This is a genomic window from Methylobacterium sp. WL119 (assembly GCF_008039875.1).
Lineage (GTDB): Bacteria > Pseudomonadota > Alphaproteobacteria > Rhizobiales > Beijerinckiaceae > Methylobacterium.
The window spans coordinates 57672-114666 of the sequence record NZ_VRUU01000007.1 but is presented as its reverse complement, the minus strand read 5'-3'; the positions used below and the strand labels follow the sequence as shown (position 1 = coordinate 114666).

Sequence of the window (56995 nt, the reverse complement as noted above, 5' to 3'; positions counted from 1 at the left end):
TTCGAGCCGAAGGCGATCCGAGGTGGAGAGCGTGAAAGAGATGCCACTGCGCATCCCGCCAGACTCGCAGGATGGGGCGCAAACCGAAACCCCACACGGACTCAACCGTCAGGGCTCAACCACTAGCGAACCCGCGACGCCGCAGTGATCGGCCCGAACTTGGTGCCCAGGAGGGTGACGGCGTACGACACGCGTGCCCCCGCCCCTTGGCCGCCCTGCGCGAACGCGTCGGCGAGCCCGACGACATCCAGCGTCTGGGACAGCTGAGGTGCCACCAGGCCGACGGTCACGACTCTGGCGTCCATCGGAAGTCCTGCCGCCGGATGTGACGCGGCACTTCCCGCGCGGCCTGGCTTCTCAAGTGTATGACCGATTCGCACAATCAATCGCCGCGCGATCCGGAGCCGGACTTGTGCTTCTTCCTCACTACATCGGGGGCAGAGACCCGATGTTGAGAATGACTGAACTCGGACCCGTGCCGCCTGGCAAGGACGTCTTCCTGCTCACCCGTAGCCGCGACAGGAAGGATTTGTCGCTTTGCACCGTCGCTCCTGAGATGGCCATCATGTGTGCGCAGGATCATGCTCTATGTTCAGGCTAATGCTCTATTTCTATGAAGACAAGTTCGCACATCAGCATGTTGTCAGCGACAAATATCCGGATGCCCGCAATGCCAGCCATCTAACCCCGAAAATGCCGCTCCGCTTTCGGCCATTTCCTGCCGCCCACGACAACGGGGGCTTACGTCCGCTTTCCGGCAGCCACGATGTCGTCTCGTACGGATGGGTTGGGCCGCAAGCCGCCGATCACCTTCCTATCGGGTAGGGGGGCGATGCCTAGAGTTTGTCTGCCTCTACTCGGATAGGCTCTCAAAGAACTTGCGATAGGAATCGTCGTGTGCGCGGGTCGACAGCGGACGAGAACAGCGACTCGGGCGGCCCGTGCTCGACGATCACACCGCGATCGGTGAAGTAGACGTGGTCGGCGACCTCGCGGGCGAAGTTCATCTCGTGTGTGACGAGGATGCAAGTCATGCCCTCCTCGGCGAGTTCGCGGATGGTGACCAGCACCTCCTTGACCGTCTCCGGGTCGAGCGCGGCTGTGACCTCGTCGAACAGCATCACGTCAGGCCGCATCGCGAGCGAGCGGGCGATGGCCACCCGCTGCTGCTGCCCTCCCGACATCTCGCCCGGATAGGCCGCTTCCTTGCCGGCGAGCCGGACCTTGGCGAGGAGGGCGTGCGCCCGGACCTCGACCTCGCGCCTGTCCTGGCCGAGCACGTGGATCGGCGCCATCATAACGTTTTCCAGCGCCGTCTTGTGCGGAAACAGGTTGTACTGCTGGAACACCATGCCGACCTTGCGCCGCAGGGCGAGCTTGTCGAGCTTCGGGTCGGCCACCTCGATCCCATCGACCCGGATCATGCCGGAGGTGAGCGGTACGAGAGCGTTGATGCAGCGGATCAGCGTCGACTTGCCCGAACCCGACGGTCCGATAATGCAGACGACCTCACCCCGGCGCACGGCGAAGCTGATGCCCTTGAGGACCTCGGCCTCGCCGAAGGACTTGTGCACGTCGAGCAACTGCACGATCGGCAGATCGGCGGGCGGAACACTCAGCATCGGGGACGCACCATCGAACACGCGAGGCCTCACGCCGTCTCGAAGCGCCGCTCGAGGCGCGCGGTCAGCCGGTCGATCGGGTAGCAGTAGAGGAAGAAGCAGAGCAGGGCGAAGCCGTAGAGGGGCGCGAACAGCTCCGGCCGGCCTCCTTCCGCCGCGTGTACCTGCGCCGTCAGCGTCAGCATCTCGGTGACGCCCACGATCGAGGCCTGGACCGTGGCCATGGCAATCAGGGCGTAGACGTTCATCCAAGGCGGCAGCATCCGCTTCAGGCATTGAGGCAGGATGATGCGGAACAGCGTCTGGCGCCGGGTGAAGGCCAGCGACTCGGCTGCCTCCCACTGGGCGGCCGGCACCGAGCGCACGGCGGCGCGCACGATCTCGGCGACGTTGGCCATCACCGGAAGCGCGAACCCCACGGTCGCCTTGATCCAGTCGGGCAGCGGCACCCGCACGCCGAGCACCGTGACCTGGAACGGCACAAGGAACATGACGAAGAACAGCAGCACCAGCCAGGGCACGTTGCGGAAGAACTGCGTCAGGGCCCAGGCGATGCGGCGCAGGATCGGGCCCTCGCTCAAGAGGCCGAGCCCCAGCCCGACGCCCGCGGCCGTGCCGAGAAGCATCGCGATGAGCGAGATCGCGACGTTTAAGGCAAAGCCCGTCAGCAGCAGCGGCGCCCAGCGCAGGACGACCTGGAACGGCGACAGCACCGCGTCCGGCCCCTGCGCGAAGGCCGGCGCCACGAGGATGAGCCCGGCGAGCCCGGCCCCGAGGAGCCCGGCCCGGACCGGCCCTACGGCGAACCGAGCCCGCGTGCGCGAGACCCGGAACGGCAGCAGCACCGGCAGGTCGCTCGCGGTCTGCGGCGGCCTCACCGGCTGTAGCCCGGGATTCGCAGAGCCCGCTCCCAGCGATGCATGATCCAGACGAGGACGCCGACGAGGACCGCGTAGGTCGCCAGCAGCACCATCATCATCTCCAGCACGTTCTGCGACTCCGACCAGATCTGCTTCACCGCGTAGAGTGTCTCGGGTACGGCGATGGCGTAGGCCAGGGTTGTGGTCTTCAGGAGGTTGATCAGGTTGTTGTTCAGGGCCGGCAGGCAGACCCGGAGGGCGAGCGGCAGCACGACGTAGAGGTAGGCCTTGCGTCGGGTGTAGCCGAGGGACTCGGCCGCCTCGACGGTGGTGCGCGGCACCGCCTCGATGCCCGAGCGGAAGATCTCGACGTTGAAGGCCCCGGCGAACAGGGCCAGCGAGACGATGGCCCATTGCACGTTGTCGAGGAGGGGTACGCGCAAACCGTCGGCGGTTCGGGCCGCCGGCAGCAGGGTGCCGAGCCCAAAATAGAAGAAAAAGATCTGCACCAGCGGCGGCGTGTTGCGGAACACGACGACGAAGCCGTTCACGACGCTGCGCAGGAAGCGGGACGGGCCACCCTGGATGAATGCCCCCACGGCGCCGATGACGAGGCTCACCAGGATCGTCGTCACCATGAGCAGCAGGGTGATCTTCAGACCGTTGACGTAGCGATGCCAGTCGTAGGGGTCGTAGAAGACCGTGAAGTTGAAGCCCGTGGTCTCGTAGAGGGACCGGAACCAGTTCGGAACGGCGTCCATCGTGTTCCTCAAGACGGCCCGTCGAACGGCCAAGCGCGGCTCAGTTGGTCGCGTTCTTGTACTTCTCGTGCATCGCCTTCGAGTATTCCGTCGGCTCGATCCCCCACTTTTTCTCCTCCTCGACGACGAAGCCGGACTTCATCCAGTCCTTGGTCGTCGTCTCCAAAAGGGCCTGCAGCGAGCTGTTGCCGAGCGCCACGGCCATCATCCAGGGGGCGTCGAGGATGCCCTTCAGCGGCAGGGCGTAGTCAGCCTTCCAATCTGCGTCGAGAAGCTTACCCTGCAGCATGCTCTGGTCGTAGACGTAGCCGACGCAATTGCCCTGCTTGAGCGCGAAAAGCGGCTTCTCGGAACCGTCGAAGGCGACGATCTCGGCGCCGTAGGAGCGGGCCACGTCCTTGTTGTACCAGGCTCCAGAGGTGGCGCAGAGAGGCTTTCCCTTGAGCTGCGCCCAGTCGGTGATGCCGGCCTTCTTCGGCAGCATCACGTTGACGAAGTCAGAATAGTATTGCGGGTCGATCGCCTGCACTACGCGGCGTCGCTCCGGTTTGTCCGAGAGCGTGGCGATGAGGAGATCGACCTTGCCCTGCTGCAGGAACTCGATCCGGTTCGAAGAGACCACCGGCACGAGTTCCAGCTTCACACCAAGACGCTTGGCGACGTCGGCGGCGAGGTCCGGTTCCAACCCGATGATCGCCCCGCTCGGATCGCGGAAGCCGAAGGGGCGGTAATCCGCCTTCACACCGACGACGAGCGTCCCACGTTGCTTGATCGCCTCGATCCCGTCCGCCGCGATCGCGGAGGAGGCGGAAAGCAAGGCGGCGGCCGCGAGCAGGCGAGAGCCGAGGAACGCCGAAGTCCGCTTGCGCACGGAACGATACCTTGTGCTTGGTGAATCCGGGTCACCGGAGAGGAGACCAGGGCTCGACGAGCGCTTTTCGGGGAGACTGCCGTTTCCGGTTAAACCGGGTCAAGCAATCCATAGGCCATCGCTCCGGGGATCAGCCGAACCGCGCGAGCGAGTACGGCGCGAGATCGATGCGGCCGTCGGCCCGAACCATCTCGTTCGCCACGGCCTCGCCGATCCCCGCCGAGTGCTTGAAACCGTGCCCAGAGCAGGCCGAGACAACGAGGACCCGGTCCATCCGCGGGTGGCGGTCGATGATGAAGCCGCGGTCGGGCGTCACGGTGTAGAGGCAAGCGGCGGCCTGGGTCACCCGCGCCGTCGCACCAGCGAGCCGGCCCGCCACGTGATGCTGGTACATGGCGGCGGATTCGTCAGAACTTACGGTGCGATCGAGGGCTTCGGCCGGCGTGGCAATCTCGTACTGCTCGGTGGCAACCTTGACCTGGGCCTCGCCCGGCAGGGGCGGGAAGCCGTAGAGGTAGTCCGTGTCGCCGGCGCCGTGCATCCAGATGAAGACCGGCGCGCCGGGGCCGTAGGCCGAGGCGTCGTCGAGGGCGTACCAGTGCAGGAGTTGCCGGTTAACCGTAAGCAGGTCCGTGAAAGGTGCGCCGAGAAGAGGCGCGGTCCAGGCCCCGGCCGCAACCACCACCTGATCAGCCAGGACGACGCCGTGGTCGGTCTCGATGCGGACCCCGCCCGGTTCCTGGAGAATCGAACGCACCGTCGTCCCGGTTCGGATTGCTGCGCCGAGTTCGCCGGCTCGGCGCAGTTGCGCGGCGATGCAGCGTTCGGGGCGCACGTAGCCGCCGCCCGGCTCGTGATAGGCCTTCTCGTCGCCGGTGAGATTCCGGAATTGCGGGAAGCGGCGCGCGACCTCGTGCCCGTCGAGGACCTCGTGGGGAATCGCAAAGGCTTGCGCGGCGTCGATCGAGCGTCCGACGAAATCCGGCTTGCCGTGATGGGAGGAGATTCCGCTGCCCGGCCCCATCACCAGGGCGCCGCAGGCGGTCAGCAGCGTCTCGCCGGTCTCCGCTTCCAGGGCCCGCCAGATCCGGTGCGAGGCCAGGACGAAGGGGACGTAGTCGCGGCCCTCGCCGACGGCCTGACGGGTGATGCGGCTCTCGCCGTGGCTCGATCCCAGAGTGTGCGGCGGGGCGAAGCGATCGATCCCGACCGCCTTCGCCCCGCGCAGCCTCAACTGATAGAGGGCTGCGCTACCCATGGCCCCGAGGCCCACGACGGCAATGTCAAAACGGTCTTCCATCGTTGAAGGCGCTCCGTCCGCACTCGAGCCGCTCTGTGCTTCGCTTGAGGGCAAATCCATTGCGAGGCAATGCGTCTGGCCGCATGGTACGCCCAACGCGCCGATGGGGCGGCAGCTGCCGGGTCGCTCCACCGCTGAACCGAGCGGGGATCGGTTCATCCACCGTGGAGGCGCTGGCGCCTAGCAGTATCGTCCGGTGCGACATCGGCCTGCCGCACCAACACGCTTTCAGGAAACGGACGGACTGTCGCTCACGCCGGCCGGTTACGCCGAACCTAAACGTCGCATGCGAAAACCCGGGCGTCCGATACCGGCTCGCTACCGAGCGCGGGACGGATCGATCACCAGGATATACTCGCAGGGCTCCTTGCCGAGACTCGTGAAGGCGTGCCCGGCATCGGCTTCGAAGTACAGGCTATCCCCCGTCTCGGCGACGACGGTCCGATCGCCGATCACGGCGCGCAGGCGGCCGCGCAGGATGTAGATGTATTCCGAAACGCCGGGGCGATGGGCGGTAAACTCGCCTGTGCTGCCACCGGGCGGCAGGGTGTTCAGCACCAGATCGATGCCTCGGCCCGGCAGGACCGGGGACAGGCACCGGCGTAGGAAGCCCGACTCGTCATCCCGCAGCACGGGCTGCCGGCGCGCCGGAATCAGCAGCACCTCGCGTTCGGTCGTGGGTGACATCAGGCGCGAGAAGGTCACCCCGAGCGCCTCGGCCAAGCGCGAGAGCACGACAGTCGACGGGACCGCCTCGGCTCTCTCGATCTTCGAAATCATCGAGCGGCTCACGCCGGACCGCGTCGCCAGCGCCTCCAGAGACAGGTGAAGCTCCCTGCGGCGGCGACGGATCTCCTCGGACACGTAAATCTGAGAACTCGTCTCCGTCCCGCTCTGCCCCGGGGCGACCATCTCCCTCACCGACATGCCGTCATCCACTCCCATCCTTCCGGTACCCCGGCAGCATGGCCGTGCGGGTCAGCTTTGCCCCTGAATAGTTGATCAGCGGGACGTTTGCACGAGCCCCGCGCCCCGGTGTTCCGACCCTCGCAGCCCCCCGGGCATCGTCGCCCGAGATGTCGCGCTCCTGCGCCACCGTCCTGCCGCGTCCTCGCCGAAAGATCCACACTCAGCTGGCATACCGATTGCCTCCACGTGAGTGGAAATTTCTCCAAGTCGGTGGAGGGCTGAACATCATGGCCAGTGCGGCGATCGCGATGGAGGCTGAATCCGGTCTCGACCAGAATGAGAGCTCGCGCGCGGACCAACGACAGATCGTCTGGTCGAGCGTGATCGGCACGACCGTCGAATGGTACGACTTCCTGATCTACGGCACGGCCAGTGCCTTGGTGTTCAACAAGCTCTTCTTCCCGAGCATTGATCCCGTCGTCGGGACCATCGCGGCTTTCGGCTCCTATGCGGTCGGTTTCCTTGCTCGCCCCTTGGGCGGCGCCGTCTTCGGCCATTTCGGCGACAGGATCGGCCGCAAGGCCATGCTGTCCCTGACGATGATGATCATGGGCCTCGGCACCTTCCTGATCGGCTGCCTTCCGACCTATGCGCAGATCGGCGTCTGGGCGCCGATCCTCCTCGTCGCCCTTCGGCTGGTTCAGGGTATCGGGATCGGCGGGGAATGGGGCGGTGCGGTCCTGATGGTGGTCGAGAGCGTACCGGCGCATCGGCGTGGCTTCTTCGGGAGCATCGTTCAACTCGGCTATCCCCTGGGCGTGATCCTCTCCATCGGAGCCTTCGCCTTGGCCGGGCTCATGCCCGAGGCCGAGTTCCTTGGCTGGGGCTGGCGCCTGCCGTTCCTGGCCAGCGCCTTCCTCGTCGCTGTCGGGCTCTTCATCCGGCTTCGTCTGCATGAGACACCTTCCTTCCAGCGCGTGAAGCAGCGTGCCGCCGTCGCGAAGATCCCGGTGGTCGAAATCCTCACCGAGCATCCCCGCACCTTCCTGAAGGCTGTCGGCCTGAAGGTGTCGGAGATCGCCTATGTCAGCATCGTCACGGTGTTCTCGATTTCCTACGTGACGGGGCAACTCGGCCTGCCGCGTAGCGTCATTCTGAACGGCATCCTCGTCGCGGCCATCGTCGAGCTCTTCACGATCCCGGTCTTCGGATGGCTTTCGGACCGCTTCGGCCGGCGCGCCCTGTTCGTGGTCGCGTGCCTGTTCTCGATCGTCTTCGCCTTCCCACTGTTTCAGCTTCTCGACACCCGAAACCCGACCATCATCACACTGACTGTCGCGGTAGCCCTGAGCTTCGGCCAGGGCATCATGTTCGGTACGGGGGCAGCCTGGATGTCGGAACTGTTCGACGCACGCCTGCGCTACAGCGGTGCCTCGCTCGGCTTTCAGGTCGGGGCTGCCCTCAGCGGTGGCTTCACGCCACTCATCGCCGCCGCCCTACTGACCTGGAGCAGCGGTGCGACCTGGCCGATCTCGATCTACCTGATCGTGCTGGCCTGCGTGACCCTGACTGCCGCGTTCCTTTCGCCAGAGACCGCGCGGCGTCAGATCGATTGAGCGGCCGGACCCGGGTGGTTTTTGACACGGCGGGAAACCGCCACCTACAACTCCTTCACAGTGGATAATTTTCTAGTATCGTAGATGAATTCTGGAGCCTGTCGGCTCCGAGGAGGATGAATGAATAGGACGATCATCAAGACGGACAACGCTGCTCCGGCGGCCGGTCCCTACGCCCAGGCGACCCGTGTCGGCGATCTGGTCTTCGCTTCCGGGCAGCTCCCGATCGACCCGGAAACGGGTGGATTTCCCGACGGCATCGCGGCGCAGACGCGCGCCTCGCTGGCCAATCTCGCAGCGGTTCTAGAGGCGGGTGGCGCGAGTCTGGCGAGCGTGGCCAAGACCACCGTGTTTCTGAAGGACATGAACGACTTCAGCGCCATGAATGCCGTCTATGCGGAGCACTTCCCTGGCGATGCCCCGGCGCGCTCGACGATCGAAGTCGCACGGCTGCCCCGCGACGCCATGGTCGAGATCGAAGCCATCGCCCTCGCGACCCGGCCGGAGACCACCCGATGACGGACGCATCGGCTCCCCGCATGGTTGAGGCGTTCTCGCACCCGGCCGGCGCGATCGCAGTCGGCGTCCCCGGCGGAGCCGTGGGATGGCAGGGCGTCCTGCTCAACATCCATACGGCTTCAGCAGCGAGCTACGAGATGGAGGAGCATACCGAGGCCCGGTGCGTGGCCGGACGCGGCATCGAGGGCGACCGCTACTATCTCGGTTCCGGCACCTATTCGCCCAAGCCGGATACCCGCGAGGTGACCCTGATCGAGCAGGAGGCGCTGGATGCGATCAACCGAAACGACCCGCCCCTGCAGAGTGGCCCCATACACATCGCGCCCATTGATCACCGCCGCAACCTTACCGTCCGCGGCGTTCCCCTGAACCACCTCGTGGGACGACGCTTTCGCGTCGGTGAGGTGATCTTGCGCGGCGGACGGCTGAATTTCCCCTGCAGGTACCTTGAGGAACTCCTCGGCCAGCCTGTCTATCTGCCGCTGTACAACCGCTCGGGCCTGAATTGCGGGATCGAGCGAGGCGGCATCATTCGCGTCGGCGATACGATCGAGATGGTAGACTAGCTCGTGAGCGCGCGCCTGATCATGAAGTTGCAGGTTGCGGCGGCCGTCGCGACGACGTCCGACGTCCTGCATCTCACCCTGGTTCATCCGCGTCGGCCGGAACTCCCATCCTGGACAGCGGGTGCCCATATCGATCTGCGGCTCCTCGACGGCCGCGTGCGCCAGTACTCGCTGTGCGGCGATCCTGCCGAGCGCGGCCGATACGAGATCGCGGTCAAGCGCGAGGATGCGGGTCGCGGAGGTTCGACCTGGGTGCACGGCAACCTCACCGCGGGTTCGGTTGCTGACGTTTCCGCACCTCGCAATAACTTTCCACTCGCCCCCGCTGCACGCCGCCACATCCTCGTTGCAGGTGGGATCGGCGTAACGCCGCTCCTCGCCATGGCGCGGACACTTGCCGACGAGGAGGCTGACTTCGATCTGCATTTCTGCGCACGCTCCGCGGCCGACGCGCCCCTTCTCGCACCTGTCCGCGCAGTCTGCGGTGATCGCCTTCAGCACTGGTTCTCCGATCAAGGACAGCGCTTCGATCCAACACGGCTGGGTGGCTCTGCTGCGGACACCCACGTCTACGCTTGTGGCACGCGGCGCCTCACCGAGGCCGTCCAGGCTGTTCTTGGCGAGAACGGCTGGCCGCCGGAGCAGGTCCATGTCGAGCATTTCGCCGCCCTCTCGGACGGGACCTTCAAGCCCGAGCCGTTCGAGGCGCACATCGCATCGACAGGCGCACTGCTTCACGTGCCAGCGGATCGTTCCCTCCTCGACGTCCTGCGGGAGCACGGCATCTCTCAGCCCGCCTCGTGCGAACTCGGGGTCTGTGGCGCCTGCGAGTGCGGCTATCGCGACGGTACGGTGATCCATCGCGATGTCGTTCTCTCGGTCGGGAAACGCCGGGATCGAATGACGCCATGCGTCTCGCGTGCTCGGGGCGGCGTGACCCTCGATCTCTGAGAGAGGGTGGGGCAGTGACCATCGAACGCGATTATTCGCATGGATCGGGCATGACCGAGATCGATACCGAAACGTTTCTGGCCGACCTGTACGAATTGCGCAAGATCGGCCGGTTCCGCACCGGCGTCCACCGGCCGACCTTCTCGCTTGAGGATATGCAGGCGCGCCGCTGGCTGATGACCCGGCTCGAAGAATGCGGTCTCGAGGCGTCGATCGACGGCATCGGCAACGTGCTCGGTCGTCATCGCGGCCCGGGACCCCACCTCTTGGTCGGCAGCCACATCGAGACCCAGAACGAGGCCGGCTGGCTCGACGGGGCGCTCGGCGTCGTCGCCGGGCTGGCGCTGGCGAGGGCCGGGCTGCCCGTCGACGTCGTCGCCTTCGCCGACGAGGAGGGGCACTTTTCTGGCGGCTTCCTGGGAAGCCGCTCGGCGATCGGTGATCTGACGGAGGGTGAGATCGACGCCGCTCGCAACCGCACAGACGGCACGCCCCTGCGGATGGCCCTCGAATCCGCAGGGCTCGCGGGCCTTTCCCGGATGCAGCTGGATCCCGCCCGCTACCGTGGCTTCCTGGAACTGCATATCGAGCAGGGCACGCAGCTCGAAGCCGCCGGCCAGCATCTCGGCGTGGTCAGCGGCATCGTGGCGATCTGGCAGTTTCAGATCCTATTCGAAGGCAACCAGGACCATGCCGGCGGCACCACAATGATCGAGCGCAGGGATGCCGGGCTCTCGGCGGTACGCCTCCTTGCGGCGGCCGACTGGGAATTTCCGAAGGTCTGCGGCCCGCGCAGCACCTGGACGACAGGACGGATCACCCTGGATCCCGGCGGCTACAGCATCATCCCGGGCCGGGCCGAGGTGGCCTTCCAGTTCCGAGACGTGTCGATTCCAGTGCTGGAGCGGATGGAGGCTTGCCTCGAAGCGCTGGTGCGCGAGTCGAACCGGCGGGAGCGTTGCACCGCCACGCTCACGGCCCTCTCGAAGGCGATCCCCGCCCCGTGCGACCCGAACCTGATGCGTGCCCTCTCGGAAGCGGCCGAACAGGTCTGCCCCGGCCGCTGGCAGGTGATGCCCTCGGGGGCCGGGCACGACGCACAGAACGTGGCCCGCATCCTGCCGGCCGCCATGCTGTTCGTCCCATCGATCGGCGGTATCAGCCATCACTGGGCAGAGGATACCTGCGACGCAGACCTAGTTTCCGGCGTGCGCGCCCTTGGAGCGGCGGCGAAGCAGGTCCTCGCCAAGTGATTTTGCCCAGCGTTTCTGGAAGCCCCCGTCAAGAATCCAGCCGCTGACCCGTCCTGATGTTTAGGCAATGACGTCGATGATCGGCGATAGAACCAGCTCGGACTGACCGACGCGGTGCCGTGCGAGCGCCTGCGACGCGCGGTTATGGCCGAATTCATGCAGGATCGCGTCGACCTGATCCCCGTCGGGCTGAAGATGGTGGCGTGGCGGCTACCTCAGGCTGGACGATGTGCGTGCGGCGCTCGTGATCCATGACGAGGTTCAGGAAGGCGTTTTCGCAGAAGCCTTCGCCGATGGCCGCTGGTCAGCGCGTACCGTTGCCGTGCCCCAGGCCGGGGGAGACCGATGGCGGAACGTCAGGCCGGGCCAAGCCCCTGTTGACGCGAGCGCTGCCGGGTTGGAAGCGATCGGCTGCTGGACCATCCGGATCCGGCAGCCGGGACGGGGGGCAACGCCAGGAGGATGGCCTGGTTTTGGACATCACAGGGTGGGATGTCGGGCGACAATCCGGGCCGGCTGCCGGTTGGGCAGCAACTCCGAGGGCGAAAATGGCGTTCACCGTCCGAAAACCGTGGTGCGGTCTCATCGACCGATAAACGTCTGCGCGGTCTCGCTCCAGACGGCGGCGTCTACCGCATCGAACGATGAGCCGCCGGTCCGGCACCCGTGTCGTCCGAGATCCGCTGTGAATTCAAGGCGGGTGTGGGTCAGTCCCACCGCGCCCTCATCCAAGAGAAAGCTCAGGTTGCCGCAGCGGCAGCTTAAATCGTCAGGTCGCAGTCATCGCTCGGCGTGCCATAAAAGTACGCTACGAATCGTATTCAGTGCCGTCAACGACAGCAGAGTTGACTGCACTGACCATCGATAGAGGATTGTATCTCCTTGTTTCTGGTGGCCTCGCGCGCGTGACGTCATCAAATTGCCGCACTGGCCCGATGAATGCATGATGCGATATGCTTCTGTACGCGGCCGTCGAGCCCCGCCCAACGGATTGATCGAGGCGAATTCAAGGTATGGCGGCGATCGTCCGACTGGCCCTGCTGCGGCCCTACACCTTCGTCGTGATGTCGATCCTGATCCTGATCTTCGGGGTCATGGCGATCGTGCGCACCCCGACCGACATCTTCCCCCGGATCGGCATCCCGGTGATCAGCGTCGTCTGGCAGTACACCGGGTTGCAGCCCGACGACATGGCGGGACGCATCGTATCGGTGTTCGAGCGCTCGCTGACCACCACGGTCAACGACATCGAGCACATCGAGTCGCAATCGGTCCCGGGCTACGGGATCGTGAAGATCTACTTCCAGCCCGGCGTCGACATCACCGCAGCCCAGGCGCAGGTCACCTCCATCTCGCAGACGCAGCTCAAGCAGCTGCCGCCGGGCGTCACGCCGCCCCTGATGCTCGCCTACAACGCGTCGAGCGTGCCGATCATCCAGCTCGCCCTGTCCAGCGACAGCCTCTCGCAGACGGCGCTCAACGACCTCGCGCAGAACTTCATCCGGCCTCAGCTCACCACGATCCCCGGGGCGCAGCTGCCCTACGCCTACGGCGGCGCCGCGCGCCAGGTGCAGATCGATCTCGACCAGTCGGCGCTGCACGCCCACGGCCTGTCGGCGGCCGACGTCGGCGCGGCCTTGGCCCGGCAGAACCTGATCAATCCGGTGGGCACCCAGAAGATCGGGAGCTTCGAGTGGATCGTCGACCTCAACGATTCACCCAAGAGCATCGAGGCGTTCAACGACCTGCCGGTCAAGGTCGTGGACGGCGCCGTGGTCTTCATGCGCGACGTCGCCCACGTGCGCAACGGCTCGCCGCCCCAGACCAACGTCGTCCAGCTCGACGGCAAGAAGGGCGTGCTGATGTCGATCCTCAAGATCGGCAACGCCTCGACCTTGGACATCATCGCCGACGTCAAGGCACGCCTGCCCGCCATCCAGGCGGGCCTGCCGACGGGCGTCGACCTCAAGTACGTGGCCGACCAGTCGGGCTTCGTGCGCGAGTCCGTGGTGGCGGTGGTGCGCGAGGGGGTCATCGCCGCCGCGCTGACCGGCCTGATGATCCTGGTCTTCCTGGGCAGCTGGCGCTCGACGCTGATCATCACCGTGTCGATCCCGCTCGCCGTGCTGTGCTCGCTGATCGCGCTCTCGGCGCTTGGGCAGACCATCAACGTGATGACGCTCGGCGGGCTCGCGCTGGCCGTCGGCATCCTCGTCGACGATGCGACCGTGACCATCGAGAACATCAACCGGCACATGGAAGAGTTCGGCGAGGACATCGTCACCGCGATCACCCGCGGGGCGCAGGAGATCATGCCGCCGGCCACCGTCGCCCTGTTCTGCATCTGCATCGCCTTCGTGCCGCTCCTGGCGCTGGGCGGCGTGGCGGGCTTCCTGTTCCGGCCGCTGGCGATGGCGGTGGTGTTCGCGATGATCGCGTCCTACGCGCTCACCTATACCCTGGTGCCGACGCTGGCGCGCTACCTGCTGACCGAGCACGCCCACGAGCAGGATCCGGCGAACAAGCCCGGCCCCTTCGCCCGGTTTCAGCGAGGCTTCGAGCACCGCTTCGAGGCCCTGCGGCAGGCCTATCTGGGGCTGCTCGGCTTGGCGCTGTCGCGCCGGAAGTCGTTCGCCGTCGGCTTCCTCGCGGTGGTCGGCCTGTCGTTCGGCCTCGTCCCCTATCTCGGGCGGGACTTCTTCCCGGACGTGGATGCAGGGGCGCTCCGCATTCACCTGCGGGCCCCGACGGGCACGCGCATCGAGGAGATGACGGCCCTGACCGGGCGGGTCGAGGGACGGCTGCGCGCGCTGATTCCGCCGGGACGGGTGGCCAGCGTCGTCAACAACATCGGCCTTCCGATCAGCGGCATCAACATTTCCTATGGCAACAGCGGCACCATCGGCACCTTCGACGCCGACATGCTGGTGACCCTCGACGAGACCAGTGGCGGCAGCGAGGGCGGCCCATCGACCGCGGCGCTGACCCGGCAGCTGCGCGAGCGCCTGCCGCAGGATTTTCCCGGCGTGACCTTCGCCTTCCTGCCCGCCGACATCGTCAGCCAGATCCTGAACTTCGGCTCCCCCGCCGCGCTGGATGTCCAGGTGGCCAGCCGCGACATCGCGGGGGGCCGCGCCTACGCCAACATGCTCCTGGCCCGGGTCCGCCGCGTAGCCGGGGTCGCGGACGCCCGCATCCAGGAGCAGGCGCGCAACCCGGCGCTGCGGGTCGATTTCGATCGCGCGCTCGCCGGGGTCGTCGGCCTGACCGAGGGCGACGCGGCCGCGAGCCTCCAGGCGACGCTGTCGGGCAGCACGCAGACCGCTCCGACCTACTGGCTCGACCCGCGCAACGGCGTGTCCTACCCGGTCTCCGTCCAGACGCCGCAGTATTCGATCGACACGCTGGGCGCGCTCAACAACCTGCCGATCACCGCCGCCCGCTCGGAGCAGCTCCTGGGGGGCTTGGCGACGATCCGCCCCGAGCCGCTCAGCGCGGTGGCGACCGACTACAACATCGCCCCCACCGTCAACATCCTGGCCACGACGCAGGACCGCGATCTCGGCGGCGTCACCGCGGACATCCAGGGGGCGATCGACGCGACGCGGGCCGACCTGCCGAAGGGGGCGACCGTCACGGTGCGCGGGCAGGCGGTGACCATGGCGCAGGCCTACCAGCAGCTGCTCGTGGGCCTCGCCTTCGCGATCATGCTCATCTACCTGCTCATCGTCGTCAACTTCCAGTCCTGGGTCGACCCGTTCGTCATCGTGACGGCGCTGCCGGCGGCGCTCGCCGGCATCGTGTGGATGCTGTTCGCCACGCACACCCACGTTTCGGTGCCGGCGCTGACGGGGGCGATCATGTGCATGGGCGTGGCGACCGCCAACTCGATCCTGGTCATCAGCTTCGCCCGCGAGCAGTTCGACGCGGGACGCACGGCGATGGAGGCCGCGCTGGCGGCCGGGGCGACGCGGCTGCGGCCTGTGATGATGACCGCGCTGGCGATGATGATCGGCATGGCGCCGATGGCGATCGAGCCGGGCCAGAACGCCCCGCTCGGCCGCGCCGTGATCGGCGGATTGCTGTTCGCCACGCTCGCGACCCTGTTCTTCGTGCCGGTGGTCTTCGGCATCGTGCATGGGCGGCCGCGCCGCGCCGCGGCCCGGCGCGAAGACGCTTCCCCCCAGCCCCTCTCGTCCCCATCGGCCTGAGCGCAGATCCCGCATGCACCCGACCCAACACGCCAAATCCGACGACGCCGCGCACGCGAGCGCCGAGCCCGCAGTCGCGTCGCCCCGCACGCCGTCGGGGCGCCGGGTCGGCGCGCTGCTGGCGGGCGTGGCCATCGGCGCCGCGGCGCTGGCCTGGGTCGGCATCAACGACCGTGCGAAGGGGATGCAAGAGGTCGAGAGCTGGACCGAACGGCAGGCCGTGCCCACCGTTCGGGTGGTGCACGCCCGGCGCGGGCCCACGGACGAGGACCTGACCTTGCCCGGGTCGCTGAGCGCCTTCTACACCGGGACGCTGTATGCCCGCGCCAGCGGCTACGTCACGGCCTGGCATCGGGATATCGGCGCCCGCGTGCGCAAGGACGAGGTCCTGGCCGAGATCTCGGCGCCCGACCTCGACCAGCAACTCGCCGAGGCGCGCGCCACCCTTGTTCAGCTTCAGGCGGCGGTCGACCAGGCTCAGGCGAACGCCGATCTCAGCGCGGCCACCAACAAGCGCACCGCCCGCCTGGTCACGCAGGGCTGGTCGAGCGAGGAGCGCGGCGACACCGACCGCTTCACCGCGGCCTCGCGCACGGCGGCCCTGTCGGTGGCCAAGGCGAACATCGTCGCCCAGCAGGCCAATGTCGGGCGCCTGGAGGAACTGACGCGGTTCAAGGAGGTCCGGGCACCCTTCGACGGGGTCGTGACCGCGCGCAACGTCGACATCGGCGACCTGCTCACGGCGGGGGGAACCTCGGGACGGCCGCTCTACCGGGTCTCGGATCTCCACCGGGTGCGCGCCTACGTGAACGTGCCGCAGGCCTTCCTCGCCGTGATGAAGCCGGGGTTGAAGGCCTCCCTGCGCGTGCCGGGGCAGGAGGCGGCGTTCGACGCGGAGGTGACCTCGACCGCGAACGCCATCGCGGAGGATTCCCGAAAGGGTCTCGTGGAGCTCCAGGCCGACAACCCGGAAGGCAAGCTCTGGCCGGGGGCGTTCGTGGAGGTGCGATTCCACGTGCCCTCGGACCCGGGGACGTTGCGCGTGCCCGCCACCGCGCTGGTGTTCGACCGCAACGGCACGCAGGTGGCGCAGGTGGGCGACGACCACCGGATCGCGCTGAAGCCCGTGACGCTCGGGCGGAACCTCGGCAACGAGGTCGAGGTGCGCGCGGGCGTGACCACCGCCGAACGGCTGATCGACAATCCTCAGGAGTTCCTGGCGAGCGGGGACGTCGTCCGCGTCGCCGGAGAGGAGGCCGCTCCGCGGACCGCCTCGGCGAACTGACGATCGCCCCCGCGGCGGACGTTTCCCGGCCCCCGCGTGGTGCACCGCGACCCGCCATCGCGAATGGGTCAGGCCGCCGTGCAGCCTGACCGCACGGCGATTTCGCCGGTCGCCGGCGGGCACGTCATGGCAACTGCACGCACCTAGAGCGGCGCCGTTCGTCTATCGGATACGCCCTATCGCCCGCCCTGCCGTCAGTCCGTCGGATTGTCGAACACTCCGGCCCACAAGCCGGCACGACGCCCCCAGGCCCGGTCGCTCGCCCGCCTGTAGGATGCCGGCGCGTCGCGGGCGGGCATCGCGTAACCGTTGGCGATCATCCAATCGCCGAGGTCCTCGTCACCGATTCGGCACGTCGCCTCGGCGGAACCGCTGTCTGGGCGATCGTGCCGCTCGCAAATCGGCTCCGCCGTCCCGATGCGTGCGATCATCTTCTCGCGGACTTGACGGCCGCACGCGTAGGGAACCTCGTGGGCGTCCCAACACGTCGCATCCGGTGCGGGCATCACGATGCCGAACAGCGTGACGGATCCGCCGTCGATCGTGAGGGTGGTCCCGTTGATCAGCGAGGCATGCCCCGTCGCCGGCTCCCCAGCCAACGCCGGTTTCCCCGCGATGGCGAGACAAGTGGCCAGGGCCAGCGTCAAGACGCGGTTGTCCGGGACCCGGGCCGGGGGTTGATGTCTTGTGGCCGGCGGCGGGCACAGGATCGTGCCGGCAATCGCCGCCACGACGGTCAGAAGGATGCCGATGATGATGGACATGGCCGTGCGGCTCCGCGAACGAGGGATCTGCGGAGCGTTCTGGCGGATCCTGAACCCACCGGCCTGACGGAGCCCGTCAGCCTCCCGTCAGGTTGACCCACCCATGGTGCCAGTGTCCATGCCGATCCTCCGCATCCTTCTCGTCGCCGCCCTTTGCTCAGGTCTCGTCCGGATGGTCCCTGCGCGCGCGGACGACGACGCCGACCGGGCCCGTCGCGCCCTCGAACGCGGCGAGATCCGTCCGCTCGACGAGGTCCTGCGCGCCGCCCGTGCTGCCGTGCCCGGCGACGTCGTGGCCCTCGACCTGAAGCACCACGACGGGCACTGGTTGTACAAGCTGCGTATCCTCGGCGCGGACAGCAAACGACGCGACGTGAAGGTCGATGCGCAGTCGCTGCAGATCATCGACAGGGACGACGATGACTGACCTGACATGGAAATGCGTCCGATGCGGGTGCTAGTCGTCGAGGACGAGCCCCGCATCGCCGCGGACGTGAGCGCTGGCCTGGAGCGTGCCGGCTACGTTGTGGACGTCGTCGCGGATGGCGAGGCCGCGTGGTTCCGCGCCGAGACCGAGACCTACGACGCGATGGTGCTGGACTTGGGCCTGCCGCGCCTCGATGGCCTCGGCGTGCTCCGCCGTCTGCGCGCGGCCGGCACGATGGTCCCCGTGCTGATCCTCACCGCGCGCGATGGATGGCGGGAGCGCGTGGAGGGCATCGACGCCGGCGCCGACGACTACCTCGCCAAGCCATTTCGAATGGAAGAGCTCGCAGCGCGGCTGCGCGCAATCCTGCGGCGCACCGCCGGCCACGCCTCGCCGGTGCTGCGCGCCGGCGCCGTTGAGCTCGATACGCGCACCCGGGCCGTCAGCGTCGCCGGTCGCGAGATCGACCTGACCGCGTTGGAGTACCGCCTGCTCGCTTTCCTTATGCACCAGCATGGACAGGTGGTTTCGGCCGGCGAACTTCTCGACCACCTCCACGGCGTCGGAAGCGACCGCGAGGCCAACGCACTCGAGGCGCTGTTGACGCGGTTGCGACGCAAGCTCGGGCCGGGAATGATCGAGACCCGGCGCGGCCAGGGGTACCTCGTCCCCGCCGACCAACCGAAAGCGCCTGGCCGTTGAGGGCGGACTCCCTGCGCCTGCGCCTCGGGATCACCGGCGCCGCCTTGATCGGCCTCGCTCTGCTGCTGGCCGGCTTCGGCCTGACGATCATCTTCGACCGCGTGCTGGACGCCCGAACGGCCGACGAGCTCGACCGCTCGGCCAAGCTCATCGCCGGGCGCGTCGGACTGGGTTCGGACGGTGCCCCGACCCTGTCGCGCGAGCCGCCGGATCCGCGGTTCGCCACACCCTATGGCGGCCTGTACTGGCAGGTCGAGACGCCGGACCGGCGGTCCCTGCGGTCGCGCTCGCTTTGGGACAAGAGACTCGAATCGTCGGGCCTGGACACGGGTGATGCGCCGATGGTCATCGATGCGACGGGACCGGATGGGGGGCGGCTCCTGTCCCTATCGCGACCGGTCGAGATCGATGGGGCCGGCGGAACGGCGACACGGTTGCGGGTCACCGTCGCCGAGGATCGGCGTGGACTGGCCGCGAGCCGGTCGACGTTCCTGCGCCTTCTTATGCCGTCGCTCGCCGCGCTGTTCGTGGTGCTGACCCTGGCGATGGCGGTCTTCGTCCATCGCGCGCTGACGCCATTTCGAACGTTGCGCGCGAGCCTTGCCGCGGTGCATGCCGGAACGCGCGAACGCCTCCCGGACGTCTTCCCGGACGAGGTTCGTCCGCTCGTGGCCGACCTCAACTCGTTGCTCGACGCACAGGAACGGGCGCTCAAGCGAGCGGAGGCCGGCGCGGCGGACATGGCACACGGACTGAAGACGCCGTTGGCCGTCATCGACGCCCTGATGCGCAGGCTCTCCGCAACGGAACCGCTTGTGGCGCAGCAGATCGCGGAACAGACACAGGCGATGGGCGGTCAGGTCGATCGCACGCTGGCTCGAGCGCGCCTCGCGGGTGCTCGGGACCTGCGTCGCAGATCCTGTGGCGTGGCGGCGGTCGTGGACAGGCTCGTCGCCACGATGCGGCGGCTTCCCGAGGGCGACTCACTGGTCTGGGACGTATCTGTCCCTGCCGATCTGTCTTACCCGGGCGACGAGGGCGAGCTGATGGAGGTTCTGGGCAACCTGCTCGACAACGCGCGCAAGTGGGCACACCGGCGTGTGCGCATCACCGGGACGCCGGACGGGGCGGGAGGCCGCTTGTCGGTCAGCGACGATGGGCCGGGGATGGACCCTCCGGCCCTGGCCGGGCTGGGCCGTGGGGTGCGCTGGGACGAAAGCCGACCGGGCACCGGTTTCGGGTTGGCGATCGCCCGCGACGTAGCCGAGGCAGCCGGTGCCCGGATGGCATTCGGCGAGGCCGCCGAGGGGGGACTGATGGTCGAGATGGTTTGGTCCTCCGGCTGACGTCTTCGGCAGTCTTCCGCCGGCAGGGGACAGTCGAGACCGCCAGGATGGATATCCAGGCGGCTCAGCGAGCCACCTGGCCCGAGACGGCCCTTGCCGGCGCTGCCGGGACGCAGAGGCGGCCGTTGACGCTTCGAGCTCGAATCGAACGTCTGGTTCAAGGCCAAACGTCGGACGGGATCGACGCTTTACCCCCGAAGCAGACATCCGTTTTCTGCCGTTCCGGCAGCGGTCCGTTCCCCCGTCACCGCGGTGGATCGCGCAGAATTTGCGAGTTTGGCAGCTACGGATGCCGGCGTGCGACCACCTTGCACGCCGCCGGGAACATCATGCCCGTGCGTGTCGACCCCGGTATCCGGCGTCGCCTTAGGTGCCGGATGCCTGCGTTCGACAGTTGATCCAAGTTCGACCTACCGGCTCCCACTGAACCGCTGCCGGAGGGCGTCGGCTTTGCCGCCAGTCCGTTGCGGCCGATACCATGGCAGCCAAGGCCGTCGACCTGCGCGGTGGCGACAGGTTCGAATGGCGGCTGATTGCAACTTGAGAGCGCGAATTCAACGCCCAGTGTAGCCTCTAATTAAGAATTCTACCTCTATAAATAAGTGCTTCCATTCGGCACGCTCGCTGGGCGGCCTGAGATCGGGTCCGATGTGCCATGAGCGCTGAACGGCACTACCTTGGCGCTGCCCGGCGCGAGACGCCGCGGAGCCTGCGGCCGAACGCGGGCACCCCCTCCCACGCCTGGGCGCGCTATCTCGACGTGATCCGGCACGGGCTGCTGATGATCGACGATGCGGGGCGCGTGATCGTCTCGAATGCGCCGGCCGAGCGCCTGCTGACCAACTTCCTGCCGCCTTCGCGCAAACTGGGTGCCAGGCCGTTGCTTCGCGCCCTGTGCGCCGGGACTGGGAAACCGAGGCGCGAGGTCTTCCGATCCTTGCGCCAGGGACGCGATCGTCGCACGGCCGTTTCGTTCGAGGTCAGGGATCAGGGGCTCACGCTGCAGGTCGAGCTGAATCCTGCAGAGGAACAGGGTTGGATCGCGACGATCGAGGACGTCAGCGCGCGCAAGGCCAGCGAGGCGCGCGCCGACGAGGCGGCACGCCAGGATCCGCTCACCGGCTTGCCGAACCGGCTGCTCCTGCAGGAACGACTCTCCGAGGCCCTCGTGCGCCTCCATCGCAACGGCGAGAAGTGCGCGCTTCTCCTCGTCGACCTCGATCGCTTCAAGCCCGTCAACGACACGCTCGGCCACCCGATCGGCGACGCGCTCCTGAAGAAGGTCGCCGATCGACTGCGCTCGGCCGTGCGGCCCACCGACACCGTCGCCCGGATCGGCGGCGACGAGTTCATCATCGTGCAGGCCGGCATCCGCGAGGCCAGCGACACGCAGGCCCTGGCTCGGCGTCTCGTCGACCTGATCGGCCGAACCTACATGATCGACGGGCACCTCCTGACGATCGGGGCCAGCGTCGGCGTCGCGTTGGCGCCCAACGACGGGGACGCCTCCGAGACGCTCCTGAAGAACGCCGACCTGGCCCTCTACCGGGCCAAGGTCGACGGACGCGGCACGTACCGCTTCTTCGAGCCCGAGATGGACGCGCGCATGCAGGCGCGCCGCCGGCTGGAGCTCGACATGCGTCAGGCGCTCGCCCGCCGCGAGTTCCAGCTGCACTACCAGCCGCAGATGCAGCTCGACGGCGATCGGCTGATCGGCTGCGAGGCCCTGATCCGCTGGAAGCATCCCGAGCGCGGGGCGGTCTCACCACTGGACTTCATCCCGCTGGCCGAGGAGATCGGCCTGATCGTGCCGATCGGCGACTGGGTCATCCGGCAGGCCTGCCGCGACGCGATGCACTGGCCGGCGCACATGGCGGTGGCCGTGAACGTGTCCCCGGCCCAGTTCAAGAGCGACCGCCTGGTCGAGACGATCATGTCGGCGCTTGCCGGCTCGGGCTTGCCCGCCCGGCGCCTGGAGGTCGAGATCACCGAGGGCGTGCTGCTTCAGGAGAACGAGAAGACGCTGCGGACGCTGCATCGGCTGCGCGAGCTCGGCGTCCGCGTGTCGATGGACGATTTCGGCACGGGCTACTCCTCCTTGAGCTACCTGCGCTCGTTCCCCTTCGACAAGATCAAGATCGACCGCTCCTTCGTGAAGGACCTGTCGAGCAAGCCGGACGGCGACGCGATCATCAGGGCCATCGCGGGCCTCGGCAAGAGCCTGGGCATGACGACGGTCGCCGAAGGCGTCGAGACGCCGGAGCAGATGCAGCGCATCCGCGAAGAGGGCTGCACCGACGTGCAGGGCTATCTCATCAGCAGGCCGATACCGGCCGACGACCTCATGACCTTCCTCGCGAGCTACCCGCCGCACGCGTGATCCACCCCAGTCCCGGATAGTCTCTGATGAGCGAACTCTATCGCCTGGTCTACGCGAGCAAGAACCTGCTGAAGGGATCGGAGGCCGAGATGACGGCATCGATCACGCAGATCCTCGCGGCGTCGCAACGGAACAACGCCGAGTCGGACGTGACCGGCGCGCTGATGTTCAATGCGGGGGCGTTCGCCCAGGTTCTGGAGGGACCGCGCCGCGAGGTCGAGGAGACGTTCGAGCGGATCCAGTGCGACGATCGGCACGGCGACGTGACGGTCCTTCAATGCGGGCCGACCGAGAAGCGCGGCTTCGCGAACTGGTCGATGGCCTTCGTCGGCCAGTCCGCCGGGGGACAGGCGCAATTCAGCCAGCTGGCTGCCGAGAGCGGCTTCGACCTCTCGCGCCTGGACGGCGACGCCGTGTTCGCGATGCTGCACGGGCTCGTGCTGGAGGAGGAGCGGGTGCCGGCCCCCGCGCCGATCGCTTCGCCGTCCGAGGATCTGCCCGCAACGGGCCTCGATGTCGAGCAGCTGCGAACGGAGATCGCGCAGCTTCGGCGAGCGGATGCGGCCCCCCGGATCCCGCCGGCGCCCGACGCGGTCCTGGCCGGCCCGATCGCGGTCGTCGGCCTGCCCGCCCGCCCGGGAGGCGACGCGACGGGCTCGGCGGCCGGCGCGGCGGACGCTGCCTTGTCCGTGCTCAAGACCGCCCTGGCGCGCGAGCGGCAACGGACGAGCGAGCTTCGGACGGAGATCGACGCGCTTGAGGTCGCGCTGGCCTTGCACCAGGACCAGATGGAGGCCCTGCGGGCGGACCGGGACCGCTGGGCCGAGCGCGCACGCCTTCTTGCCGCGGCGATGGTCCAGGAGGCGGGCGACGTCCGGACGTCGCCCGATCATGCGAGCGCCGGGTCCAGGGAGCCGACATCCGCCGTGGCGCCGGGCGCGGCCCGTCGCCTGCGCGCCTAGAGCCTGCTCCAGCGAGGGGGATGCCCCGGTGATCCGATCGCGGGCCGGCGCGAACACGGACCGTCGTCCACGCCCGCCGGCGCCGGACGTCAGGGCGACGTCCGCAGCCGGTCCAGCAGGGTGACGTCGGCATAGCCGTCCGGACGGAGGCCGGTCGAGGCCTGGTAGGCGCGGATCGCGGCCCGCGTCTTCGGACCGATCCGGCCGTCCACGGCGCCGGCCGTGTGGCCGTGCGCGTCCAGGCGGGTCTGAAGATCGCGGCGCTCGGCTTCGGTCAGGGCGCGGTCGCCACGGGGCCAGTCGCGGGCGAAAGCGGCCTGCCCGCGAAGGCGGTCCGACAGGTGCGCGACGGTGAGCGCGTAGGACAGCGACGTGTTGTAGCGCAGGATCACCGAGAAGTTCGGCCGCAGCAGGAAGGCCGGGCCGCCCGCGCCCGCGGGGGCGACGAGGGTGGCCTGCGCGACGCCGTCCGCTTTGCGATCGGGGACGGGCGTCGCGCCGAGCGCGCGCCAAGCGTCGAAGCTGCGCGGGGTGTCCTCGTCCGCCAGCGCGTAGTCGAAGCTTTCTCCCAGCACGGCTTCTGTGCCCCAGGGCTCGTTGCCGCGCCAGCCCATGGCGACGAGGTAGTTCGCCGTCGAAGCGAGCGCGTCGGGCACCGACCAGAGGTCGCGCCGGCCGTCGCCGTCGAAATCCACGGCGTGGGCGCGGTAGACGCTCGGCATGAACTGGGTATGCCCCATGGCGCCGGCCCAGGAGCCGGTCAGGCGCGCGGGCGGCACATCCCCTTGCGCGAGGATCCGAAGCGCCTCGACGAGCTCGTCGCGCCAGTAGCTCGGTCGGCTTGGATCGCCGCAGGCCAGCGTCGCGAGCGATTGCACCACCGGACGGACGATCGCGGCGTCGTCGAGGACTTTGCCGTAGCCCGACTCGACGCCCCAGAAGGCCACGAGGGTGAAGCGGTCGACGCCGGTGCGCCGCTCGATCGCCTCGAGGACCGCGGCCCATTCCTCGAGCTTGCGCTGCCCTTCGGCGATGGTCGCCTCGGTGATCGTGGCGTCGAGGTAGGCCCAGATCGGCTTGACGAACTCGGCTTGGCCGCGGGTCGCCGCCTGCACGTCCGGGTTGGGCGTCAAGCCGACGAGCTGCCCGTCCGCCCAGGCCGGCGGCACCCCGCGGGCCTGGGCGTCGGCGGCGATCCTGCCCAGGCAGTCGGCCCAGGGCGATGGTTCCGACGATGGTTCCGAGGATGCCAGGCCGGCCGTCGCCAGGGCTATCGGGAGGGCTGCGGCGCGGAGCAGGCGGGCGAGGCGCATCATCGGTTCTCCGCGTCGGGGCGGCGATCGCATTGCCGGAGGAAGCCTCTCGGCCCTATGTCGGTTCTCGATCCCGCTCAAGGCGTGCGTGCGGTCGCGACCCAGCGCATCCGTCACGGTTCATCACGGCTCTCGTCCTCGCACCGCTCTTGGAACCCCTCGACCGATGCCGAACCGTCTCACGTCGACCGTCCGCGCCGCCGCCGAGGGTCTCGTCGCGCTGGTGGCGGCCGGCAACCGGCTGCGCCTGCCGGGGACGGCGCACCCCTTCGTGGTCGGCGTCCACGCGCCGATGCGCGCGGAGCTGACGCTGCGGGACCTGCCCGTGACCGGGACGATCCCATCGGGGCTCGACGGGCGATACCTCAAGATGGGCGCCAACCCGGCCCGCCCGACGACGCGCGGCCACGATTGGTTCCTGGGCGACGGCATGGTGCACGGCCTGCGCGTCGCGGGCGGCAAGGCCCTGTGGTACCGCAACCGCTGGATCGGCTCGCGGGCGGCCTCGGCGGCGTTCGGCCGGCCCGCCGCCCCCGGACCGCGCCGGGGCGACGACACCGTCAACACCAACGTCGTCGAGATCGGCGGCCGCGCCTTCGCCCTGGTCGAGGCCGGCAGCTATCCGGTCGCGCTGTCCGAGGATCTGGAGACGCAGCTTTACGATCCGTTCGAGGGGACGCTGGCCGGCTCCTTCACCGGGCATCCGCACCGCGACCCCGAGACCGGCGAGACGCATGCCATCGCCTACGACGGCCGGATCTGGGACAGCGTGCGCCACGTCGTCGTCTCGCCCGCCGGCCGCGTCGTGCGCGACGTCTCGATCCCGGTCGAGCACGGCCCCTGCATCCACGATTGCGCGATCACGGCGCGCTTCGCGGTGGTGCTGGACCTGCCCCTTACCTTCTCGATGCGGGCGGTGCTGGCCGGCCACCGCTTCCCGTTCCGCTGGAACCCTGCCCACCGCGCGCGCCTCGGCCTGCTCCCCCGGCACGGGACGGCCGCCGACATCACATGGTGCGCCCTCGATCCATGCTTCGTGTTCCACGTCGCCAACGCCTACGACGACGCGGACGGGCGGGTGGTCCTCGACGTCGTCGCCTACGAGAGCGTGTTCGCCTCGGCAGGCGGCGGCCTCGACAGGCCGGGCCGGCTGGAGCGCTGGACCGTCGACCCCGCGACGGGGCGGGTCGACCGGCGGGTGGTTGATCCGGCGGCGCAGGAGTTTCCGCGGATCGACGAGCGCCGCTTCGGGCGACCCCACCGCTACGTCTACGCGGTCTCGGTCCCCGCCGACGGCAACACGCAGCTCGAAGGCGCGACGCAGATCTACAAGCACGATCTGGCGCGCGGGGCGCGGCGCGTGCACGAATTCGGTACCGGCCGCGTCCCGGGGGAGTTCGTCTTCGTGCCGGCGCGGCCGGAGGCCGGCGAGGACGAGGGATGGCTGATCGGGCTCGTCGTCGACACGGCGCGCGACACGACCGACTTCGTCGTCCTCGATGCGCGCGCGTTCGAGGCGCCGCCCGTCGCCACGATCCACCTCGGGCACCGGATCCCGCCGGGCTTCCACGGCAACTGGTTTCCCGCGCGCGATCCGGCGTGAACGGTCGCTGAGGTTGACCCCGATCACCGCGTCGATGCCCGAGGGCGTGATCGCGCTCCAGCCGCATACAGCGGCGAAAGCCATCGAACGCCGTAAGCGAGTGCTGCGATGCAAGGCGAGCCGACGGCGCCTCCGGCGGGGCGGCGAAGCCGGCAAAACGACCACGAGGCGCGCGAAGCGGAGATGGCTCCTCCGACGCCTGAAGCCAAATCGCGGGACCGCACGGCGTGGCGCTTTATTCCGCTGGTCGGTCCGTGCATGATGAAGGCATGAGCGTCGCGCCGTCCGGTGCGGGTGCCGCGGGATCGCATCTCAAGCCCGAGGACAACGGGCAGGGCGGTTCCGCCGACGGGGAGGGTTTCGGATGGATCGTCGCGTCCTGTTGGCCGGCGTCGGCGGTCTTGCCGCGTGGGCTGCGCTTCGCCCGTCGGCCTCCGTCTCCGCCGGCGACAGGACGCGCATCGTGCTCTGGCATGCGATGTCGGGCGCGAACGGCGAGGAGGTCGAGCGGCTGACGCGCGACTTCAACGCGAGCCAGTCCGATGTCACCCTCGAGGCGGTGTTCAAGGGCACCTATCCCGAGACGCTGACGGCGGCGATCGCGGCCTACCGCGCCGGCAAGGCGCCGCACGTCGTCCAGATCTTCGAGGTCGGCACGGGCACGATGCTGCAGGCTGGCGCCGCCATCAAGCCGGCCTGGAAGCTGGCGGAGGAGACCGGGCTCGCACTCGATCCCAAGGCCTACATCCCAGGCGTGCGGGGATACTACAGCTTGGCCGACGGCAAGCTCGCCTCGATGCCCTTCAACTCCTCGACGGCGGTCATGTGGTACAACCGCGACGCCTTCGAGAAGGCGGGGCTCGACCCGGACGCGCCGCCGGCCACCTACGACGACTTCGCCAAGGCGGCCCGCACCCTCGCCTCCAAGGCGGCCACGCCCATCGCCAGCACCTCCGCCTGGATGACCTGGATCCAGTTCGAGGAATACGCCGCGATCCAGAACCTCGCCTACGCCACCGAGAACGACGGCTACGACGGCCTCGGCGCGGAACTGCTCATCAACACCAAGCCGTTCGTCGACCAGCTCCAGCGCTTCCTGGACCTGTCGAAGGACGGCGCCTTCAAGTACGCTGGCCGCGACGGCGCGCCCGATGCGGTCTTCTATTCCGGGCAGGCCGCGATCGGCTTCGGCTCGTCCTCGGGCCGTGCCGACATCGTCAAGAACGCCAAGTTCCGTTACGCCGAGGCCTTCCTGCCGACCGAGCCGGCGCTGAATCCGCGCCCGAACAACTCCATCATCGGCGGCGCCAGCCTGTGGGCGATGACGGCGCCGAAGCGCAGCGAGGCCGAATACAAGGGCGTCGCGGCCTTCTACGCTTTCATCGCGAAGCCCGAGCAGGTTGCCCTCTACGCCCAGAACACCGGCTACGTTCCGGTGACGCTCGCGGGCTACGCGGCCACGAAGCAGGCGGGCTACTTCGACAAAAATCCCGGCACCGACGTGCCGGCGCGGCAGCTCTCCCGCGGGGAGCTGACCCCGAACTCGCGCGGCCTGCGCCTCGGCCGCCTGCCGGAGATCCGCGCGATCCTTTACGAGGAGATCGAGAAGGCGCTCCAGGGCCAGCAGACGGCGCAATCGGCGATGGACGCCGCCGCCGCGCGCGGGAACCGCGTCCTGCGCGACTTCCAGAAATCCGCGCGCGGCTGACGCGGCGGACCGGCGGAAGGCACGCGTGAGATGGAACGACGGACGCTGTTCCCGGGCCGGGTGCTCCCGGCGCTGCTGATCCTGCCGCAACTGGTGCTGACCGGCGTCTTCTTCCTGTGGCCGGCCATCCAGGCGATCAAATCGAGCCTGGAGCGCGAGGACGCCTTCGGCACCAGCACGGAATTCGTCGGTCTCGACAACTTCGTCGACCTGTTCGGCGATCCGCTCTACCTCGCCGCGATCGGGCGGACGCTGGTGTTCTGCGCCTGCGTGACCGGGATCGCGATGGGCGTGGCGCTCGGGCTCGCGGTCCTGGCCGATACCGAGATTCGGGGGCGCGCCTTCTACCGCACGATGCTGATCTGGCCCTACGCGGTGGCGCCGGCCATGGCGGCCGTGCTGTGGGTGCTGATGTTCCACCCGCAGATCGGTCTCGTCGGGGCGTGGCTGAACCGGATCGGGATCGCCTGGGACTACAAGCTCGACGGCACGCAGGCCATGGGGCTCGTAATCCTGGCCGCCGCGTGGAAGCAGGTCAGCTACAACTTCATCTTCTTCCTGGCGGGCCTCCAGGCCATCCCGAAGACGATCATCGAGGCGGCCCGCATCGACGGCGCCCGCGGCGTCCGCCGGTTCCGCACCATCGTCCTGCCGCTGCTGATGCCGACGGTCTACTTCCTGCTCGTGGTCGACCTCGTCTACGCGGCCTTCGACACCTTCGCGACCGTCTACGCGGTGAACGGCGGAGGGCCGGGCCAGTCGACCCAGACGCTCGTCCTCAAGGTGTACCTCGACGGCGTCGTCAACGCGAACGTCGGCTCGTCCTCCGCGCAATCCGTGGTGCTGATGGCCGGCGTCATCGTCCTCTGCGCCCTGCAGTTCCGGTTCCTCGGGCGAAAGGCCGCCGCCTGATGCGCCGGAGGATGCCCCCTCTGATCCCGCATGCCGTGCTGATCCTGGCGATCCTGCTCTTCGCCCTGCCGATCTGGATCGCCGTCGCGGGCTCGACCCAGGATTCGGCCGCGATCGCCCGTGGCGAGGTCTCGCTCGTCCCGCGCCTCTCCGGCCTCGGCGTCTACCGCGACGTGCTGGTGAACGGCTCGGCGGGGGCCGGGCCGGTCTGGCGCTCGCTGCTCGTCTCGGCCGCGATGGCGCTGGCGATCGCGTTCGGAAAGATCGCCCTGTCGCTGCCCTCGGCCTATGCGGTCACCTTCTTCCGCTTTCCCTTCCGCATGACCGCCTTCTGGCTGATCTTTCTGACGCTGATGCTGCCGGTCGAGGTGCGGCTGATCCCGACCTTCCAGGTCATGGCCTCCCTCGACCTCATCAACAGCTTCACGGGGCTGACGATCCCCCTCGTCGCCTCCGCCACGGCGACGCTGCTGTTCCGGCAGACGTTCCTCGCGGTTCCGGACGAGCTCGTGGAGGCGGCGCGCATGGACGGGGCCGGGCCCCTGCGCTTCCTGCGGGACATCCTGATCCCGGTCTCGGGCGCCAACATCGCGGCCTTGTTCGTCATCCTGTTCGTCTACGGGTGGAACCAGTACCTGTGGCCGCTCCTGGTCGCGACCGATCCGAAGCTCGACACGGTGGTCATCAGCATCGTCAAGATGGTCGGCGTCGACACCGCCACCGAATGGAACAAGGTCATGGCGACGGCGGTGCTGGCGCTGGTCCCGCCGGTCGCGGTGGTGCTCCTCATGCAGCGCTGGTTCGTGAAGGGCCTGACGGAGGGCGACAAGTGATGGCGGGCCTGAAACTCGACGGCCTGCGCAAGCGCTTCGGCAACAACGAGATCCTGAAGGGCGTCGACCTCGCCCTGGCGGACGGCGAGATGCTGGTCATCGTCGGCGCGTCGGGCTGCGGGAAATCCACCCTCCTGCGCATCGTGGCGGGGCTCGAGACGCCGTCCGCCGGGCGCGTCCTGATTGACGGGCGCGACGTCACCGGCCTCGACCCGTCGGCGCGCGACATCGCCATGGTGTTCCAGAACTACGCCCTGTACCCGCACATGAGCGTGTTCGAGAACATGGCCTACGCGCTGAAGATCCGCGGCCTTCCCCGCTCCGAGATCCGGGCTAAGGTCGATGCCGCCTCGGCCCTCCTGGGCCTGGAGGCGCTGCTCGAGCGCAAGCCGCGCCAGCTGTCCGGCGGCCAGCGCCAGCGGGTCGCCATGGGGCGCGCCATCGTCCGCGCCCCGAAGCTGTTCCTGTTCGACGAGCCGCTGTCGAACCTCGACGCGAAGCTCAGGGTGCAGATGCGCGGCGAGATCCGCCGCCTCCAGCGCCGGCTGAAGGTGACGAGCCTCTACGTCACGCATGATCAGGTCGAGGCGATGACGCTCGGGGACCGGCTGCTCGTGATGCACCAGGGCGTGCCGGCGCAGCTGGCGACGCCGACGGAGGTGTTCGAGCGCCCGGCCGACACCTACGTCGCGGGCTTCATCGGCTCGCCAGCGATGAACCTGCTTCCCGGCACCCTCGGTCGCGACGGGACGTCGGTACGCGTGGCGGACGCGGACGTCGCGCTCGGGGCCTGGCGGTTCGACCGGCCCGACGGCCACCGGGTGGTGCTGGGCATCCGGCCGGAGCATGTCGTGCTCGACGCATTGGGCATGACCTGGCCGGTCGAGGTCGTGGAGCTGCTCGGGTCCGAGATGCTGGTGCATGCCGGACGCCCGGGCGGGGCGTCGCTCACGCTCAAGATCGCCAACGGCGCGCCCGTGGGCGACGCCATCCGGGTGTCGTTTCCCGCAGCCCACATCCACGTCTTCGACGAGGCGACCGGCTTGCGGATCGAGCCGGCCCTCGCATCCTCGCGCGTGAGGGAAGCCGGCTCGCGTGCGGATGCGGGGGCCTGACTGTGTTCCATCGGAGGACGCACCACATGCGCTTCGTGACCGCCATCCTCCTCGCCTGCCTCGCGGGCCCGTCCGCGGCGTGGGCGCAGGCGGCGCCGCTCCCACCGCGCGAGGTGCCGGCCAAGACGATTCCTGTACCGGGCACCGTGAGCCCGGCCCTGCGGGCGATCATCGCCCAGCCGCTGCGGACGAACTGGGACAAGCCGCCGACGACGCCGGACGGCTGGAAGCAGCTCTCGGACGGCTTCGCGACGCTTGCCGCCCCGCAGATCGGGCCGATGTCCGAGCGCCTGCGGGTGACCGTGGCGCCGACGACGATCGACGGCGTGCGGGCGTACACGATCACCCCGACCGACATCCCCGCCGCGAACCGGGAGCGGATCGCGATCCACGTCCACGGCGGCTGCTACGTCCTCAACCCCCGCGAGGCCGCCCTGCCGGAGGCCATGCTGCTGGCCGGCTTCGGCCGGATGAAAGTGATCGCGGTCGACTACCGGATGCCGCCGGAGGCGTTCTTTCCGGCGGCGCTCGACGACGGCATGACGGTCTACAAGGCCGTGCTTCGGACCACCGCCCCCGACCGGATCGCGGTCTTCGGAAGCTCGGCCGGCGGCGCGTTGACCCTCGCGATGATGCTGCGGGCCAAGGCGGAAGGCCTGCCGCTGCCCGGGGCCATCGTACCCGGCACGCCGATGTCGGACGCGACGCAACGCGGCGACTCGTTCCAGACCAACGCGAGGGTGGACAACGTGCTGGTCTCGCCGGCGGGATTCTGCGACGCGGCCACGAAATTCTACGCCGCGGGGCACGATCTCACCGATCCCCTGCTTTCGCCGATCAATGGAGACGTGCGCGGATTCCCGCCGACGATCCTGACGACGGGCACGCGCGACCTCCTCCTCTCGAACACCGTCCGGATGCACCGCAAGCTTCGGCAGGCCGGGGTCGAGGCCGCGCTCCAGGTCTTCGAGGGGCAGTCGCACGCGCAGTTCTACCGGGACGATCGCGTGCCGGAGGTGAAGGAGGCGTTCGAAGAGATCGCGTCCTTCCTCGACCGGCATCTGGCGCGCTGAACCAGGGGCCGCCACGTCGCCCGCGACAGGCCGCGGGCGACGTGGCCTGCGGGGATGCGGCGGGCCGCAAACGAACCGGCCGCCTCCACGATCGCGGCCGCCTGTCACGATCTTGATCGGGGCACGCCTTCGAGGTCGAGCGAGGGCGTGTCATCCATGCGGCTCCTGCCGCGAAGAGCCGAAGCCCAGAGGACATCCATGGCGATCGCGCCCGTTGATCCGGCCCCGTCCAAGCCCCGCCCCTCCAAGCCTGTGCCCTCCAAGCCCGTGCCGGCAACGGATCCCGGAACCGCCCCGGCGGCCGGGACGCTCGAGCGCCTCGGCATCCGATTCACCGCCTGGGCGGAGCGCTGGTTTCCGGACGCCTTCATCTTCGTCGCCATCGCGGTCGTCGTCGTCGCCCTCGGCGTCCTGGCCAACGGCGCGCCGGCGGCGTCCGTCGCCAAGAGCTTCGGGGACGGGTTCTGGAGCCTGATCCCCTTCACCATGCAGATGGCCTTCGTCACCATCGGCGGCTACGTCGTGGCGGTCTCGCCGCCGGTGCGGGCGCTGATCGAGCGCATGGCGCAGGTGCCCCGGACCGGGCGCGGGGCGGTCGGCTTCGTGGCGGGCGCGACGATGCTCTCGTCGTTCCTCAGCTGGGGCCTCAGCCTGATCTTCGGCGGCCTGCTGGTCCGAGCGCTCGCCCGGCGGACGGACCTCCGGATGGATTACCGGGCCGCGGGCGCGGCGGCCTATCTCGGGCTCGGCGCGACCTGGGCGCTCGGTCTCAGCTCCTCGGCGGCGCAGCTCCAGGCCAACCCTGCGAGCCTGACCAAGAGCCTGCTCGCGATCTCCGGCGTGATCCCGTTCAGCGAGACCATCTTCCTGTGGCAGTCGATGCTGATCGCGGCGATCCTGTTCGTCGTCTCGGTGGCGATCGCCTACGCCTCGGCGCCGCGCGGGGCGACGGCCGTCACCGCCGAGACCCTGGGCGTCGACGTGAGCCGCGAGTCGACCGACATCCCGCCGCCGCGCCAGCCCGGGGAGTGGCTGGAGCATTCGCCGCTCCTAACGATTCTCCTCGTGGTGATCGCCGGCGGCTGGATCGTGCAGGAATTCGCCCGTCAGTCGTGGATCGTCGCGATCTCGAACCTCAACACATACAACCTGCTGTTCCTCACCCTGGGCCTGCTGCTGCACTGGCGGCCGAAGCGCTTCCTCGTGGCCGTCTCGAAGTCGGTGCCGGCGATCGCGGGCATCCTGATCCAGTATCCGCTCTACGCGGCGATCAGCGGGATGCTGACCGTGCCGAAGAACGCGGCCGGCGCCTCGGCGTCCGATGCGATCACCCATGCCTTCGTCAACCTCAACACCGCCGGCACCTTCCCGCTGACGATGGGCGTCTACTCGGCGATCCTCGGCTTCTTCGTGCCCTCGGGCGGCGGTAAGTGGCTGCTCGAGGCGCCTTACGTGCTCCAGGCGGCCAACGAGCTGAAGGTCCACCTCGGCTGGGCGGTGATGATCTACAACGCCGCCGAGGCGCTGCCGAACCTGATCAACCCGTTCTGGATGCTGCCGCTGGTCGGCATCATCGGCCTGAAGGCCCGGGACATCGTCGGCTTCAGCTTCCTCCAGCTCATCGTGCACCTGCCGCTGGTGCTGTTCCTGCTCTGGGCCCTGGCCTTCACGTTGACCTACCATCCGCCCGTCATGCCGTGAGGGCGAGGCGGCGGGAGGGTCAGATCTTGCGCGATGCGCCTTGGCCGACGAGGACGGCGGCGCCGGCATCCGCGAGACGCCGCATCTGATCCTTCGGCGCGTCCGAATTCGTGACCAGCGTCCAGCGTTGCGGCAGAGCCGCCCAGGCGTTCTGCTCGGCCCGGCCGAGCTTGCTCGCGTCGGCGAGCACGATCACCCCGTTCGCCTGGCGCATCATCAGGGATTTGAGCGCCACCTGATCGAGGCTCGCCTCGCAGAGGCCGCGCCCCGCCACCACCCCGTCGGCGCTGAGGACGACGTGATCCGCGGTCATGAGGCGAAGCGCCTCGACGGCGAGGGGGCCGACCGTGCTCATGCTGGTGGCCCGCAAGGCGCCTCCCAGGACCACGAGCTCGATCCCCGGCGCCTCGGCGAGGGCGGGGAGCAGGGCGAGGTTGTTGGTGACGATGCGCAGGCGGCGCTTGGCGAGGAGCTGCCCGAATGCGGCGACCGTGGAGCCGGCATCGAGGATCAGCGTGTCGCCGTCCTCGACCAGCGTGATCGCCTTGCGGGCGATGGCGAGCTTCTCGGGCCCGTTCACGGCCATCCGCTCGGCCAAGGTCGTCTCGACAGGGTGGCCGGCGAGGATCGCGCCGCCGTAGGTCCGGCGGACGGCCCGGGTGGCGGAGAGGACCTGGAGATCGCGCCGGACCGTGGAGGCGGAGACGTCCAGGCGGGCGGCGACGTCGTCGACGTCGATCTCGCCGAGCTTCAGCGCCTCCAGCAGCAGCGCCTGACGCGCCTTGCTCCGCATCGACATGAGGACGACGACCCTACCGAGATGATCCGGTGCGCCCGATCCGACCCGGACGATCCCTTCGGGACGGCGGATCCGGGCGCGGCACGGGCTCGCCCGATCCGCCCTCCGCTCCGATCGAGGGGAGGGCGCATCATGCCGAAGGTCGGGCCGGCTGGCTATGCGGAAGCCGGTGCCGCCTTCGGCGCGAGCTCGACCGCCTGTCGCAGGGCCTCCATCAGGCTGCGCTCGTCGGCGACGCCCTTGCCAGCGATGTCGAAGGCGGTCCCGTGGTCGACCGAGGTGCGGATCACGGGAAGGCCCACGGTGATGTTCACGCCGGCCTCGAGACCGAGCACCTTGATCGGGCCGTGACCCTGATCGTGGTACATCGCGACGACCATGTCGTAGTCGCCGCGTCCGGCGAGGAAGAACAGCGTGTCGGCCGGCAGCGGGCCGCGCACGTCCCACCCCCGGGCCCGACAGGCCTCGACCGCCGGCGTGATCTTCTCCGCCTCCTCGCCGTGGCCGAACAGCCCGTTCTCGCCCGCGTGCGGGTTGATCGCGCAGACGCCGATCTTCGGGTTCGCGATGCCGGCCTTCACCAGCACCGCGTGCCCCCGCGCGATCACGCGCTCGACCAAGCCGGGCTCGATCTTCGCGATCGCGTCGACGAGGCCGATATGGGTCGTGACGTGGATCACCCGGAGTTTGGGCGAGACCAGCATCATCGAGACCTCCGGCGTGCCGGTCAGGTGGGCCAGCATCTCGGTATGACCGGGGAACTTGTGGCCGGCGGCATGAAGCGCCTCCTTGGACAGGGGCGCGGTGCAGATCCCGCCGGCCTCGCCCGCCTGCACCAGCTCGACGGCCTTGGCGATGAAGCGGTAGGCCGCCTCGCCGCCGACCGGCGACACCTGCCCGAACGGCAGGTCGGCGGGGACGACCTTGAGGTCGATGCATTGCACCGCCCCCGTGTCGAAGTCGGCCTCGCCGACATCGGCCAGGGCATCGACCGGTACCCGCGATCCGACGATCTCGCCCGCCTGCCGCAGGCGCCCGGCATCGCCGACGACCAGCGGACGGCACAGGGCCTGAACCTCGGCATGGGCAAGCGCCTTCATGATGATCTCGGGGCCGATGCCGGCCGGGTCACCCATGGTGATGGCGATGGTCGGACGTGTCATGAGAAGCTTCCTTCGATGCGGACCGCACGCAAGCGCTCGCGGATGCGGATGAGGCTGTCGGCGTCGCCGAAGGCGCCCGCCTTCGTCGCGACGGGGATGGCGAGGCGGCCGAGCGTGAGGCCGAGGGACACGCCGGGCTCGATCTCGTCGACGAGGCGGATCCCGTCGACGCCGAAGCGCGAGAGGAGGGCGGAGGCGGTCTCGCCCCCGGTGGCCGCGAACGCGCCGATCGCGGCGCCCAACGGCGCGAGCGCGTCGGCGAGGGCATGCACGAGGCGGGGGCCGAGGGCCATGTCGGGAACGCCCGCCATCGCGATCTCGACCAGGACGTCGTGCCCGGTGGCGATCGCGATCGCGACGCGCGCGACCGCAGCGGCCAAGTCGCCCGGATCGCCGAGAAGGGTCTCGGACGAGACGGGCAGGTGGACGACGCCGTCGAGCGCCGCGAGCTTGCGGGTGGCCGCGCGGGAGGCCGTCGCGAGCGATCCCACCACGATCAAGCTGCCGCCCCGGCGCGACGCGATCCGCAACGGCGCGAGCGCCGGCCTCGCCTCGACCGCTGCGAGGGCGTGGGCAAGGCCGGCGCTGCCGACGAAGAACGGCGCCAGCCCGCCCGACGGGCCCGCGGCGGCGATGCGCAGGCCCTCGGCGGCGATGCGCAGGCCCGCGGCGGCGATGCGATCGAGATCCGCCTGGGTCTCGGCATCGCAGACGGCGACGACGTCGCCCATGGCGGCGACCTGCCCGAGCGCCGACGCGAAGCCCGGGCCGCGCACCGTGACCAGCGGCACGGCCGTCGTCCGGATCCCGGCCGTGCCCAGCACGAAAGCTAGGTCGGCGTTGGCGTAGCTGTGGTCCCGTGCCCAGACCTCGGCCTCCTCGAGGGGGCGCCCGTCGACCTGGACGTGCCCGCCGACGGTCGTCCGCCCGGTGGCCGGAAAGGCCGGGGCGCAGATCCCGAACACGGTTCCGGCGAAGCCGGCCTCGGCGCGGCCCTTCAGGTGACGGAGCGCGGCGGCGGTCTCTGCGGCGGGCTGGCCGCGCAGGGTCGAGTCGATCTTCTTGAAGAGGATCCGGTCCGGATCGTGGAGGCGCCTCAGGCATTGGGCGTGCCGCTGCGCGGCAGCCGCGGCGGAGAGGCCCCGGCTGTCGGCATCGTAGGACAGCACCGGGAGATCCGCCGACCCGCATCCCGTCGCGGTTCCCCACGTCACCGCCGCCGCTCGGCCGCGACGACCGAAGGCGATGGCGCAATCGGCGGCGCCGGTCAGGTCGTCGGCGAGGATGAGCCAGCGCTCGGCCATGTCAGCGCCCGGCGACGACGCGGTCCGGCTCGGCCGTGCGGCCGGCAGGCGCGCTCCCCGTGACCTCCGCGATTTCGCCGTCGGCCCTCACGGGATCGCCGAACCGCCGCGCGGCCCAGGCGGTCGCCACGGGGACGAGGATGGCCGTGACGACGACGCAGGCGGCCACCAGGATCGTCGCCGGACCTGCGGCGTCGGCATAGGCCGGGTTGGCCGAGGCCACGATCGCGGGCACCGCCGCGGCGTTGCCGGCTGTCGAGGCGGCGGCGATCCCCGCGACCCCGGTCCCGCCGGTGAGCCGGTCCGCGAAGAAGAGCGGGATGCCCGTCACGACCACCACGGCGACGCCCATGGCGACGCCGAGGAGGCCCGCCTGCCAGACCTTGGTGAGGTCAAGCCCCGCACCGAGCGCGAAGGCGAAGAACGGGATCATCACCGGGATGGCGCGGCCGAGGAAGGCGCGCATCTCGCGGTCGAGGTTGCCGATGATCATGCCGACGAGGAGCGGCAGGATGGCGCCGACCAGCGTCTGCCAGGGAAAGGCCGAGAGTCCCGCGACCCCGAGCGTGACCATGGTGAGGAACGGCCCGCTCTCCAGCGACATGACCGTGTAGGCGCCCACGTCGCGCGGGCGGCCGTACTGGCCCATCAGCGCCATGTAGAGGCCGCCGTTCGTGTCGTTCATCGCGGCGACCACGGCCAGGGTGGACAGGCCCGCGAACATGCCGGCGGCGACCGGCGCCTCGCCCAGGACGCGTCCGAAGACCAGGCCCAGAAGCACGGCGATGCCGACCTTCACGAGCAGCAGGGTGCCGCCCTTCCTGGCGATGTACGGCGTCGCGCGGAAATCGATGCTCGCCCCCATGCACACGTAGAAGACGGCCAGGATCGTCAGCGCCCCGGAGAACAGGGCGCCCGTGAACGAGCCGAAAAGCTTCGGCGTGCCGGGGAAGAAGGTGGCGATGAGCGCCCCGGCGAGCAACGGAACCACCATCATGCCGCCGGGCACGGCTTCGATCGCCCGCTTGATCGGGATCTGCATCTCGGGATCCTCCCTGCGCATTTTGCGCAGATTTTTTCATTCTTGCGCCGATCAAGCCCACAACGAGGTCCTGCAGCGCATTCATTCTGCACTGTTTGCGCAGTTTGTCTACAAAGTGGTTCAAACCGCGCGATCTTAATCGTTCGACCAGCACGACAGGTGCCGCATGGGGCGCCGTGTCGACCCTAGACAGGTGACGCGCACGCGGCGCGAAGACGTTGCGTGGGGCGAGGCGGTTGTGACTGGTCCAAGGGCCACCCGCGATGCGGTGCTCGGCCGAGGGCGGCCTCTCCGGCCCGTCGCCCGGACAAGCCTTTCAAGGCCGTCGGTCAGGTCCCCGCCTGCTGGCGCCGGTATCCGCCCGGCGTCGTGCCGACCCGGCGGACGAACGCACGCCGATGTGGCCATGGACATCTCCCGTCCCGGCGCGCGCAGCCAGCTCGCGGAGCATGGGGACGTGATGCAGATCCTGCCGGTGGTTTCGGCCGATTCGAACGGCCTCTCTCGATTCCTCGGGATCGGGACCGGTGCGTCACCCGAGCCTGAAACCCATGGCTCCCCTTCCGGCTTTCCCCATTCCACAGAAAGGCGTGAGATGATCGACCTGAACACCGCGACCGCCGAGGAACTCGACACCGTAGCGGCGTTGAGGGGCCACGGCTTCGAGATCGTGCGGTACCGCGAGGAGCGTGGCCGTTTCACCAGTCTGCGGCAGCTCGACGAGGTGCCAGGTCTCAGTGGCAAGACGGGCGGCGTCGAGCGCGACGTCGATGTCGGCAAGACCTAGAGCATTATCGAGCGAGGTGGAGCGCGGCTCGCGGGAAGAAAATGCGATTCCACAACAAGATAGAGCATTTTGCGTGATCCAGGGATCACGCAAAATGCTCTGGCGTCCGGAACCCTCGCTGGCACCCGCGTCTCAGGGGTGGGACAGGGTCAGGTCGAGCTGCGCGCTTTCCGTATCCCGTCCCATCCGCCGATCCAGCGCTCGCAGGACCGGCGTGACCGAAACCCCATGCATGAGGATGGAGATCAGCACGGTCAGGCTGGCCGTGGCCCAGAGAAGGTCCGCCTGTGCGAACGTCGCGTGGCCCATGGCGAAGGACAGGTAGTAGACCGTCCCGAGGCCGCGGATGCCGAAGAAGCTGACCACCGCACGATCCTCGCGGGATCGACCGCTACCGAGAAGACCGAGCCAGCACGCGAGGGGTCGAACGACCAGTATCGCGATCAAGGCGAAGGCGGCGGCTGTCCATGTGAGGGCCTGGAGCAGCCCTCCGGCGGCCAGCATAGCTCCGAAGCCCACGAGAAGCACCATCATCAGCAGGCGCTCGAGCTCCTCGGCATAGCTGTGCATCTTGCGGTGATAGTCATGCCCGTGGCTGGAGGCGCGCAGGGCCAGGGCCGCCGCGAAGACGCCCACGAAGCCGTAACCGTCGACGGCCTGGACGCAGCCATAGGCGATGCAGGTCACCCCGAGGGCGACGAAACCGTCGCCGGTCCGGGACAGCTTCGAGACGTTGGGCAGATGGAAGGTCAACCATCCCAAGGCCCGCCCGATCAGCGCGCCGAGGACGGCGCCGACGAGGATCTTCCAGAGGACGTCGACCGCGAACCAGTGTGACCAGGGTACGCCGGCAAAGCCACTCGTCCCCGCAAGGGCGATGGCGAGGTTCACGAAGGGGAAGGCGAGCCCGTCGTTGAGGCCGGCCTCGGAGGTCAGGGCGAAGCGGGGCTCGTCCTCGTTGTCCTCGGCAGGCTCTCCGACTTGGACGTCGGAAGCGAGCACCGGGTCGGTGGGTGCCAGCGCCGAGGCGAGAAGCAGGGCTCCCGCGGCGCCCAACCCGAGCAGGGCCGACCCAAGGAGGGTCAGGGCCAGGATGGTGAGCGGCATGCCGATGCCGAGCAGACGCCAAGTCATCGACCAGCGCTTCCAGCCGATGAAACGGTCGATCTTCAGACCAGCTCCCATCAGCGAGATGACGACCACCGCCTCGGTCGCGTGCTCGACGAGCGTGGGGTGCGTGCCGGGATGCGGGGTGAGCTCGCCGATGGCAGGGACGAGCGACAGGGCGGCACCGATGCCGACGCAGCAGATCGGCAAGGACAGGGGCAGGACCCGGAGCACCATCGGCAGCCATGCCGTCAGAAGCACCAGGACACCGAACCCGGCGACGACGAGGACATAGGTTTCCATCTCAGGGCGAACCGTCCCAAGTGCGGTCACGTTCCCGATACCGGCTCCTCTGCGACCCTGGCGACCTGCGGGGCCACCACAAGACTATCGTCGACTTCCGACCGTCGTCCGCGAGGAGCGGTTCGAGTTCGCGGCAGAGCGGGACTCCAAGCCCATCTGCAGGCGAGCGGCGCCGACAAGGACAAGCTGACGGCAGGGCAGAAGGCCGAACGTCGCAACCGTGCGGTGGCGGAACCACGCCCTCGCTACGACGCTCCAGCCCCGCGCAGTTGCGGTTGGGCCAACGGTTTTTCGCGGTTTGGAACGCTGCCTCGCCGGGAATGCAGCTCGCTTTCCCGGCGCTCGGTGGGGTCATGCTGCTCGAGCGGCGACCTTCGCGAAGGTGCCGGTCGCGATCTGCTCTTGGAGCTGCGCCTTGAAGTCCGCGATGCCGAGGACCTGAACGGGATTGCCCGCATCGTCGAGAAACTCGTAGAGCGCATCCTCGATACTGCGGTTGCTGAAGAAGACGATCGCATCCTCGTCGCCGCCACCCTCCATGTGGGGGTCGGCGTTCGCGACGCCCGAGACGTAGCTGCCCGTCGGACGGGTCTCCTTCAGGGTTCCGTCCTCGCGGTAGAACCTCAACTCACCTTGCATCACCAGCGTCACGTAGGGGCTCTTGTGCCGGTGTAGCATCACCCGCTGGTTGGCGGCGAACTTGAACACGACGTCGACGATGCGGTTCTCCTCGTCGACCTTGTAGACGAAGAAGGCGATGTGCGGCAGCCAGTCCAGGGTCCGCCAGGTGATGTTGGTTTCGTCGAACGTATGTTCGGACATTTTGTTTCCTTCCGTTCCCCCATCCCGCCGCACTCGGCGGACGCGCTGTTTTCAGCTGCTTCGGATGGTTCGACGTAGACGCAACGTCCTCCGCGATGAATCGATACGCGGCTTTTTGGCCGATCCGTCATGCGTCCGACGTCACCGGGCGATCATGTCCGCCCGTGACATGGGCCTCCGGTCAGCGTCTCTCGCTCCGCCTCGGGACTGCCATGGCCTCGATGAAGTTGCGGATTTCCGTCTGGCGCTTGTCGCCGTCCGTGACCTGGTCGTCCGGGCCGAGGCGCCAGGCGAGGTCCCGGGACATAGCCCGCCAAGGTCGTCCCGGCTCCGGTCGCGCTTTCCCCGATCTCTTCAGGTCGAGACCGGCATGCGCGACGCTTCAGCCCAGGGATGCCTCGGCTGCAACAAACGTGCGGATGGCTCGTTGATCGCCCATGTCCGCGAAGCGCCCCTTGGATGCCTCGGTGATCCTCGTGGTCGAGGACGACGATCGCGTTCGCCTATGCGCCGCCGAGATGCTTGAGGACGCAGGCCTGACGGTGATCGAGGCCGGCAACGCCGATGAGGCTTGGGACATCCTCGAACGGCGCTCGGATGTCGGGGTGCTGTTCACCGACATCGACATGCCCGGCTCGATGTGCGGCAAGACGCTGGCGGAGCGCGTCTACGCCTCGTGGCCGGATATCCGATTGGTCCTGACCTCCGGGCGACACCGCTTGGCGGATGAGGAGGTCCCCGATCACGGCCACTTCGTGTCCAAGCCCTACAGCACGCGGGATGTCGTGGAGGCCGTCGCGGACGCCAAGTAGGGCGCCCTCGACGTCAAGGTTGGTGCCAAGCCCCTCGTCGACAAGGCCATGGGGAGGCGTGATGCAGGCAAGGGCGGCGCGACCTGGGACAGGGCCCGCCGACTGGGGAAGTCCACGGGAAGTCGCGCCTTTCTACCAGTCGGTGCAAGCATAAAAACTACGGTTGCCGAAGCGGACCACCGTTCTTGTGCTCGTTCACCAAGCGCCTTGAGGCGATGCGAACAAGTAGCCGGCGACTGTTCCAGGACCACTTTAATGGGGGAAATCCAAGATGCCGGTTCGCGCTTTCGTGATATTGATGCTGGGACCGATCGCGACGCCAGCCTTGGCCTTGCAACCGCAGGACACCCTGCGGGACTGGAGTGCCGCAACGGGCGCGGACCGTGATCGTCTGCTGCAGCAGCTGGAGAAATCCAGTGCAAAAGGTGTTCCGCGCAAGGATGTGCTGTCCTGCCTCAATGACGCCGCGAGCATGAATGCGCATGCCGACTTGGCGATCGGCGATGTGTTCAGGGCCTGTGCCAAGCAGGCATCGGAAGACTCGATCTGAGTGCCGACCATCCCCTGACCTCGCGCGTGAAGCGGAGAGGCGTTTCAAGACGAAGGGGACGGCTATCAGACGAGAGAAACAGATGCCGCCCACGAGGGCGATCTGAAAGCCATTGAGGTTTGGAACCGATGCTCTCGCAAGCGGCTATTCTCGTGACGGCCCTCCTCTTCGGCGGGATGGTCCTGTACTCGTTCGGTTTCGCTTCGTTTCTGTTCAGCGCGCTGCCCGCCTACGCGGCAGGCCCACTGCTGCGCCGCGCCTTCCCGCATTTCTACATCTTCGTCATGGTGTGCGCCCTCGGTGGCGCGGCGCTGACAGCCACCACCGATAGGGCATCGGCACTCATACTGGGACTGATCGCCGTCACGGCGCTCCTCGCGCGCCAGATACTCATGCCGGCCATCAATGGCGCGACCGACATGTGTAATCGCGCTCGCTTCGGCATCCTTCATACCGGATCGGTCCTGGTGACCCTGGCTCACATCGTTGGGTCCTCCGCAGTAATCCTGAGACTTTCCGCCTAGCCGCGTCCAATCAGGGGCACACCTGCAATGCCCGGGGGCATGCCAACGAGATCTCGGGCTTTCAGGACAGCTCGATCACCGAACCGTAGAGAGGCTGGTCAAGCGACCGCATGGCGCGTCCGCGGTTGATTGGGTCTCGTCGCGCATTCAACCAACCGGGAAACGACCATGGCCCACGCCCTCGTCATCGGCGCCAGCAAAGGTATCGGCCTGGAGACCGTGAAAGCGTCGCTCGCGGCCGGACATCGCGTCCGGGCTTTCGCGCGTTCGGCCACGACCATGACCCTGTCCGGTGCGGGTCTGGAGCGTTTCACGGGTGACGCGCTGAAGGCTGGAGATGTCGCCGCCGCCCTTGACGGCGTGGACGTCGTCGTCCAGGCGCTCGGGGTGCCGGTCAAGGATCTGCTCGGCCCGGTGACGCTGTTCTCGGACGCGACCAACATGCTGGTACCGGCCATGGAGAAAGCCGGTGTCAAGCGCCTCCTGGCCGTCACCGGCTTCGGCACTGGCGATAGCAGAGACTCCATCGGCCTGCTTCAGCGCGTCCCGTTCCGCCTCGTCTTCGGTCGCGCCTACGACGACAAGGATGCGCAGGAGATGCGCATCCGCAAGAGCGGCCTCGACTGGACGTTCGTTCGGCCAGGGGTTCTCACGCCCGGATCGGCGACCGGCCGCTACAAGGTTCTCACCGAGCCCTCAAAGTGGCGGAACGGCCTGATCGCGCGGGCCGACGTCGCCCACTTCATCGTCGGACAGGTCGACCAGCCGACCTACGTGCGAAAGGCCGTCGTCCTGATCGGCTGATCGACCACGGCCGGACCCGAGCATCCGAAAAATCCGTGACCCGTATCGGATGCCGTGACGCGGTGTGCGTTACTCTCGGAGCCGCGCGGCTCCCGCCCGAGGCCCAGGTCGACCCATCATGTTCGCCTCCGTCTACGTCATCCTGCCGGTCTCGGACCTCGCGCCCGCCGAGGCCATCCGCGCCTCGCTGGCGCCCTTCCAACGCGGCGGCAAGGCCTTGGCAATCCGGACCTCAGCCTGGCGACCGTGGCACACAGGCCCAGCGCGTCTCCAGCCGCCAAGTCCAGCCGATGTTCCAGGCGGAGGGCCAGACCTTGCCGGGCTTCGTCCTCGACCGACGCCTCTACCGCGCCATGCAGCGCCTCATCGATGCCGAGGATACCCGCCCAGTGAGTGCGATCACCTTCGATGTCGCTTTCGGAGAGCTGTCCTATGTCAATCGGACCTTCCGCAAGCGCTTCGCCCTGACTCCGTCCCAGGTCCGCCGACTGGGCAGAACCACCGGCGGAGTAGCTTCGGGGCCGGCCGGAGCCGGCGAGTCACTGCGCGCTGACCGGTAAAGCAGGCACGGACCTTCGAGCCAAAGCCGTAAGCATCGAAGCTCCTATCCATCCAGCCCAAGCAGATGGGTTCATCCATCCGAAGCGGGTTTCGCGAGGAGGGATCAGACGTCGGATCTCAATCGCTACGCGCTCAGATTCAGCCGGTAGCGATAGGCATCGCCCCGGAACAAGCCCTCGACGTACTCGATCATGACCGAGTCCTGGTTGTAGCTGTGGCGCTTGATCAGCAGGCACGGGAGGGGCCGTTCGAAGGCGAAGATCTCGCATTCGTCCGCCGTCGGCATGGTCGCCTCCACCGTCTGCTCGCAGCGCACGAGGCGGCCGCCCGGATGCTCGCCCAGGAACGCGTAGACCGAGCCGGAAAGGTCGCCGGTCTCGAGGGCGGGCACCACGCGGATGTTGTACCAGGCGACCTCGCGCGACATCGGCACGCCGTCGCCCGACCGGACGCGCGTCAGGCGCAGGAACGGGGCCGTCGAGGGGAGGCCGAAGATCGAGGCGATCGAGCGGTCCTCTGTGACCGTCCGCTCCAGAATGCGCGAGGACGGGATCTTCCCCAGCTCCCGCATCTCCTCCGTGAAGCCCTTGAGCCGGTCCATGCCCGGGCGCACGGGCTCGGGGGGACGGCGCACGAGGAAGCCGGAGCGCCCGCGCGGCACGAGAAACTCGTCGTCGCTGAGCTCGGCATAGGCGCGCTGGACCGTGACGCGGCTGACCCCGAGGCTGTCGGCGAGCTGGCGCTCGGCCGGCAGGATGACGCCCGGCGGCAGCGAGCCCGAGAGGATCAGCTCGCGCAGCTGGCCCTCGATCTGCCGGTAGAGCGGCATCGCGGTGTCGCCGCGCAGGCGCAACAGAGACAGCACCGAGGGACGCTCGCCGCTCGCGATGTCCCGGTCGACCTCCCCCTGCATCGTCCGATTTTTGGGGCGCACGTCCGATCGACCTCCGGTACAGAGGCTTATATCGGATCGGCTCGGAGCGCTCCATGCGTGTCTTTGTCATCGGAAGCTTCGTGATCGCCTGCTCGGTCAAGGTCGCGCGGCTGCCGCAGGCGGGCGAGTCCCTCGACGGCTCGGCCTTCGTGGCCGAGCCCGGCGGCAAGGGCTTCAACCTCGCGTTCGCCGCGCACCGGCTCGGCGTCACGGTTGACGGGCTCTTTGCCGTGGGCACGGACGTGTTCTCCCCGGTGGTCCGCGCGACCTTCGCGCAGGTCGGGTTCTCCGAGGCCATGCTGGTGCCGCATGCCGGCTCGACGGGCGCCGGCGTCGCCTTCGTCGATGCAGCCGGCGAGAACTGCCTGGCGGTCTGCCTCGGTGCCAACCTCGCCCTCGCTGCGGAGGACGTCCGGGCCGCTGCCGCCCGCGTCGGGCAGGCGGACCTCGTGGCGGCGACGTTCGAATCGCCGGACGCCCCCATCCGCGAGGCCTTCGCCCTGGCTCGGACGCGGGGTCTTCCCACCCTGCTGAATCCCTCGCCGGTGCGTGCCCTCGACCCGGCGATCCTGGCCGACACTGCGATCCTCGTCGTCAATGCGGTGGAGGCGGCCGATCTGGGCCTCGGCGCTCCCGACGCCATCGCTGCGGCCCGGGCCGCGACGCCGGCCATCGCCGCCCTGCTGGACGGCGGCCTCGAGCTCCTGGTGGTGACCCTGGGGCAGTGCGGCGCGATCGCGTTCCGCCGCGGAGTACCGCCCCTGCGCCAGCCGGCCTTCGCCGTGACGGCGGTCGATACGGTCGGGGCGGGGGACGCCTTCGCGGCCGGGCTGATGGCGGGCCTGCTCGCACAACAACCCCTCGACGCGACCCTGCGGCAGGCCGCGGCCTGCGGCGCCCTCACGACCCGCCGGTTCGGGGCCTTCGACGCCTTTCCGACCGCGCAGGCGTTGGCCGCCTTCCTGGACGAAGCCGGACCTCGCCTCAGGCCGCATCCAGGCACGGCGCCGTCTGCCCGCTGAACATCGAGAGCGAGGCGACGATGCTCAGCAGCTCCGCCTGCCGCTTGGTCCCGGTCTTGTTGAAGATCGAGGTGAGCTGGGTGCGAACGGTGCTTGTCTGGACGCCGACGCTCTCGGCGTAGCTCTGCAGGCGCGAGCCCCCGGCCAGCGCCTGGAGCAGGCGCGCTTCCGCCGGGGTGAGGTCGAACAGCAGGTTCAGGAGGCCGTCGTCCGGAACGGCCCACGCGCCGACGTGCACGAGGACGAGCAGCACCGCCGAGGCACCGAAGACGTCGCCGGGGTGCCGGTCCAGGCGCATGACGTGAGCGATCTGAGGGCGGTGGTCGGAATAGCCGCGCACCGGCATGCTCTGCGTCGCATGCCGGCCGCCGACGACGTTGCCGATCGCATCCTGCAGCAGCTTGCTGTTGATCAGGCTCTTGAACAGCAGGCCGCCGTGCTGGCCCGGGGGCAAGACCTCCTCCCGCTCCTGCATGCGGGCATTCATGGTCAGCACCCGCCCCGAGGCCGACAGGACCGCCGCGGGAAGCCCGATCTGGTTTAGCGTCATGGTGGCGACGCGGGTGCGCTCGCAGCCGAACTGGGCGCCGAGCTGGCACGCACGCGCGAGATGGGGCCGCAGGGCGTCGAGCCGAGGCAGGATGGCGGCCTCATGGGGGCCGGTTCGGGCCCGGCGTTCGGCGGTGATGATCGCGACGTCGCCGGTCGCCAGGGGAATCGTCGTCCCCACCTGCCAGAACGGCGCGTCGACCTCGCAGGGCCGCCCGTCCTGGGAGCCCGGCACGAGGTCGACGTCGCGCATGAAGCCCGCATGAGCCAGGGTGCGCCACTGCGCCGTGCGCCCGCTGCCGCGCCAGGAAGCCGTGGTCGTGTGATGACGCAGGCGCTGCTCCAAAGTCGGTGAGGCGATCCACCGGGGCATGCCGACGGGGGGCAGCACCATGAGCACGGCACCATCCGAGTTCGCCGTATCGCCAAGAGATTGAAGGACCTCCGGCCAGAGCTCGGGAGTGCCTGCAGCCTCGTAGATCCGGTCGATGAGAGCTTCCCGCATCAGCACGCCCCACGGTGATCCCGCTGATCGCGATAAGACCAATATCAGTCCAAAATCGACGGCGGTATCCCTCAAACGGATGATGCCGGCGACGAGGGACGGCGCCGCGAGCCCGGTTCCGGCAGGTTCGCCGGTGCGTCGCCTCGCCGGGGGCGGCGACAACTCGGCATCCAGCGTCGTGGGTGAAGCCGTGCAAAGGCCTGACGTGGCGGAGCTTTCCTGTTCGGCCGAGACGTCCGCGGCGGGCCTGCGGCGGCGCAGGCGGTGCCATCCGCCAGACGGAGGATGCTCGGGGTTCAACCATCCCTAGATTGTCGGCTCGCGGAAGGATCAGCCATGAGAACAATCGTCGCCAGCCTCATCGTCGTTTTGTCCTGCACCGGGATCCGGGCCGACGAGTTGAATGACATGCCGGACATCGCCTGCGCCCAAGCATCCTCAGCCCTGGAGCGCGCGCAAATCGGGTGCCCGGACGCCGACAATGCCGCGCCCGAGCCCCGGGCGGTCGCCTCGCCCCTCGACCGCCGGGAAGACGACTGAACGCAGTCCCGCCGCCATGGGCGTCATCGCCACGGCCCTGCTCGCCGGCGCGAGCCTTGGGCTGACCATCGCCGCGCCGATCGGGCCGACGAGCCTGCTTTGCGTCCAGCGCACGCTGGCAGGGGGCCTGCCGACGGGCGTCGCCACCGGGCTCGGCGTCGCCACCGTGCATCTGACATACGGGGGGCTGATGGTGCGCTGGAGCGCGGACTTGGCTGCGGCGTTCTCGAACGGGGCCGTGCTCTCCCTGGTCTCGGGGACGGTGCTGCTCGGCCTCGCAATCCGGGTGCTTCGCAGCGTTTCGGTCCTGCACGTGAGCGGCGAGCGCCGCCACACCCTCGCCGCGAGCTACGGCAGCGCGGTCGTGCTGGCCCTGGCGAATCCCATCACCCCCGTGCTGTTCCTGGCCGCCATGCCGGCCCTCCTCGCGCGCGCGGCCGCGCCGCTTCCGGCGCTGGCGGCCGGCGTCTTCCTGGGCTCGTTCAGCTGGTGGGTCGTGCTCAACATCGCCGTGTCCCTGTTCCGGCGCTGTGTCACCAACCATGTTCTCGGCCGGATGAACAAGGCCGCCGGCCTCCTCCTCGCCGTCCTCGCGTTGAGCCTGCTGGCTCGGGGGGTGGACGGCCGCTGGGTGGGCCTTTTGGACGGTCCGCCCAGGGACGGAACACGATCGGCCGGCCCTCCGATCGGTGCCGAGGGGCCGCGCGGGACCGACCGGGCGACAGCGACACCCTCGCCACCGGTCACGACATCCTCCGCCCGCTCTATGGCCGGGTCGTGGAACGCACCCTAGGTCGGCGTCCCCGTTACGATTCGGAATGATGGATATGCAATTTCAATATTGTCGCAAAATCGCATTGATATTGTCCGCAGGATTGTTGCTGTCTTCGGCTCCCGTCGATTCACGGGAGGAGATGTTCATCCAAACCGTCGAAGGTTGGGACATCAATAAGACACTTCGAAACAACGATCCGCTTCCCTGTCAAATGACCCATTCCTATCGCGACATGACGGACGGGGGAGCTCAAAATTCGGTCGGCATTACGAGATCGGACGGGCAAATCATATTCATGCTGTCTTATGAAAGATGGAATTGGCCCGAGGGCGAAAGTCTCAAATCAGATCTGATCACCGGGAACGAAACGATCAGCCCTGTCCCAACCTGGATCGGCAAGGGGACGATCCTGTACTGTCGTATACTCGACAGGGAAGTCCGCAAGCTGTCGGTGAGCCGGACGGTTTTCGTGCGGTTTCCCGAGGGAGATGCTGATTTCGACGTTTCGGGTATCGAGGGCGCACTTGCGGCGATGGACCGCTGCAATCGATCTGATACAAAAACGAGATAGCGAAATAGTAATACTGTCATTCAATTTGCATTATTATCGCTAAAAATTGATCAGTATTTGAGTTTTATCAATTAAAAATCAAGAAGATATCAAGACCAGTGAAATAATCATATAGATCGAATTCTAGAAATACTGTGATTCTCCTCTCCTTGCTGTCGAAGGGATTCTTCGCGATGGTGGACGGCACGCGTCGGGCGATCCTCGGCGGCATCACTCTGGCGGCCGGTGCGCTCTCAGTGCGGACTTCGTCGGCCGCCGAAGCAGACGGACATGCGGCCGGGTACGATGTGGCCCCTGCTTCAAGATTCGCATCGACGATCCCACGCAAGGTGGGCGATGCCGTCAGTTTCACGACCTCGCTCGACAAAGGCTCGCTCAAAGCGACATCGGGCGGCTGGGCGCGAGACGTGACAGCGAGAATACTCCCTATCGCAACGGACATCGCCGGAGCACACCTTTATCTCAACGCTGGCGGCGTCCGCGAGATGCATTGGCACACGTCGGATGAATGGGCGTATATTCTTGCCGGTCGCTGCCAAGTGACCGTGGTGGACCCGAGCGGGGAGATGGAGGTCGCGAATTATGGGCCGGGCGACCTGTGGTATTTCCCAAAAGGTCACAGCCACGCCATTCAGACCTTGGGGGCTGAACCCTGCCACGCCATTCTTGCCTTCAACGACGGTCTCTATGGAGAGCATGGAACCTTCGGTCTCAGCGATTGGGCGAGCCGGCTAGACCCTGCGATGATGGCGCAGGTCTTCGGGATGCCCGAGGACTCGATCGCAGGCATCCCATCCGGCGAGGTCTATATTCGTCAGGGCGCTCTGATGCCTCTCGACGGGCCGCAATCCCGGGCCACCAAGGTGCTCAGCCGATCCCGCACGCACCGATACCCCATGCTGGCAGCCGGTCCCCAGACGAGCTCGGACGGCGGATCGCTGACGATTGCCTCTGCCGAAGATTATCCGATGTCCGCGGGCATGACGGGTATGTTGTTGAGGCTCCAGGCCGGCGCTCTGCACGAGCCGCACTGGCATCCAAACGCAAATGAATGGCACTACGTTTCTCGCGGACGGACGCGCGTGACGCTCTTTGCCCCGGACAAGCGGCTCTCTGTCGCCGAACTTTCCGCCGGAGATTGTGCTTACTTGCCACGCGGGTGTGGTCACACGGTGCAGAATATCGGCAAGGAGGAATGCGAAGTCGTAGGCGTGCTCGACAGCGGGTCCTATCAGGAAACGTCGCTGTCGGACTGGGTGCAACGTGTCCCGGTACATCTTCTGGCCAATAATCTCGGCCTTCCCGACGAGGCGTTCGCGAAACTTGCGCGCAAGAAATCTGTCATCATAGCAGCGGCTTAGAGCGTCTGGAGGCTGTTATGGACCGTTATTCGGAGATACCAGATGAAGGGGCATGACCTCTTCACGCAGATCCTACCCATCCGATGTCTCCGATGACGAATGGGCGCTGGTCGTCTCGTACCGACGCTGTTGCGTGAGGATGCGGGGCAAGGCGAGCACGGCTTGCGCGAGGTGTTCGACGGCCTGCGCCACGTGATGAAGACAAGGGGCACCGTGGCGGTGGATGCCCCACGATCTGCCACCTTGGGAAGCCGTCTACCAGCAAGCGCGGCGCTGGCTAACGGCTGCGGCTTCGAGCAACTCGCCGACGAATCCCGTACGCTGCCGCGCCTCGTCACCGGCCCCAATCCAGAACCAAGTGCCGCCATTCTCGACGGCCGGACCCTGCGCTCGATGCCCGAGAGTGGCGCGCGGGCCGGCTACGATGAAGCCAAGCGCAAGAAAAGCTCCATGATCCGCTTGGCCGTCGAGACGCTTGGCCACCTTCTGGCCCTGCGCGTCACGCCCGCCGACGCCGACGACTGCGCCCAGGTCGGGCGGCTGGCGGAGGCTATGCAAGCCACCAAATTCAGAGCTGAGACAACATGAAGGATTGACGGTCTGCGTCAGCGTATTCCCTAAGCGTAACAATTTCTCGCGTCGGGACAAAGTCTCGTTGCACGAGTCGATGACGCATGCATCGAACGAGCCTAATCTGCCCTATACCTGGGACGTCAACTTCCCGATCTGCGTCCCGTTCGGCCGAGCGGCAGCCGTGGGTGCAAATTCGCTTCCGCATGGCTTAAAGCCATACCTTGAGGAAGATGGACATTCAGGGGACAGGCCAAATTTCGAATTCTATCGAGGAAGCGAGCTTCACCCGCGGGTCGCCGTTCTCCGATAGATGCAGGTATGGTTCGATCAGATCGTAAACCCTGGATGCTTCATTCGAGCCTTTCCTGCATTGATGGCGTCGGGTGATTGACGAAGCTGCCCCCTATGAAAGGGCAAATCCGAGATCTCCATGCGGCGTTAGTTCACTGCGAAGATGCCTTAAACTGTTTACGCCGCTCTGAAGATTGCGTTATACCTCAACGGGAAAATTGAAGGCATCCCACAAAGAGCGCTCCGATTGCGGATCTGGAAATCCACCAACGAGCCAAGCAATCTACAAATAGCCTGTTTGCTTTGGTTGTAAATACCGTATTGGGCGCGTATTTGAACGCATTCTAGCACATCGAAAGATTCGACGCAGTTCCAGCATCAGCTAAAAATGATTTTACCAAAACTATTGATCTGAAAAATGGGGTTCAGGAGTGCGAATTATTATCAAGGATCTATTTAGCTGTCAACCACTGTAGCAGTTTAGTCGATCGCATGTAAATCGATAAATGAGGTGCGATATGTATCATAGAGTATATAATAAAAAACCTGACATCTTTGTTGTAAAATCAACCGTGACCGAAGATCTGTTCGACGAGTTCGCAATGGCGTGCGGGGCGACCTATCAGGCAACCATTCGGCACGCACGAGTCACGGCAGCATTGGAGCAGGGAGTTTTTCGTATTCACAGATTTGATATTTGGACCAACGGTGAATCAGGAACGAAAAAGAAAATCGGCCAATTTTTGATCACAAAAGGTTTTAGGAACCTAAAGTTTCACCCAGGAATTTGTCTCCTTCAAGGTCATGAGCATCTTTGGAGTGAGGCTATGAGAATGGCTCTTGAAGCTCTGGGTGACGGACGATACGTTTATGGGTCACGTTTCAATCTAGAAGATCCGCGAGAAGACGAGATTGAGTGTATTCGAGGAGCTTATATTATCGAAGTCCATGACCATGTCGTCGAAGCGGTGGATTTTTCTCAATGGCCGACGTGGAATCATTATGTAAAAAACGTTAGCAACAACATCCGAAGGAACATTAAATATTTTGCAGAAAATACTCAAAATTATGATATAGAAATAAAGACTGGTATACAATTCATACGCCATATTCCGTCTCTGGTTTTCAGTCGATACAAGATGTATCGAAGAAAGTCGGTCAAGTGCAGTCTTTATGGGATGGTAAGGATGTACCTTACTCGATTGCTGAGTTCTGGAAGCAATTCGTATAGCGCTAGATTGCAAATCAATAAATCGAATAAGGCGATCTTTAGCGGGATCCAGTTCGGTGCTTTGGATTTCTACATGGACGGCGCCTCGGATGATAACGTCAGGGGCTGCGGATCATTTCTCGTTCTCGAAATGCTTGCGAGACTTTTCAACCGATCGCCCAATGGAAAATTCGTGCTTGGAAGTGATCCCAACCCAATTCGGGATCGAGAATCGAAATACACAACGCGACATCGTTACCGCCAAGACTTAAGGATCTCATACTTTCCGACCAGCACAGTTGATTTTTATTACAAATCTTCAATAGACTGAGATCGTTCCTAATTAAAAATTATTAACAATCAAACACCGTCTAACAAAACAATCTGTGAATTTATTGATTCGATACTTAAGGTCAAGTCAGTGCTTTCAACGATATTATTTATTTTTCAGATGGAGTGTAAATATAATACGGCGTAGTCGATCTTGGGATATAGAAATATGCCCATCGACAATCGGTTTTATTTGTCGTTGCCTGCTGGAGCTGAGATCTACGCCCCGTCGGTTGGCGGCGGGTTTTTGGGTAAGGCGTTGATGGGCTGAGGAGCGTTTCCGATGCCGTCATCCCTGTTGATCAATCGGCGCGAGCGGGTTGTTGCGACCCTGACGGGGAGGCGCGACCTGCCATGGCTCCGCCGCCCGCTTCGAAGTCAGCGTGTCGCGTGCCAGCCGCTGGGCGAAGCGCGTGCGGGAGGAGGGACAGATCGCATCGTGGGCGCAGCGCAGCGATCGGCGCTCGCAGGCCATCGAGGTCCAAGCCGATCCGATCCAAGCAACTTACGAAGCGCATCCTGCGATCTGTCTGGACGAACTGCGCGATGCCCGGGCCGTGCAGGGCGTGGCAACCAGCACAGGCGCGCTGGCTCGAATCTTCGCCCGGCAAGGCATCACCCGTAAAAGGCGGCGCTGCGCGCGGCTGAACAGTCGCGGGCGGACGTGACGGCTGCCCGTACCGTCCAAAATCCCTGAACCGCCATCCGGCGAGCATCCGCCCGCTTCACACCGCTAGGATGTCGAAACAGCAGCAATGCCGCAGGATACAAAACGATTCGGCCGTCGCTTCATGATTGGACGCGACTCGACGCAATTTGTTTGATCGATATCGGACGTTGCGGATTTTGCTGTCGCAGCCTCGTGATGCGCTTTCCAAGCCGCGCGCACGGTTCGGCAATCAGAACATGAAAGGCCCAGCCACTCGTCAATACTAAGGGATAGACAATAATTATCATGGACCAAAGGGGAAGGATGTTTTGGAGAAAAAACGTGACGGCCGCCAGGATTGGCACTTGCACGAGGTAGACGCTGTATGAAATCCTTCCCAGGAATTGTAGCGGCGGAGCCAATAAAAAGCGTTCGATCCGACCTGGCGCGAGTGCTGCGGATATGACGAAAACCGATCCGGTTGCGACGCCAATATTGTGAAAGGCGTGTGTCTGCGACCAATGAGTTTGAACCATAAGCAGGCCGGCACACATCACGAACTCGCCAGCGTGGTATTTTGAGGTCGTCTCGAAGAACCGCCGGATTCTATCCAGATTGAGGGCCATCGAGGCGCCGATGACAAAAAATATCGTGTAATAGGCAGTATGTTGGAGTTCCCACAAAATGGTTCCGGTCAATGAATTCTCAGGCACGGATCTGAGGAGGACGTGTATTGCTGCGACGATGAGAAAGCATACCATGATAAGAATTAATGATGCTCTCCATTTCCATGAGATCATGGGTATCATAAGCAGAGGAAACAGGAGCGAGACACGCATTTCCCAAACAAGGGAATGAACAGCTCCGTTGAGGCGGAAGTTCGTCTGCCCCAGCATCAGTGCATGCTGCACGAGGTTTTCGATCGTAACAGGTGCCGACCACGTTTCGGTATTGATCCAATTGCTGCCCCCGGAAATATGAAAAATCGGCTGAAGAAAATAGACTGCAACGGCCGCAATCGCAATAATCGCAACATACGGAAGATAAATTCGGGAGATGCGCTTGACCAAGAATGCGCGATACTGCGGAGGGTGTCCTTCGATCCAAGGCAAAGCCAGCACCAAGCCACTCAGGACATAGAAGAGCGTGACCGCTTCATAGCCCGACCAAAAAATCCTCGCCGGGGTATAGAACAGGATATATTCCGTGACGGATCTCGCTTCCGTTGTCCAGTCGGAGTAGAAATAGTCGCTGTAAGCGGGAATGATCGTAAGGCAGTGATGATTGAGCACGATGGCGGCTGCAAGGCCACGAACCGCGTCGAGAGCATGCAAGCGCTGTGGTAATCCCGCATCGATTTTGGCGAGATCGCTATCCGTCGCAAGATTGTTTGCAGTCCGATCCGGCATGACAATATTCGCCTTCCTCACATGCCCTTTTGGAATAGATCTTATCTCGTTGCGGGTGTTGTCGTACGGATCATCTGCGGGCTCAATGGCGATTTGGGGGAGCGCTTTGGTTGTAGGTCCGCGCTTCGGAGCCGAATGGAAACTGGCGCGAAATTGCCGCCGAGCAGATTGTCGGGAGCAGCCGTCTCTCAGCTTGGTTCACCGGCTCGAAGAGGTTCGTCTTTTGGTTCGACGCCACGTCCGAGGGTTTCACTATCGTCGTCGAGATGTCCGATCAAGCAAGAGCCGGCGCTTGATCGAGGCTGCGGCGACGCGGTGAGAGCCCAAGCGTCTGCGCGCGCGACATGATTTTATTCAAGACTTTGATAATGTTTGGAAATGCTGCGCTGCGAAGGCCGCGTTCTGTGCCAGGTTCCCATGGAAGTGCCGCCCCGACGGAGCCAATCAGTCACCTGATTCCGTCCCATGAAGAGAGCGCTGAGAATGCTCGCCAGGTCCTACGGCGTCACTCGGATCTCGCCTGCCGGTCGACCTCTGGCCATCCACGCGAGGCCGGTGATGTCACGCGGTGATCCTCTGAGCAGCATGGGCTTGGCCTTCACATTTCGGTATCGCGATCCTGCCGAGGGTGAATTGATCCGCTCATCGTTCGGGCTGCTGGATTTGGATCGGCAGAAAAGGGTTTCGGCCATCGTCACTGCGATGTACCGGATTGCTGCCGCAACTTTGCAACCCAGGGGCGCGCCGATCGGAACTTTTGTCGAAAGGTCTATTTTCTTAGATGTGGGAGATCATTAACCGTTCTTTAACCATGTCTATCGAATTGCTGATCTGCTTGACCGGATGGCGACAAGCCTCTTTGGGCGTAGATGATGCATATGGGACGATCGATTTCGCTTCGGGTCCTGCTGGCCGCGATCCTCCTGGTCGCGGTGCTTGCCGGCGGTGCCTGCGTGCTGCTCGTCGGCTCTGAAGATGCTGCGGAGACTGCGCGCAGGAGCGAAGCGGACGTCCGTCGTACGGCGAACCTGATTTCCGACAGGCTGAGCGAGGAATTGGCGACGGTCGGGCGTGATGTCAGCCTTGCTGCGGAAAACACGGTGCTCGGGCGCGATGGGAACGGGACGACGGTCCAGCAAGTCCTCGGACGCTGGCGTGCTCTTCATCCGGGATATGCCGACATCCTCGTCGCCGACAGGAGCGGTCGCGTGCTGGTCACCGCGAGCGGATCGCTCGCCGGCGCCGACGTGTCCGGGACGACCTGGTTTTCGCGCGGCCTATCCGGGATCGTGATCGGCGACGCGAGCGATCGCACCCGCACGGGCGGCGACGTCCCGCCGAACGTGATCATCGGCGCGCCCGTTCGCGCCGGCGGCACAACGGAGATCGGCGTCCTCGCGGTCCAGCTCAAGCCGGACTGGATCCAGGAGGTGGTCGCCGCCCTGCGCCGCAACCTCGGGGGTGCGGCACGCGACTCCGCCATTCAAGTCATGAATGCCGGCGGGCGTACGCTTCATCGGTCGACCGGCTTGGCGCAGGTGGGTCGAACCCATGAGGCCACCGCAGCCATCGCCGAAGGCGCCGGGCTCGGGTGGATCGTTTCGGTCAAACAGCGCGATCTCGTCGAGGACGCCGCGGGCGCAGGCCCCGCCACGTTCCTCGCCCTCGCCGCGGCGGCCCTCGGCGCGGCTTATATCGGCGGCGCGGTCGGGGGACGGCTCGGCCGCAACGTGCAACGGATCGCCGACGCGGCCCGTCAGGACCGGGTGGATCTGCTCCGTCGTGATGTGCCCACCGCCGATCTCGCCAACCTGGCCGATGCCGTCGGCGCCTGCATCGGACGGAGCCAAGGACGGGAGCGCCTGCTCGGGGAGTCCCGGGGAGCCCTGGCACGCAGCCGCGACCGCGTCCGCTCGGCGAGGCTGCTCGGGGGCTTCACGAGTTGGGAGGTCGACCTGCGGAACGGGCAGGTGACCTGGGCAGACGGCGCGGCCGCCGCGGTCGAGAATGCCGCCGAGCGGGCGTGTACGCTCGAGGAGATGCTCGCGCGGATCGAGGTCGACGACCGCGCGCTGCTCAAGAACACGATGCGCGCCGTGTGCGAGGAGCCCGGCTCCATCCGAGAGGCGGTCATT

General features: G+C 66.9%; 52 protein-coding genes and 1 pseudogene (1 of these 53 running past the window's edge). 35 read left to right on the top strand and 18 right to left on the bottom strand.

Annotation, left to right across the window (positions count from 1 at the left end; translation table 11 throughout):
* Positions 1-122: 122 nt before the first annotated feature.
* From FV227_RS05620 to FV227_RS05590, 7 genes are all read right to left on the bottom strand, one after another.
* Positions 123-305 carry a hypothetical protein gene (locus FV227_RS05620; RefSeq protein ID WP_147725660.1) on the bottom strand — a complete coding sequence of 61 codons (183 nt, stop codon included), beginning with the start codon at positions 303-305 and terminating at the stop codon, positions 123-125.
* Positions 306-869: 564 nt separating this feature from the next.
* Positions 870-1622, bottom strand: a complete 753-nt coding sequence (locus FV227_RS05615; RefSeq protein ID WP_147725659.1) for an amino acid ABC transporter ATP-binding protein — start codon at positions 1620-1622, stop codon at positions 870-872.
* 29 nt (positions 1623-1651) lie between these two features.
* Positions 1652-2500 (bottom strand): amino acid ABC transporter permease, encoded by an 849-nt coding sequence (locus FV227_RS05610; RefSeq protein WP_147858515.1) that lies wholly within the window; start codon positions 2498-2500, stop codon positions 1652-1654.
* Positions 2497-3243 carry an amino acid ABC transporter permease gene (locus FV227_RS05605; protein WP_147858514.1) on the bottom strand — a complete coding sequence of 249 codons (747 nt, stop codon included), beginning with the start codon at positions 3241-3243 and terminating at the stop codon, positions 2497-2499. The genes FV227_RS05610 and FV227_RS05605 overlap by 4 nt, the downstream gene beginning before the upstream one ends.
* A 40-nt stretch (positions 3244-3283) precedes the next feature.
* Positions 3284-4078 carry a transporter substrate-binding domain-containing protein gene (locus tag FV227_RS05600; RefSeq protein WP_147725664.1) on the bottom strand — a complete coding sequence of 265 codons (795 nt, stop codon included), beginning with the start codon at positions 4076-4078 and terminating at the stop codon, positions 3284-3286.
* Between the two features lie 166 nt (positions 4079-4244).
* A complete protein-coding gene (gene solA / locus FV227_RS05595) occupies positions 4245-5414 on the bottom strand; it encodes an N-methyl-L-tryptophan oxidase (protein ID WP_147725663.1) in 1170 nt (389 codons plus the stop codon).
* 318 nt (positions 5415-5732) lie between these two features.
* On the bottom strand, positions 5733-6278 hold the full coding sequence (locus FV227_RS05590) for an XRE family transcriptional regulator (RefSeq protein WP_246686458.1): 546 nt from the start codon (positions 6276-6278) through the stop codon (positions 5733-5735).
* 353 nt (positions 6279-6631) lie between these two features.
* Here FV227_RS05590 and FV227_RS05585 point away from each other — a divergent pair, with 353 nt between their 5' ends.
* The 7 genes from FV227_RS05585 to FV227_RS05555 all read left to right on the top strand — a co-directional run bounded on the left by FV227_RS05585 (position 6632) and on the right by FV227_RS05555 (position 16724).
* A complete protein-coding gene (locus tag FV227_RS05585; protein WP_246686459.1) occupies positions 6632-7939 on the top strand; it encodes an MFS transporter in 1308 nt (435 codons plus the stop codon).
* A gap of 120 nt (positions 7940-8059) precedes the next feature.
* The gene (locus tag FV227_RS05580) at positions 8060-8458 is read left to right on the top strand and encodes a Rid family detoxifying hydrolase (RefSeq protein ID WP_147725654.1); all 399 of its coding nucleotides are present in this window, start codon (positions 8060-8062) and stop codon (positions 8456-8458) included.
* Complete coding sequence (locus tag FV227_RS05575) at positions 8455-9024, top strand: MOSC domain-containing protein (RefSeq protein WP_147725653.1); 570 nt, start codon at positions 8455-8457, stop codon at positions 9022-9024. The genes FV227_RS05580 and FV227_RS05575 overlap by 4 nt, the downstream gene beginning before the upstream one ends.
* A 3-nt stretch (positions 9025-9027) precedes the next feature.
* Complete coding sequence (locus FV227_RS05570) at positions 9028-9975, top strand: PDR/VanB family oxidoreductase (protein ID WP_147725652.1); 948 nt, start codon at positions 9028-9030, stop codon at positions 9973-9975.
* A gap of 50 nt (positions 9976-10025) precedes the next feature.
* The gene (locus FV227_RS05565; protein WP_147725662.1) at positions 10026-11228 is read left to right on the top strand and encodes a Zn-dependent hydrolase; all 1203 of its coding nucleotides are present in this window, start codon (positions 10026-10028) and stop codon (positions 11226-11228) included.
* Positions 11229-12241: 1013 nt separating this feature from the next.
* Positions 12242-15439, top strand: a complete 3198-nt coding sequence (locus FV227_RS05560) for an efflux RND transporter permease subunit (protein ID WP_147858513.1) — start codon at positions 12242-12244, stop codon at positions 15437-15439.
* 13 nt (positions 15440-15452) lie between these two features.
* On the top strand, positions 15453-16724 hold the full coding sequence (locus FV227_RS05555) for an efflux RND transporter periplasmic adaptor subunit (RefSeq protein WP_147725650.1): 1272 nt from the start codon (positions 15453-15455) through the stop codon (positions 16722-16724).
* A 194-nt stretch (positions 16725-16918) separates the two neighbouring features.
* On the opposite strand, the gene FV227_RS05550 is transcribed toward FV227_RS05555, so the two are convergent.
* On the bottom strand, positions 16919-17488 hold the full coding sequence (locus FV227_RS05550; RefSeq protein ID WP_147725649.1) for a thermonuclease family protein: 570 nt from the start codon (positions 17486-17488) through the stop codon (positions 16919-16921).
* Between the two features lie 118 nt (positions 17489-17606).
* Here FV227_RS05550 and FV227_RS05545 point away from each other — a divergent pair, with 118 nt between their 5' ends.
* From FV227_RS05545 to FV227_RS30275, 5 genes are all read left to right on the top strand, one after another.
* A complete protein-coding gene (locus FV227_RS05545) occupies positions 17607-17915 on the top strand; it encodes a PepSY domain-containing protein (RefSeq protein WP_187274690.1) in 309 nt (102 codons plus the stop codon).
* Positions 17916-17936: 21 nt separating this feature from the next.
* Positions 17937-18617: a response regulator transcription factor gene (locus tag FV227_RS05540; RefSeq protein ID WP_147725661.1), complete on the top strand. Its 681-nt coding sequence runs from the start codon at positions 17937-17939 to the stop codon at positions 18615-18617.
* Positions 18614-19963, top strand: a complete 1350-nt coding sequence (locus tag FV227_RS05535; protein ID WP_147858512.1) for a HAMP domain-containing sensor histidine kinase — start codon at positions 18614-18616, stop codon at positions 19961-19963. The genes FV227_RS05540 and FV227_RS05535 overlap by 4 nt, the downstream gene beginning before the upstream one ends.
* A gap of 655 nt (positions 19964-20618) precedes the next feature.
* Positions 20619-22343 (top strand): EAL domain-containing protein, encoded by a 1725-nt coding sequence (locus FV227_RS05530; RefSeq protein ID WP_147725646.1) that lies wholly within the window; start codon positions 20619-20621, stop codon positions 22341-22343.
* A gap of 26 nt (positions 22344-22369) precedes the next feature.
* The gene (locus FV227_RS30275) at positions 22370-23305 is read left to right on the top strand and encodes a BLUF domain-containing protein (protein WP_147858511.1); all 936 of its coding nucleotides are present in this window, start codon (positions 22370-22372) and stop codon (positions 23303-23305) included.
* A gap of 89 nt (positions 23306-23394) precedes the next feature.
* Here the strand turns inward: FV227_RS30275 and FV227_RS05520 are convergent, their stop codons facing one another.
* Positions 23395-24621 carry a lytic murein transglycosylase gene (locus FV227_RS05520; RefSeq protein WP_187274689.1) on the bottom strand — a complete coding sequence of 409 codons (1227 nt, stop codon included), beginning with the start codon at positions 24619-24621 and terminating at the stop codon, positions 23395-23397.
* A 163-nt stretch (positions 24622-24784) separates the two neighbouring features.
* Here FV227_RS05520 and FV227_RS05515 point away from each other — a divergent pair, with 163 nt between their 5' ends.
* The 7 genes from FV227_RS05515 (at position 24785) to FV227_RS05485 (ending at position 33563) form a co-directional block, all read left to right on the top strand.
* On the top strand, positions 24785-26221 hold the full coding sequence (locus tag FV227_RS05515) for a carotenoid oxygenase family protein (RefSeq protein ID WP_147726482.1): 1437 nt from the start codon (positions 24785-24787) through the stop codon (positions 26219-26221).
* 364 nt (positions 26222-26585) lie between these two features.
* Complete coding sequence (gene ugpB, locus FV227_RS05510) at positions 26586-27929, top strand: sn-glycerol-3-phosphate ABC transporter substrate-binding protein UgpB (RefSeq protein WP_147858509.1); 1344 nt, start codon at positions 26586-26588, stop codon at positions 27927-27929.
* A gap of 30 nt (positions 27930-27959) precedes the next feature.
* A complete protein-coding gene (locus tag FV227_RS05505) occupies positions 27960-28841 on the top strand; it encodes an ABC transporter permease subunit (RefSeq protein ID WP_147726478.1) in 882 nt (293 codons plus the stop codon).
* 11 nt (positions 28842-28852) lie between these two features.
* The gene (gene ugpE, locus FV227_RS05500) at positions 28853-29674 is read left to right on the top strand and encodes a sn-glycerol-3-phosphate ABC transporter permease UgpE (protein ID WP_243932763.1); all 822 of its coding nucleotides are present in this window, start codon (positions 28853-28855) and stop codon (positions 29672-29674) included.
* A complete protein-coding gene (gene ugpC, locus FV227_RS05495) occupies positions 29674-30789 on the top strand; it encodes a sn-glycerol-3-phosphate ABC transporter ATP-binding protein UgpC (RefSeq protein WP_147858508.1) in 1116 nt (371 codons plus the stop codon). Before ugpE ends, ugpC begins: the two co-directional genes overlap by 1 nt.
* A gap of 26 nt (positions 30790-30815) precedes the next feature.
* The gene (locus FV227_RS05490) at positions 30816-31862 is read left to right on the top strand and encodes an alpha/beta hydrolase (RefSeq protein ID WP_147858507.1); all 1047 of its coding nucleotides are present in this window, start codon (positions 30816-30818) and stop codon (positions 31860-31862) included.
* A 198-nt stretch (positions 31863-32060) separates the two neighbouring features.
* Positions 32061-33563: a TIGR00366 family protein gene (locus tag FV227_RS05485; protein WP_244033301.1), complete on the top strand. Its 1503-nt coding sequence runs from the start codon at positions 32061-32063 to the stop codon at positions 33561-33563.
* A 19-nt stretch (positions 33564-33582) separates the two neighbouring features.
* Here the strand turns inward: FV227_RS05485 and FV227_RS05480 are convergent, their stop codons facing one another.
* The 4 genes from FV227_RS05480 to FV227_RS05465 form a co-directional block, all read right to left on the bottom strand.
* Positions 33583-34362, bottom strand: coding sequence for a DeoR/GlpR family DNA-binding transcription regulator (locus FV227_RS05480; RefSeq protein ID WP_147726471.1), 780 nt, complete (start codon positions 34360-34362; stop codon positions 33583-33585).
* A gap of 155 nt (positions 34363-34517) precedes the next feature.
* Positions 34518-35525 carry a 4-hydroxythreonine-4-phosphate dehydrogenase PdxA gene (gene pdxA, locus FV227_RS05475; protein ID WP_147858506.1) on the bottom strand — a complete coding sequence of 336 codons (1008 nt, stop codon included), beginning with the start codon at positions 35523-35525 and terminating at the stop codon, positions 34518-34520.
* The gene (locus FV227_RS05470; protein ID WP_147858505.1) at positions 35522-36829 is read right to left on the bottom strand and encodes a four-carbon acid sugar kinase family protein; all 1308 of its coding nucleotides are present in this window, start codon (positions 36827-36829) and stop codon (positions 35522-35524) included. The genes pdxA and FV227_RS05470 overlap by 4 nt, the downstream gene beginning before the upstream one ends.
* 1 nt (position 36830) lies before the next feature.
* Positions 36831-37871 (bottom strand): 2-keto-3-deoxygluconate permease, encoded by a 1041-nt coding sequence (locus FV227_RS05465; protein WP_147858504.1) that lies wholly within the window; start codon positions 37869-37871, stop codon positions 36831-36833.
* Between the two features lie 406 nt (positions 37872-38277).
* On the opposite strand from FV227_RS05465, the gene FV227_RS29690 reads away from it, so the two are divergent.
* A complete protein-coding gene (locus FV227_RS29690; protein WP_246686457.1) occupies positions 38278-38658 on the top strand; it encodes a helix-hairpin-helix domain-containing protein in 381 nt (126 codons plus the stop codon).
* Positions 38659-38790: 132 nt separating this feature from the next.
* Here FV227_RS29690 and FV227_RS05455 read toward each other — a convergent pair whose 3' ends face one another.
* Positions 38791-40068, bottom strand: a complete 1278-nt coding sequence (locus FV227_RS05455) for a cation:proton antiporter (protein ID WP_147725579.1) — start codon at positions 40066-40068, stop codon at positions 38791-38793.
* Positions 40069-40419: 351 nt separating this feature from the next.
* A complete protein-coding gene (locus tag FV227_RS05450; RefSeq protein WP_147858503.1) occupies positions 40420-40890 on the bottom strand; it encodes a regulator in 471 nt (156 codons plus the stop codon).
* Between the two features lie 437 nt (positions 40891-41327).
* Here FV227_RS05450 and FV227_RS05440 point away from each other — a divergent pair, with 437 nt between their 5' ends.
* The 5 genes from FV227_RS05440 to FV227_RS30270 all read left to right on the top strand — a co-directional run bounded on the left by FV227_RS05440 (position 41328) and on the right by FV227_RS30270 (position 44140).
* Complete coding sequence (locus FV227_RS05440) at positions 41328-41702, top strand: response regulator (protein ID WP_147858502.1); 375 nt, start codon at positions 41328-41330, stop codon at positions 41700-41702.
* A gap of 271 nt (positions 41703-41973) precedes the next feature.
* On the top strand, positions 41974-42252 hold the full coding sequence (locus tag FV227_RS05435; protein WP_147858501.1) for a hypothetical protein: 279 nt from the start codon (positions 41974-41976) through the stop codon (positions 42250-42252).
* Positions 42253-42380: 128 nt separating this feature from the next.
* Positions 42381-42776 (top strand): DUF4149 domain-containing protein, encoded by a 396-nt coding sequence (locus tag FV227_RS05430; protein ID WP_147858500.1) that lies wholly within the window; start codon positions 42381-42383, stop codon positions 42774-42776.
* A gap of 168 nt (positions 42777-42944) precedes the next feature.
* A complete protein-coding gene (locus FV227_RS05425) occupies positions 42945-43580 on the top strand; it encodes an NAD(P)H-binding protein (protein ID WP_147858499.1) in 636 nt (211 codons plus the stop codon).
* Positions 43478-44140, top strand: coding sequence for a helix-turn-helix domain-containing protein (locus tag FV227_RS30270; protein ID WP_348642506.1), 663 nt, complete (start codon positions 43478-43480; stop codon positions 44138-44140). The genes FV227_RS05425 and FV227_RS30270 overlap by 103 nt, the downstream gene beginning before the upstream one ends.
* Positions 44141-44265: 125 nt before the next feature.
* Here the strand turns inward: FV227_RS30270 and FV227_RS05415 are convergent, their stop codons facing one another.
* Entirely contained in the window at positions 44266-45075 is an 810-nt protein-coding gene (locus FV227_RS05415) for a GntR family transcriptional regulator (protein ID WP_246686456.1), read from the bottom strand.
* A 53-nt stretch (positions 45076-45128) separates the two neighbouring features.
* On the opposite strand from FV227_RS05415, the gene FV227_RS05410 reads away from it, so the two are divergent.
* Positions 45129-46097 carry a PfkB family carbohydrate kinase gene (locus FV227_RS05410; protein WP_147858497.1) on the top strand — a complete coding sequence of 323 codons (969 nt, stop codon included), beginning with the start codon at positions 45129-45131 and terminating at the stop codon, positions 46095-46097.
* Here the strand turns inward: FV227_RS05410 and FV227_RS05405 are convergent.
* Positions 46060-47151, bottom strand: coding sequence for a helix-turn-helix transcriptional regulator (locus FV227_RS05405; RefSeq protein WP_147858496.1), 1092 nt, complete (start codon positions 47149-47151; stop codon positions 46060-46062). The two genes, FV227_RS05410 and FV227_RS05405, sit on opposite strands and share 38 nt — an antisense overlap.
* A gap of 336 nt (positions 47152-47487) precedes the next feature.
* Here FV227_RS05405 and FV227_RS28845 point away from each other — a divergent pair, with 336 nt between their 5' ends.
* The 7 genes and pseudogenes from FV227_RS28845 to FV227_RS05375 all read left to right on the top strand — a co-directional run bounded on the left by FV227_RS28845 (position 47488) and on the right by FV227_RS05375 (position 53470).
* Positions 47488-47691, top strand: coding sequence for a hypothetical protein (locus FV227_RS28845; RefSeq protein WP_147725588.1), 204 nt, complete (start codon positions 47488-47490; stop codon positions 47689-47691).
* A gap of 16 nt (positions 47692-47707) precedes the next feature.
* Positions 47708-48484: a LysE family transporter gene (locus FV227_RS05400; RefSeq protein WP_187274688.1), complete on the top strand. Its 777-nt coding sequence runs from the start codon at positions 47708-47710 to the stop codon at positions 48482-48484.
* A 121-nt stretch (positions 48485-48605) separates the two neighbouring features.
* Positions 48606-49037 (top strand): hypothetical protein, encoded by a 432-nt coding sequence (locus FV227_RS05395; RefSeq protein ID WP_147895735.1) that lies wholly within the window; start codon positions 48606-48608, stop codon positions 49035-49037.
* A 134-nt stretch (positions 49038-49171) separates the two neighbouring features.
* A complete protein-coding gene (locus FV227_RS05390; RefSeq protein ID WP_147858493.1) occupies positions 49172-50398 on the top strand; it encodes a cupin domain-containing protein in 1227 nt (408 codons plus the stop codon).
* A 52-nt stretch (positions 50399-50450) separates the two neighbouring features.
* Positions 50451-50959: pseudogene (locus FV227_RS05385) on the top strand (transposase); the annotation flags it as partial.
* 875 nt (positions 50960-51834) lie between these two features.
* Positions 51835-52803 carry a hypothetical protein gene (locus FV227_RS05380; RefSeq protein ID WP_147858492.1) on the top strand — a complete coding sequence of 323 codons (969 nt, stop codon included), beginning with the start codon at positions 51835-51837 and terminating at the stop codon, positions 52801-52803.
* 382 nt (positions 52804-53185) lie between these two features.
* Complete coding sequence (locus tag FV227_RS05375) at positions 53186-53470, top strand: hypothetical protein (RefSeq protein WP_147858491.1); 285 nt, start codon at positions 53186-53188, stop codon at positions 53468-53470.
* 121 nt (positions 53471-53591) lie between these two features.
* On the opposite strand, the gene FV227_RS05370 is transcribed toward FV227_RS05375, so the two are convergent.
* Entirely contained in the window at positions 53592-54860 is a 1269-nt protein-coding gene (locus tag FV227_RS05370; protein ID WP_147858490.1) for an acyltransferase, read from the bottom strand.
* Positions 54861-55418: 558 nt separating this feature from the next.
* On the opposite strand from FV227_RS05370, the gene FV227_RS05365 reads away from it, so the two are divergent.
* Both FV227_RS05365 and FV227_RS05360 read left to right on the top strand, forming a co-directional pair.
* Positions 55419-55658 (top strand): hypothetical protein, encoded by a 240-nt coding sequence (locus tag FV227_RS05365; RefSeq protein WP_147858489.1) that lies wholly within the window; start codon positions 55419-55421, stop codon positions 55656-55658.
* An 80-nt stretch (positions 55659-55738) separates the two neighbouring features.
* On the top strand, positions 55739-56995 hold the 5' portion of the coding sequence (locus tag FV227_RS05360) for a response regulator (protein WP_147858488.1). The gene runs 1191 nt beyond the window's last position; 1257 of the gene's 2448 nt are visible here — the first part of the coding sequence; the start codon lies at positions 55739-55741; its stop codon lies off the right edge, out of view.

What these genes read in the sequence shown, in the direction of transcription:
- FV227_RS05620 (WP_147725660.1), bottom strand. Translation starts at nt 305, where the DNA reads ATGGACGCCAGAGTCGTGACCGTCGGCCTGGTGGCACCTCAGCTGTCC.
- FV227_RS05615 (WP_147725659.1), bottom strand. Translation starts at nt 1,622, where the DNA reads ATGCTGAGTGTTCCGCCCGCCGATCTGCCGATCGTGCAGTTGCTCGAC.
- FV227_RS05605 (WP_147858514.1), bottom strand. Translation starts at nt 3,243, where the DNA reads ATGGACGCCGTTCCGAACTGGTTCCGGTCCCTCTACGAGACCACGGGC.
- solA (WP_147725663.1), bottom strand. Translation starts at nt 5,414, where the DNA reads ATGGAAGACCGTTTTGACATTGCCGTCGTGGGCCTCGGGGCCATGGGT.
- FV227_RS05585 (WP_246686459.1), top strand. Translation starts at nt 6,632, where the DNA reads ATGGAGGCTGAATCCGGTCTCGACCAGAATGAGAGCTCGCGCGCGGAC.
- FV227_RS05580 (WP_147725654.1), top strand. Translation starts at nt 8,060, where the DNA reads ATGAATAGGACGATCATCAAGACGGACAACGCTGCTCCGGCGGCCGGT.
- FV227_RS05575 (WP_147725653.1), top strand. Translation starts at nt 8,455, where the DNA reads ATGACGGACGCATCGGCTCCCCGCATGGTTGAGGCGTTCTCGCACCCG.
- FV227_RS05565 (WP_147725662.1), top strand. Translation starts at nt 10,026, where the DNA reads ATGACCGAGATCGATACCGAAACGTTTCTGGCCGACCTGTACGAATTG.
- FV227_RS05560 (WP_147858513.1), top strand. Translation starts at nt 12,242, where the DNA reads ATGGCGGCGATCGTCCGACTGGCCCTGCTGCGGCCCTACACCTTCGTC.
- FV227_RS05555 (WP_147725650.1), top strand. Translation starts at nt 15,453, where the DNA reads ATGCACCCGACCCAACACGCCAAATCCGACGACGCCGCGCACGCGAGC.
- FV227_RS05550 (WP_147725649.1), bottom strand. Translation starts at nt 17,488, where the DNA reads ATGTCCATCATCATCGGCATCCTTCTGACCGTCGTGGCGGCGATTGCC.
- FV227_RS05545 (WP_187274690.1), top strand. Translation starts at nt 17,607, where the DNA reads ATGCCGATCCTCCGCATCCTTCTCGTCGCCGCCCTTTGCTCAGGTCTC.
- FV227_RS05540 (WP_147725661.1), top strand. Translation starts at nt 17,937, where the DNA reads ATGCGGGTGCTAGTCGTCGAGGACGAGCCCCGCATCGCCGCGGACGTG.
- FV227_RS05530 (WP_147725646.1), top strand. Translation starts at nt 20,619, where the DNA reads ATGAGCGCTGAACGGCACTACCTTGGCGCTGCCCGGCGCGAGACGCCG.
- FV227_RS30275 (WP_147858511.1), top strand. Translation starts at nt 22,370, where the DNA reads ATGAGCGAACTCTATCGCCTGGTCTACGCGAGCAAGAACCTGCTGAAG.
- FV227_RS05520 (WP_187274689.1), bottom strand. Translation starts at nt 24,621, where the DNA reads ATGATGCGCCTCGCCCGCCTGCTCCGCGCCGCAGCCCTCCCGATAGCC.
- FV227_RS05515 (WP_147726482.1), top strand. Translation starts at nt 24,785, where the DNA reads ATGCCGAACCGTCTCACGTCGACCGTCCGCGCCGCCGCCGAGGGTCTC.
- ugpB (WP_147858509.1), top strand. Translation starts at nt 26,586, where the DNA reads ATGGATCGTCGCGTCCTGTTGGCCGGCGTCGGCGGTCTTGCCGCGTGG.
- FV227_RS05505 (WP_147726478.1), top strand. Translation starts at nt 27,960, where the DNA reads ATGGAACGACGGACGCTGTTCCCGGGCCGGGTGCTCCCGGCGCTGCTG.
- ugpE (WP_243932763.1), top strand. Translation starts at nt 28,853, where the DNA reads ATGCCCCCTCTGATCCCGCATGCCGTGCTGATCCTGGCGATCCTGCTC.
- ugpC (WP_147858508.1), top strand. Translation starts at nt 29,674, where the DNA reads ATGGCGGGCCTGAAACTCGACGGCCTGCGCAAGCGCTTCGGCAACAAC.
- FV227_RS05490 (WP_147858507.1), top strand. Translation starts at nt 30,816, where the DNA reads ATGCGCTTCGTGACCGCCATCCTCCTCGCCTGCCTCGCGGGCCCGTCC.
- FV227_RS05485 (WP_244033301.1), top strand. Translation starts at nt 32,061, where the DNA reads ATGGCGATCGCGCCCGTTGATCCGGCCCCGTCCAAGCCCCGCCCCTCC.
- FV227_RS05480 (WP_147726471.1), bottom strand. Translation starts at nt 34,362, where the DNA reads ATGTCGATGCGGAGCAAGGCGCGTCAGGCGCTGCTGCTGGAGGCGCTG.
- pdxA (WP_147858506.1), bottom strand. Translation starts at nt 35,525, where the DNA reads ATGACACGTCCGACCATCGCCATCACCATGGGTGACCCGGCCGGCATC.
- FV227_RS05470 (WP_147858505.1), bottom strand. Translation starts at nt 36,829, where the DNA reads ATGGCCGAGCGCTGGCTCATCCTCGCCGACGACCTGACCGGCGCCGCC.
- FV227_RS05465 (WP_147858504.1), bottom strand. Translation starts at nt 37,871, where the DNA reads ATGCAGATCCCGATCAAGCGGGCGATCGAAGCCGTGCCCGGCGGCATG.
- FV227_RS29690 (WP_246686457.1), top strand. Translation starts at nt 38,278, where the DNA reads ATGGACATCTCCCGTCCCGGCGCGCGCAGCCAGCTCGCGGAGCATGGG.
- FV227_RS05455 (WP_147725579.1), bottom strand. Translation starts at nt 40,068, where the DNA reads ATGGAAACCTATGTCCTCGTCGTCGCCGGGTTCGGTGTCCTGGTGCTT.
- FV227_RS05450 (WP_147858503.1), bottom strand. Translation starts at nt 40,890, where the DNA reads ATGTCCGAACATACGTTCGACGAAACCAACATCACCTGGCGGACCCTG.
- FV227_RS05440 (WP_147858502.1), top strand. Translation starts at nt 41,328, where the DNA reads ATGTCCGCGAAGCGCCCCTTGGATGCCTCGGTGATCCTCGTGGTCGAG.
- FV227_RS05435 (WP_147858501.1), top strand. Translation starts at nt 41,974, where the DNA reads ATGCCGGTTCGCGCTTTCGTGATATTGATGCTGGGACCGATCGCGACG.
- FV227_RS05430 (WP_147858500.1), top strand. Translation starts at nt 42,381, where the DNA reads ATGCTCTCGCAAGCGGCTATTCTCGTGACGGCCCTCCTCTTCGGCGGG.
- FV227_RS05425 (WP_147858499.1), top strand. Translation starts at nt 42,945, where the DNA reads ATGGCCCACGCCCTCGTCATCGGCGCCAGCAAAGGTATCGGCCTGGAG.
- FV227_RS05410 (WP_147858497.1), top strand. Translation starts at nt 45,129, where the DNA reads ATGCGTGTCTTTGTCATCGGAAGCTTCGTGATCGCCTGCTCGGTCAAG.
- FV227_RS05405 (WP_147858496.1), bottom strand. Translation starts at nt 47,151, where the DNA reads ATGCGGGAAGCTCTCATCGACCGGATCTACGAGGCTGCAGGCACTCCC.
- FV227_RS28845 (WP_147725588.1), top strand. Translation starts at nt 47,488, where the DNA reads ATGAGAACAATCGTCGCCAGCCTCATCGTCGTTTTGTCCTGCACCGGG.
- FV227_RS05400 (WP_187274688.1), top strand. Translation starts at nt 47,708, where the DNA reads ATGGGCGTCATCGCCACGGCCCTGCTCGCCGGCGCGAGCCTTGGGCTG.
- FV227_RS05395 (WP_147895735.1), top strand. Translation starts at nt 48,606, where the DNA reads ATGTTCATCCAAACCGTCGAAGGTTGGGACATCAATAAGACACTTCGA.
- FV227_RS05370 (WP_147858490.1), bottom strand. Translation starts at nt 54,860, where the DNA reads ATGCCGGATCGGACTGCAAACAATCTTGCGACGGATAGCGATCTCGCC.
- FV227_RS05365 (WP_147858489.1), top strand. Translation starts at nt 55,419, where the DNA reads ATGTCACGCGGTGATCCTCTGAGCAGCATGGGCTTGGCCTTCACATTT.